Source organism: Methanopyrus sp. SNP6 (assembly GCF_002201895.1).
Classification (GTDB): domain Archaea; phylum JAADCQ01; class Methanopyri; order Methanopyrales; family Methanopyraceae; genus Methanopyrus.
Window position 1 is genome coordinate 461,374 of record NZ_CP019436.1, and the last position, 56,218, is coordinate 517,591.

The following is a 56,218-nucleotide window of genomic DNA, read 5'->3' on the forward strand; positions in this document are numbered from 1 at the left end:
AAGTCCTGGGCGAAACACGTTTACCATCAGTTCACGATCAGGGTTAACGTGAAGGAGTTATCCTGTACGCGAGACGAGTTCGCGGAGGCGCTTCGCGCCGAGGGAGTTGATTGTGCCGTACATTACCCGACTCCGCTGCACCGACAACCCGCGTACCTTAGGCGCGGTTACTACGCCACGGAGCTTCCGAAATCGGAGCGTGCGGCCGAGACCGTACTATCCATCCCGGTACACCCAGGTCTGTCGGAGAAGGACCGTCAGGACGTTGTGGAAGCTGTGGAGAAAGTCGTTTCCGCGTTTTCCCGATAGGTTCACACGAGGGGAACGCGCTTGCCGCGCGAGAAGTGTCCTAAATGTGATGGGAAGGGAAAGATCCCAGTCGGAGAGACCGAATGTCCCAGATGTGGCGGTAGCGGATTCGTGGGCGACGTGGACATCAGCGAACACTTCAAAGGGGCTGCTCAGCACGCCGTCGAAGGGTATGATCTCACAAGCTCACGTGACGTCCCATGCCCGAAGTGTCAGGGTAAGGGTACGATAACCGTCTACGAGGAATGCGACAGGTGCGGTGGTACCGGTTACATCGTGAAGTGTCGAGAGTGTGGGAAGGAATTGGATCCAGACGTCGAAGAGGACCTATGCGAGGAGTGCTGGAAGAAAGTCAAGCAGATCCGCAGGGAGAAGATGCCGAAGGTGAAGGTCCTCTCGCCGGCGTGTGGGTACGAGGACGTCGAAGAGGGCGAGCTGTACAAAGGTAAAGTAAGTCGTGTCGAGAAGTACGGAGTTTTCATCGAATTAAACGACAGAACCCTTGGACTACTACACCGTCGTGACATGGGCGACAAGGAGCCTCAGGACTTCTCGATCGGTGACGAGGTGGTAGTGAAGGTCACGGACGTGCGACCGGAGGACGGTGAGATCGACTTCACGATCGAAGGTATCGACCCACGGCCCGACAGATACCGAGAGGAGGTCGTGGAGAAAAAGCTGAAGCGCGTACTCGTACGCGACATCGACGAATCGAAGATCGGTGAGACCGTACTGATCAAAGGTAAGATCATCCACGTACAGCAGACACCCGGACCGACCGTATTCACGTTACGGGACGAAAGCGGTAGCATCTGGATGGCCGCCTTTGAGGGACCGGGGATCAGGGCCTATCCGGACATCGAGGCGGGTGATTACGTCCGGGTGATCGGCGAGGTCACCACGCACGACGGCCAGCTCCAAGTCGAGATCCTCGACATGGAGAAACTCGTAGGGACGGAGAGAATCGAGATCAAACGAGCCATCGACGAGGCGCTCGATCGGGAGGCCGAGCCGCCCGAGGATCTGAAACCTATGGTGGACAGCGAGATCATCGAGCGTCTGTGGCCGCGGATGCGCGAAGTGGCGAAGGAGATTAAGCGGGCCGTACTCGAAGGTCGGCCCATCCTGATCCGGCACCACGCGGACGCCGACGGTATTTCGGGAGGAGTAGCGCTGGAGGAAGCTATACTACCGATCCTAAGAGAAAACAACCCGGACCCGGAGGCGGAGTACCACTTCTACAAGCGGTTCCCGAACAAGGCACCTATATACACCCTTGAGGATGCCTCACGGGACCTGAACCACGCATTGGAGGACGTCCACAGGTACAGCCATCAGGTACCCCTCCTGGTACTCTTGGACATCGGATGCACAGAGGAGGACGTGCCCGCCATCGAGGAAATGAAGGCCTACGGCGTCGACGTCCTAGTCATCGACCACCATTACCCGGGCGAAGCCGTAGGAGAGAACCCGGAGGACGGACTGGAGGAGTTCCCGATCGACGAACACGTGAAAGTACACGTGAACCCCTACGCGGCTGGTGGTGATGGCAAGAACATCCCGGCAGGTGCTCTAGCCGTAGAGATCGCCCGGCTCATCAATCCGGAGGTGGAGGACAGGATCAAGCATCTCCCGGCGGTAGCGTGTCTTGGAGATCACGCCGAGTCTCCCGAGGCTGAGCAGTACCTCGAGATCGCCGAAGAGGCCGGCTTCGACAGGGAGTGGCTGAGGAAGATCGCGGATAGCGTCGACTTCCAGGCGTTCCAACTACGTCACACCCCGGGGAGGCACCTGATGAACGATGTTCTCGGCACTACAGGGGACGAGCATCGGCATCGACGGCTGGTGGAGAACCTCTACAGGCAGCATAAAATCGCCTGCGAGCGGCAGTTGGAAGCCGCGCTAAATGGGATCAAGGAGTATGAGGCGGACGGCGTGAAGGTGGTCACCTTGGACGTGGATAAGTACGCCCGCAAGTTCGAGTACCCCGGCCCGGGCAAGACGTGCGGGCTCGTCCACGACCTGAAGGTCGAGGAGGAAGGCGACGATGCGAAGGTAGTGACAATCGCATACGGACCGGACTTCGCGGTGATCAGGGCCACGGAGAACTTAGGGATAAACCTCAACGATATCGTATCGGAACTGGAGGAAGAGATGCCGGAAGCCGCGGTGGAGGGTGGAGGTCACGAGACAGCCGGCTCGATATCGTTCGTGGAAGCACATCGAAACAAGGTCCTTAAGGCGCTGGTCGAAAAGATTCTGAGGGACGCCACTTCTTAGCCTACACGTACGCATTTCACGATGAGTCGCTCGCGCGCCGTGGAAAGAGGTGTGCAAGTGACCAACCACAGCTCGTCCTTACTCGACACATCCGGGTCGATGACATAATCCGGAGGCACTACCACTTTATCGTACACCTCGTACACGTACTTGGATCCGAACCAATACACTACAACCTTGTCACCTCTCCTTAACTCGTCGAGATGCAAGAAAGGAGACCCAAAGAGGGTGCGATGACCGTAGAACACCGTGATCCCCTTTTTACCGGGCGGGGGCGTCGTGATCTCGTAGTATACACCGTAATCGGGTGAAGTGGTGTTGATTCGCTCACGGAGACCCAACTTCGGAATGACCAACTCACATTCGGGTATCGACACGGATTCATGGTACATGAGGTAAGCGACTTCCTTAGCCGCGAGGTATCCCAAGTACGTCGTGGATGGAGCGAGCAGGAGAATTCCCGAAATCAAGTACCGAAACCTCACTTGCTGAGACCCCTGTAGACCAGGTATAACCCGACCACAGCCGCCAGCACCACCGCCGAGATCAGGAATAAGGATTCACCGGTTTTGTATTGGCCCGCCGTGACGGACTCCCTCGCACCAGCACCTCCGGGACCACCGGCGCCAGTTTCACCAGCGGCAGAACTGCCTGAACCTACCGAGGTTCCGGCTCCAGTGCCGGCCCCCTTACCGTACTCCATGACGTATCTGATCTCCGGGAATGGGCCGTACGTCCTGCCGTTGATCGTCACTTTGCCGTCTTTGACACCGATTCTCCAGACCGGAACGTTGTCGTTCACTTTAGCGGGCCTCGGGTCGACTTCGACCAGCCTGCCGTCCGAAAGGACGACTACCCCGCTGAACTCCATCTCGGGGGCGCTGTTAGCGTTGGCCTTTAACTCCATGGAGACCGAGATCCGTTCGTAGGAGCACTCACTCATGTTGAACGGCCAACCAGCGTTCACCATGAGTGGGAAACCTCCCTCTAGGGGAACGTTTTTCGCCACGATCTTGGTATACGCCCTCGATCCGGAGATCTTGACATCTTTGACCTCGGCGCCTTGGATACCTATGTCCGATTCCCTAGGTTTTTTGGCGTCTTTACCCACCGCTTGTACTTCGATTATGAGCTTCGAGATCACTACCGGGGATTGCGATTGTCCTTGCCGACCAGCAGGTTGGCCAGCAGGTTGCTCCGGAGTTCCACCAACCTGAGCTACTGTGAGGGAATTACTTACTGACTCAGCATATGTGATGTACGAGCACAATAGTAACATTAACGATATTATTATCATCATCGAGGGTGTTTTCAAGGTCGCTCCCCCACAGTGTGCTTATGTCTCCGGCAGTATCCAAACCCCTCCTTTGACACTCGATGCTATTAACACCTTAGGTTGAGCCGCATCTTTCGGTATTTCAACGATTACAAGTAAGTTCTCCCAGCTCCGGATACCCTCCCTCCTCTCGATGCTCATTAACTGACGGATGAAACCTCCTCCTCGGCGTGCCTTTTCCACGGCCATGGCCTTTACTAGGTCGCGAAGGTCCACGAGAGCTACAGGGGACAGGTGTGGTGACGTGACGGTTGTTTCGAGCCCAGGATAATTTTTAAGCTTGTAGGAAACGTTTGTCCTACCGGCTACGGCGTACGCTCTTCCGGTAACAAGACCCGCTGGGAATATCACTTTTCTGAGGGCTAAATCCGAACTGCCAGTGCGGTACAACGTCTCCAACGCGGACGCCGATACTAGATCGATTTTGAAATTATCCGGTAACCCACCTTTAATTAGCATGATGTACCTTACCACAGCTCCACTTATTTGGTTTGGTCCCTTATACGCCTCCTTACTTTTAACTTTAGCGATCTTCTTAATGGCCCAGTTCGTGATAGAAAGAGTTACCCTATCACCCACCCTTATAGGGCCTGTCTTATTTGGATCTGCCCAAATCGCTATTAACACTGTTTCGGGCCGTTTCACTTGAACTTTCATCAGTTGGTCGACACCCATCGTCTTTATTTTGTTCAATGCATCCTTAACGGTAAGCAATTGAGGACCCTGAGGCGTAACTAATTCCACCCTTCCATTCTTTTGATTAGCCTTAATCTGATTAGCTAAATATCTCCTCCACTCTACCGTTGCAGCACCCACTACATCAATTGCTTGTAACTGCTCTGGAGTCTCTGCTGAAAGTATCTGCTGCTGCAATTTAGTCCGTGTTGGTGAAGATGCAAGTGGTCCTGTGAAATATGTGTTCAACTCTTTCAACTTTTGAGCACGAAGTTTTTCCAACTGCTCTACATATGGTTTATATACGAAAAAGTAGTACGCTCCACCACCGGCGGCCAGGAAAACCAATCCTATGACGATGGCTCCGATCACGGCGTGGCGTCTCTCTTCCGGAATCTCTAAGAAGTTCGTAGGCTTCACCGGCGGCCGCGGAAGCACTCTCTCACCCCCTCATTATGTACCACGAAAGTAGCACCGTCACCGTGACCGAGGTGACAACTTCCAGCCCCCGTTTTATTTCATCCGGTGGAATCAAGGGCGAGAACAAGAGCACGAGGAACGAGAGACCCCCCACGGCCAAGATCGCCGGATGGGGACGCTTGAGGCTCTGGAACTTGACCGACGAAATCATCAGTGGAGTCGAAGTACCCAGTATAATGGTGTTGAGGATGTACCACAGGTATGACGGACCCAGGTCGACGGTTAGGAAATAGAGGCAGCTCGTAATCGTTCCAACCCACGGGACTGGAAGGCCGAGGTAGTACTCATTAGGGTCGTACCCGTCGACGCACATCGCGTTGAACCTGGCGAGTCGGAGGGCACCGCAGCAAACCATCAGGACAGCGAGCAAGTAACACACCGGAGACGGCACGAGGCCGGCGGTGACGACCAGCACGGCCGGTGCTACCGCGAACGAGACCAAGTCTGCCAACGAGTCCAAGTTCATCCCGAACTCGGACTCCTCTCCAATCCTCCTGGCTACGAACCCGTCCAACGAGTCCGCGATGAAAGAGAGGATGATGAACCTGGCGGCCGCGCCCGGGAACCCCGAGATCGATGCCAAGAGCGAAAGCGTTCCGAAGACCACGTTGGTCAGCGATATCACGCACGCGGGTGTGATAAGCTCCGAGATCTTCCAACGCTCCACGTTACTTCACCTCTTCACTTTGATCACGGGAGTCTCGCCGGCCTTTACACTGTCCCCCTTACGTACGAGTAAGTCCTCCACATTATTTCGGGGAACGGCCAGGTCGACCCTTGACCCGAATCGGATCATGCCGATCGGTTCCCCCCTGTTCACATCGTCTCCCTCCTGCACGTACAGGTCGATCCTGCGGGCGACCGCCCCCGATACTAGACGGACGACGAACGGGGGGTCGCCCTCGAACAGCAGCACCGCACGGTTGTTCTCGGTGGCCGAGTCTTTCCGGAAAGCCGGACGGAACCGTCCTTTTAAAATCTCGACCTCCGCGACCCTTCCGTCGAGCGGAGCGCGGTTCACGTGCACGTCGAGCGGCGACATGAACACGGACACCGTTATCGGATCGTCTAAGTACGAGCTCAACTCGTCGTCGGATGCCTCTCCGGCTTCCATCACGTAACCCAGCAGTCTACCGTCCGCGGGTGATACCGCGAGGGAGGGGTCAGAAGGAGGTTCACGCGGTGGGTTACGGAAGAAGAACGCTAGGAACGCCGCGGTTCCGAGGCAGAGGAGGGATAAGGTACGAGACCATGGGAACAGTGCTGCACCGAGGGCCGCCGGTGGTGTTACGAACTTCCACCACCCGGGCGCCATCAAATCGCTCACACCCGCTCGCAGACGAATACGAACCCTGGGACGATGTGCACCCACTTCAGGTGCTTTTCCAGCACGCGGAGTGGGACCTCGTGATGGAGTAATTTAGTGAAGTATCCAGGCCAGTGCGTCAGCTGCACGAACCTGCCTGAAGTCTTAAGAATCGTCGCGCAGGATCGGAGGAAATCGAGGGGCTCGGGCACGGTTTTGACTGGGACCGTTGACAGTACGGCGTCGACGTTATCTACGAGCTCTGGTAACTCGCGTGCGTCCGCGACTACGAACTCGATGGAGTCCTCCACTCCGTACTCCTTCGCGTTCCTCCGGGCCATGTCGATCATCTCGGGATCGACGTCGACGGCCAGCACTTCACACCCCACCTCTGCTGCCGCGATGGCGACGACTCCGTTCCCAGTACCCGCGTCCACTACGAAATCTCCTTCCTCAACACCCGCAGCTCGGACCATGAATTCAGCGGTTTCCCGGCGGGTAGGAGCCGGCGCACCTACTCGGAGCGGTTCGCGGAGCGCCTTTCTGACGAACGCCCATACGCTCATGGTATCCCCCCAGGGGTGGTGATGTGGGAGTTCGCGAAGTCTTAAGACGCTTGGCGGCCGCTCTGAGGTCCGAACCCAAGGAGCTGGACATCGGGATATACGGAGCCCCCAACGTGGGTAAAACGACGCTGGCGAATCGCATCGCCCAGGATTGGGAGGCGGAGGAATTCGGCCAAGTGTCGGAGATCCCTCACGAGACTCGGAAATCTGTGCGTCGAGAGGTGGTGATAGAGGTAGGATCAACAACGGTTAAATTCAACATCGTGGACACACCCGGCATCGCCACGAAGGTGGATTACCGTAAGTTCTTGGAGTATGGGTTCGACGTGCAAGAGGCGAAACAGAGGGCCAAAGAGGCAACTCGAGGGGTGGTGGAAGCAATCAAGCTCCTAAAGGACATCGACGGGGCGCTGGTCGTTGTCGACTCCACCAAGGATCCTCTGAGTCAAGTCAACGTAACCCTGATAGGCAACCTGGAGGCCAACGGCGTACCATTCTTGGTCGTTGCGAACAAGATAGATCTTAAGGAAGCCGACCCTGAAGCCGTCAGGAAAGCGTTCTCGGAATACTCCGTAGTCGCCGTCTCCGCGAAGACCGGGGAGAACATGACTGAGCTGTACGAAGCCATGGTTAGGGAGTTTACGAGTTGACGGACGGCGAGGTTAAAGTGGAGGTACTAGCCAAATCGGCTTTGGAGAGGATGTCGACGGAAGAAGTCGTAGACTACGTCATTGAAAAAACCAGGGGTGGGTCCGTGATCGTACTTGAGGGACAGTTGGACCCGGAGACGCTAACACAGATTATTCGTGAGACTATGGAGAATGTGGATCTAGAAGAGTTCACAGGTGTGGACATCTACGTGGTGCCACCGAAGGCGAAGACGGATAAAGGACTTTTCGACAGACTGCTAGGGCGACAGTCCGAGGAGGGCATGACCGTGATCTCACCCGCGGACGTTCTGAAGGATATGAAAAAGGGGAAGGATTTCATCACGCTAAAACTCGGATGACGGGAGATTTGCTATGCCCCATGTATGTATAAGATGCGGTGAAGTGTACGGTAAGGTTACGAAAGAGCTCATACGCCGGGGTTGCTTAAAATGTGGGTGTAGACTGTTTAAGCGGATATCCGAAGATGATGAAGATAACCCAGCAACGATCGTTGTCGAACGTGATGGCGTTTACACAATTAACATTGAAAACATTGACGATGTTGTAACTGTATATAAATCAGGTAGATTCTTTATAGTGCTTCCGGAGCAAAAGTACGGGGATTAGGCAATTGAAGACCACGGAAAGACCTGAACTAAAAGTTAAAATACTTAGAGCGGCCGCAGTTTCCCACGAGAACATTAGTGAAGAAATGGATTCATACTGTGCAATACTAGGGGATCCAGAAAGCATTGACGACATCGTGTATGAGGTAATGCGTCTATCTAATTTTGAAATTATCGACAACAGTGTAGTGAAAACTAGGTACGGAATAGTGGTCTGGAGGTACGGAATCGTACTAATAAAATCTACGCCTGAGATCACTTCATTAATAAAGCGAATAGTGAGCGACACGAACCTCATGTCCGTAGTATTCAAGGCTAAAGATGGGAACTTTCTAATAGCAGGACCGGACATTGTCTTGAAAAAAATTCTGAGTAATGCTAGGGCTAAAATGAAGGTTAAAGTGACCAAGCGTGCTAGAGGTATAGCTTTCATTGAAACTTCTACCGTGGTATTTGATGTGATGCCTAGATTCTTAAAAGATATAATTAACGCGCTTCTCGGTATAGAAGAGGAAATATTCAGTATTTTGGTCTTAAACGTTGAAAATCCTGAAGAGTTTGAGAAGATCATCGATAAAGGACCGAATGTATATTGGAGAAGGATTGGAGAAGATAAGGAGACATAAAGGGGGTTATAAGCGCTTGCCATTGTGGAAGAGAAAGAAGGAAGAGAAGGCAAAGAAAGAGGAAAAGATTGAAGAAGAGAAGGAGAGGAATGATGAAAAGAAAACTTCCGAACAACCAACATCTATTCAAGAAGCACTTAGTGAAGAACCCGAAATAGAGATAGACGAGGGGCTTGAAGCACTAGGTATAGATTTAGGTACTATGAACACAGTGGTTGCAAAACCGGCCGAAGAGGAGTTTTTAGTGAAGCAATTTCCGTCCGTAGTGGCCGTAAAGAAAGGTACGAATCAGGTTTTGGCTATAGGTGAAGAAGCTCGTCGAATGCTCGGACGGACTCCTGAGGACATTATCGCCGTGCGTCCGATGCGTCACGGTGTGATCGAGTCCTTGGAGTACGCTAAGTTCGTAGTTCAGTACGCGATCGAGGTTGGATCGGATAACAGTCCGGAGCAAATCGAGCGCGTCGCTGTAGGAGTACCGGGTGATGCATCAGAGGTGGAGAGAGGAGCCATTAAAGAAGCGACCTCGGATGTCGGGATAGACGAGGACAACGTGATCGTGATCAATGAAGCCCTAGCGGCAGCCATCGGAGCCGGACTGCCGATCGCGGAGCCGGACGGGACTATGGTGATCGACATCGGAGCTGGTTCCACCGATATCGCCGTCATATCACTGGGTGGGATCACCGATCAGGAGACTATGAGGGTCGGTGGGGATAACATCGACCAGAACGTCGTCGATCTTGTAGAAGAGGAGTTCGGAGTACGGATCGGTATCCACGAAGCCGAACGGGCGAAGGTGGAGGTAGGTAAAGTCTTCACTGAAACCGAAGACATCGAGGACAAGGAGATTGAAGTAGTTGGTAAGGATATCGAAACGAACAAGCCTAAGGAAATCACGATCGACTCCGAGCTGGTGGCTAAAGCCGCGGAGCCCGTAGTACAGGAGATCATCAGGGCTATCGAGAGGATCCTCGACAGGTTACCACCGGAGCTTGTTCCGGGTGTGTATGAGAACACCATGCTCGTCGGGGGCACTTCGCTAATGCGAGGCCTCCGAGCTAGGATCGAGGAGGAAACCGACGTACCGGCCGAGCTCGTAGACGATCCCCTGACGGTAGTAGCGAAGGGTGCCGCAATCGTAGCTGCGGAGCCGAAGACCTTGGAGCCCGAGGTAAGACTCAAGGCTCTGAAGTAAAGTGCCAGACCGTAAAACGGCCGGGAAGGCTCCTGTTGCGTCTTCGGGTAGACCTGCATACCCACACGGTGTACTCAGATGGTCATGGGACTCCGATGGAGAACGCATTAGCGGCGGAAGAGCGGGGACTTGAGACTGTCGCATTAACCGATCACGGCCCCGCATCACCCGACGGTCTCACGGATCGGTCCTTCAGACGTCTCGTGGCGGAAGCCAGGGAGGTAGAAAAACTCTGCTCGGTTCGGGTGTACGTGGGTGTGGAGGCGAACATCGTGTCGATGTCGGGAGAGATAGATGCGACACCGGCGATGCTCAGCGAGTCCGACATCGTGTTGGCCGCTATCCACAATCCTCATCTGATATTGATGAACCCGGGAAGTGCGGAAGAACTGCGCCGCGCGATCGTACACGCGACGATCAAGTGCATAGAGAGCGGAGAGGTGCAAATAATCGCGCATCCGGTATGGATCCTAGAGCAACTCCGATGTTACATAACCGCACAGGAGGCGGAAGAAATCGCTCGAGTAGCCGCCGATCACAACGTCGGACTGGAGCTCAACGCGCGGCATCTCCCAAGGGACTTCACGTTGTATCAAGTCGCTATTAGGGTGGGAGCACCGATCACGTTCGGTAGCGACGCCCACGCACCTGAGGAAGTGGGACGGTTCAAGCCGCTTCAGAAGCTGGCCAAAAGGCTCGGTATCGAACCGCAGGACGTACACCCGGAGGAGTTGGGGATCGTCTGATCCTGAAAACCTTAAGCGTCGACTGGGAGGCAGTCAAAGACGCGCTGGACGACACCGAGGAACCGGAAGAGCTTTCTGAGCTATTGGATCCTCCGGAACTCGCCGCAGCCTTACCGTACTCCAGATGCGATAACCCGCGAGAATTCCTCAGGAGGCTCGAAGTTCGTCTCGACCCCATTTCTTTAGCGTTAACAGAGATACACGGCAGGATCGCGAGGAAAGTGCAAGAGTGGAAACCGTTCGTGTGCCCCGATATCCGTGCAGCCCGCGAGTTCACGCGAGAGATAGTGGCCAAGGCTAAAGCCGACTTCCTAGCGAAGCGAGCCGGAGGGTCCGAAGCGCTGGACTTGTGCGCGGGACCAGGCGGAGACACGTTGGCCTTGTCGGAGCACTACGACGTGACAGCCGTGGACCATGAGGTATCTCGGATCGAGGCGCTGAATATCAACGCTCGGCTCCACGCGAGGCACGCCGTCGAAGCTATCGAGCTGGACGTTGTGGAGGCCGAGCTCGATGCGGATGTTGTTCACGCGGATCCGGGCAGATCCGGCGCCAAAGACCCGAGGCATACCGAGCCCCCCGCGACGGAGCTGCGAGACAAGTTCTCGGAAGTCCCATACATGATCGAGGTGCCGCCCGCCGTGAAGCCTAGACCGGGAACCGTAGTTTTCAGTGCGGGGGGAGAGGTCCGTTCCGTCTGCTGGACCAACCTGACCGAGGAAGTTGCGGCCGTGATAGCAGAGACTTCAGCTGTTCTTGAAGGACTTCCACGGAAGCCCACGGAAGCGTTGGAACTCGAAAAGGTGCGCTACGTTATCGAGCAGGATCCCGCCGTCCGTAAAGCGAATCTTTCGTGGAAGCTCGCCGAGAACCTCAACGTTCATCCGACAGTTGTCGAAGGTGAGGAGACAGTGCTGGCGTCGGAAGATCCACCGGACTTAATGGTCGATCACGTGGTCAGGGTAGTGGAGATTGGAGAAAAAGGCGATGGTCCGCCTATAATACGGTCTTTTGGTGTCAAACTGAACCCGAGACGGCTGGTAGAATTGCGTAAAACGTACAAGGGATACGATATCGTGTACGTGACGAAGGTCGGTGTCCTGGCTGGGAGGGTGGTCTATGAAAGGGAGTGAGTTGCTCACCGGTGCCGTGCTTCTAGGTTCGGCCGCGCTCCTAATGGTCGGTAGACTGAATAACCGAGGGTTCTTCTCGTGGCTTCGTACCGTAGGTATCTTGGGTCTGTTAGTCGGAATACTGTCCTTGGCACTGGCCGTTCTGACGGGGAGCGCGATCGCTGGGCTGGTTGTTGGAGTCATCACTGCCACGATGATGTACATGTTCTCCTCCCGTATAGTACGCATCCAGATGGGGGCCGTAGACGCCGAGGAGTTCCTCCGGTACAAGCCGGAGTACGCGGACAAGCTACGCAGAGTGCAGGAGATGGTGTCGAAGCTAGCGTCCAAGGCTGGGCTTCCAGAACCCGAGCTGGTGGTAGTTCCGGAGGAGACTGGTGTCGGCATGTACCCCAACGCCTTCGCCACTGGACGCCAATCGAAGCCCACAGTGGGAGTTACGGAAGGTCTCCTGAAGCACCTGGATGACGAGGAGATATACGAGGTACTGGGTCACGAGCTCGCTCACGTGAAGAACCGCGACACGCTCGTAATGACCGTAGCTGCAGCCGTGAGCACCGCTATCGCGTACGCGTTCGACCCGTGGCTAAATGCCATACACGCCGAAGATTGGGAGGATGTAGCCTTCCTGGTACTAGCGGGCACGTTGGCCTCGCTGATCTCGACGCTGCTCGTGGCCGCCATAAGCCGGTCGAGGGAGTACTTGGCCGACGAGGAAGGAGCGAAACTCTCGGAGAATCCTATGGGACTGGCCGAAGCCTTGGAGAAAATCGAAGCGATAATCAAATCCAACCCAACGCCCGCCAAGTCGTTGTCAGAAGTCTCAACGGCGCACCTGTGGATCGAGAACCCGTTCCGCGGAGGTCTGCTCCGACTGTTCAGCACTCATCCGCCGGTCGAGAAGAGGGTCGAACGTCTCAGGCGCCTCGCGAGAGAGTTGCAATGACCGCAATCGACCCAGGCATCCTCGAGGTAACGCCGTACATCCAAGGGGCACCATCTACCTTTCGGACGCGGCGGAGGAGCCACTTCTTGACCTTAGCCGCCTCGGGATGTTCGGGTTTCACTTCGGGCACGTAGAGCGGAATGTCCAGACGTTCCGCAGCCAATCTCAGTAGTCCAGAACCATAGGACCTTTCGAGTTTCGAGAGTGGGTCGTCGGTTCGGCACCCGGTCACACGCAGGAGAATCATCTCGAGGCGGCGAACGCCACATCTGGAAGCTCCAGCAACACTAGAGCTCCTCCGCACCGACCTCGAGAGGAAGGGCCAGAGCCCGAAGTGGCAACACACAGATCGGATACAACAAACTGCAGTACGTGGGCGAGCTCATGCGTGTACGTGGTCCGGACAGTGTTACAATTAGCAGAGATCATCGAAGAATCAGGCTTAACAGTCGACGGGAGTTCGTGCTCGGATCACGGAGTACTGGAGCGATCTGATATATGATATATGAGCAGGATCGTCAGCACTGTCTGACCCGAACACCACTTTCGGCCAGGTACTCCTTCACCCCTTCGATCGTGAATTTCCCATAGTGGAAGATAGAAGCCGCGAGGGCTGCGTCGGCGTCGGTCTTCTTGAAGACCTCTACTATATGCTTCGGGTGACCGCAACCCCCTGAGGCTATTACTGGAATGTTCACTGCGTTACACACCTCTCTAGTCAGTTCGATGTCGTAACCTTCCTGGGTACCGTCGGCGTCGATACTTGTCAAGAGTATCTCGCCCGCGCCCAGCTCCTCCGCTCTCTTAGCCCAGGTTATAGCATCGAGATCTACGGGCTCGCGACCTCCACGGACGTAGACTCGGAACCAGTATTCTCCGTTATCACCAGAAAAGACGTGATCCGCCACATGTTCATGCTCCGGCTTCAGAGGTTCCCGTTTAGCGTCGATCGCCACTACTACGCACTGCGATCCGAAAATATCAGCGGCCTCCGAGATTAACTCCGGGTTCTCCACCGCAGCGGTGTTCACGGAAACTTTATCGGCTCCGGCGGTCAATGCCCTACGGAAGTCCTCGACGTCGGATATTCCGCCACCTACGGTCATGGGAATGAACACCGTCTCCGCGGTGCGACGCACCACGTCCACCATTAACCGGCGACCTTCAGGGGAGGCCGAGATATCCAGGAACACGATCTCATCGGCACCGTGACGGTAATAGTGATGGGCCAACTTAGCGGGATCGCCAGCGTCGCGCAGTCCACGAAACCGTACGCCTTTCACGACGCGTCCGTCCTTGACGTCGAGGCAGGGTATGATGCGCTTAGCTAAGGCCATTGGAGTCTCCGCCCACACCCCGGTTCCTCCTCATCGGGGTCGGCGTGGGGTAGCATCGTCATCGACGGGGTGGTATTCGAGATGATGGTCAGGGACCTCCTGGATTCTATCGAAAAATACCTTTTGGTGACGCGGAAGATGGTGAACGCGGGGATACCTAAAGATCGAGCGTTGAACACCGTACAGCGCACTTGGGGACTCACCAATAGGGAGAAGAAGGCGCTATACCGTATCGTGTGGTCTAGGTTGGAATCGTTACTCAGAGCCGGCAAAAGGGTCCCGACGCCGCTTCTTAGAGGGCAGGACTTGATAATCGACGGGTACAACGTACTAGTCGGGCTGGTGTCCCTGGACGCCGAGGAAGCCGTACTCTGCGACGACGACGTGGTGCGTGACTTACGGATGTCCCCCAAGTTGGATGAGGAAGAAGTGCATACTGCACTTGAAATGTTGGAGACGTACCTGCGTCGCGTTGAACCGCGCTCGGTGAGGATACTCTTCGACGCTCCCGTGAGCGGTAGTGGTGAGCTAGCCGCACGAGTCGAGCGGTACCTGAAGGACTCGTTGAACGTCCCGGTACGTGCCTCAGCCGTCAAAGGTGTGGACGAAAAGCTGGTGAGAACCCAAGGAGTGCCCGTAACGTCCGACTCCGGCATTATAGACCGTGTGTCCGCGTATCACGACGCCGTCAGAGAAGTGGCGGTCGCAGAAGGTATAGCCTTATGGATCCCGCCGGGACCGTCCGAGCCCAAGTTCGTACGTGCCCCCGTCCCGGGAGGGTAAGGATGATGATCACGGGACCGGGATCGAGGGTAATCCGATGAGAGTAAGCGGCCACACCTGACTTAGGGGAACCGCGAATGGTTCGGAGAACAGAGGTTTCAGAACGCATGGAGGACTATTTGGAAGCCCTATACCTACTTTCGAGACGCGGCTCCGACCGACATGTGAGGATATCGGAACTCAGCGAGTACCTGGAAGTGTCCAAACCGACGGCGTTGGAAATGATCAGGAAGTTAGCAGATCGCGGCTTGGTGGAGTACGAACGAGGTCTGGTAAAACTCACGGAGAAAGGTCGAGAGATCGGCAAGGAGGTGTGGGACAGGCACAGGGAGATAGCGTCATTCTTCCGGTTCTTGGGTGTAGATCCGAAGATAGCGGAACGTGACGCATGCGCCATAGAGCACTCATTACATCCACAGTCTTTCCGGAGACTACGAAAACTGTTCCATTTCTTGAAAGAGGCTACCGGAGAACCGGCCGTGCGCGAGATCCTTGATAAAGTGCGAGGGGGAGACGAAGATTCAGACGAAGTTTGACGTTGATCGTAAGACGCTGAAGGCCGGACTCAGGAAGCTCCGGTCACTGGTTAAGGTCAAGATTCGGCTAGCCAAGGAGCACGGTACTGTAGAAGTAGACCAACCTCCTCTCCCCATCGTAAAAAGCTGGTACGGGGAGGTTCTGGAGACTGTTGACGACGCCGAGAACTTCTTCGAAAGGGAACTCCGACGCATGTATAAGGTCAAGCTCGAGGAAGTACCTAGAGTGGTGTTCTGCGCTTTCGACGTAATCGAAGGAGTCAAGCATGAGTTCGAGCCTGAAAAGTATTTATACAGGTCCGGGGCAGTACCCGCGGGAGTTCAGGCGTTGACACTGGATATCATGACAGATGATCACAGGGAGAACGCCGTTTACATAGGAGAGCCTAGTCCGGAAGTGAGCCGCGACCGTTGGGCGGGCCGTGTGGTGTCTGTCCTCTCGAGGCTGTTGCCGGAGTGTGTAGAGGTTGGGTTGCTCGAAGATATCAGGGAGTTAGAGGGCGTAAGGGTGAGGATCGGGAAGTTCACCCTACTGAACTACGTTACCGGTGCGGCAATGGCGCTCTCGGGGGCTAGGGTCGAGCCCGAGTATCGAAGGGTAGCTCAGTGAGCCTTCTTAACTCTGGCTACCTCATGATGCAGCGGAGTGAAGTAATGGTCGAACGGGTCCCTACTGGAAATTCTGTAGTCCCTAGGAATCTCCCCCTCGTGTCTGGACTTTCTTCTTCTCACTTCGAGCAATCAAGTTCACCCCCAACATTTTATCCTCTCGGCATATCCTCTCGATGAACATACGTAGGCAATCCAGCGGTAATTATTGATTTCGGCCGAGGGGTGGGAGTGATTGAGCGCATATCGTGCACACTACCAGACTTGGCGACCGTAATCATTATATATGATCCCAGAGGTTGAGTCGGTGGGAGCAGGGCCGTGGGGTAGCGGTCTATCCTGCGGGGCTTTGGACCCCGCGACCCCGGTTCAAATCCGGGCGGCCCTACCATATCGAATCGTTTTGAGAACCATAACAATAGGGGGAGACTCTTTGGACGCGCTGCTGGAGATTTGCATACTGAATGCACTGGCAGTGGTGGCCTTCGCTGTACTCGCCTGGGCAGCTTTTAGGTACGCACTTTCCTCATGGCTTATCATGGCGATTATCGTCACGGGGATTCTCGGGTCAGCATGCGTTGACTACGTCATGATCAGCGTCGGGGTGTACGATGGCCCGTGGGAAACAGCGTTCGCGAGCGTTGTGTACGCGGTGGGATGGTGGATAGGAAGACCCGGACCGTCCAGCCCGGGGTCCCGTTAGGGTTCCCCCGGGCCATCATCCGGCCGGGGCGTTCAATCCTCACCCTTTCGCTCTATCCGGAACTTCACGCGATCCAGCACGTGGGCGGCGCACGACAGTCAAATGTCGTAGCTCCTGATCACCATTTCCAGGTAATTCAACACATCCCGCTTCTCGGCCATCGGACGGTTCCCCCTAAGCTAGTTCCACGATTTCATCTTCTAACTTTTTCGCGGTCTTCTTCAATGCGAGCTCGATCGCAGGGACGTTGTGAGTGGTAGCGACTATCAGGTTGGCCTCCTTCACGCGACCCTCGTCGTCGGTCACGTAGTGATGGATGAGCGTACCACGTGGCGCCTCGACGATACCGACTCCTTCTCCTGCCTTAGGCTCGTAGTCCTCCTTACACTCGTCCTCATCGGTGATCACATCGTCTTCGAGAAGCATCTTGGCCTCCTCGCATGCTGCCACTAGTTCCACGAGCCGGGCCCAGTTGATGGTGAGAGAGTAGTTCACACACTCCCCGAACTCGCCGACGTATTCTTCGTAGAGCTCTTGGGCGCGCTCAGTCTTCATCCCCGAGCAGACGTTGAGTCGTGCACCCGGTCCTACCCTGTAAATGCCGTCGGGGTACCCGACGTCCTTTAGGTACGGGTGTTTGACGTAAGAGTACTCGATCGTGCGCTCCGCGATCACGTCCTGGTACTCCTCCGGTTCGAAGCGAGTGACTTCTTCCCCGTTCGGATCCACTACCCTCACTTCGCCGTCGTAGAACTCGTGCTTGTCACCGTCTGAGACGAGACCCATGTGATAAGTCTCGATGTTCCCGAGAGTCTCGAGCAGATCGATGTCATGCTTCTCCCGGTACTCCTCCAGCGTCTCTTTGATCGCTTCGATGCCGACCTTGGCGCCCTCGTACGCCATCTCGATCATCTCTTCGGCACGACTGAGTAAGTCATCACGTGACTCCGGATCTACTGGGGAGGAGACGCCGCCCGGAATCCCTGTTACGGGGTGTATGGCTTTACCTCCTGTAGCCTCCACGATATCCTGGCCGTAGCGACGCAGTTCGATTGCTATTTTCCCGACCTCCGGGTTGTCTTCGACGATTTTCACCACGTTACGCTGGAGCGGATCCGCGTCCGGTCCAACTACGTAGTCTGGTGCCGCCAGGAAGTAGAAGTGAAGCGCGTGACTGTGGATCATGTTCCCGATGTGCATCAGCCACCGAATCTTGTGCCCTCCTTCGGGTGGCTCGGCGTCGAAGCATGAGTCCACGGCCTTGCAGGCCGCTAAGTGGTGGGCTGTCTGGCAGATACCGCAGATCCTGGACACGATGTAGGGAACGTCCTCCGCGGGGCGGCCTTGGACGAACTTTTCGAACCCTCGGACTGCGAGGACAGCGAACTTAACATCTGCCACCTCGCCGTTCTCGACCTCGATGATAACTTCACCGTGCCCTTCTACCCTGGTCAGGGGATGAATCTTGATCTCGGCCACCAGTTACTCCCCCTTCGAACCGAAGATCACGTCACGATGACCCTTCAGTAGAGACGCAGCCATGGAGAACATGTAGAGCTTCCCGGGTAGGTCGACGAGTCCCTTCAAAATCTCCTCGACGTCGACGCCGGTCTCGAAAGACACCGAAGCGATCGCATCGAGGGACGCCGCACCCTGATCCAGTGCCTGCTTCGTCGGTCCGTTACACCCACGGCACGGTAGTCCTCGGGACGGACAGGCCGCTTCACATCCGGCGACCGTGGCCGGTCCCATACACGGATAGCCCTGTTCGAGCAGGCACTTGTCCGGGTCGGGTCGGCCCTGACCGGTGCGGAACTTGATATCCTCGATCGGGATGTCCTCCTTCTCGCGGGGACATTCCTCGCACAGGTTCGTCGTCGGGAGTTTGGGCTGCCGGTCCTCGATGATGGCGGTGATGACTTCGGCAATGCTCTCCGGCTTGGGAGGGCAGCCCGGCAGCATGTAGTCGACGTCGATTACCTCGGGCAGCGGACGCACGTAGTCGAAGATCTCCGGAACGACCTCCTCCGGAGTCTCGCCTTCGTCGTCGGTGGTCGGGGTCTCCTTGAAAACCCACTCGAGGACGTCGTCTATGTGGTACAGGTTGGCCAACCCGTGGACTCCACCGTAGCAGGCACATGTCCCCACGGCGACGACGATGTTAGCGGCCTCACGGAGTTCTTCCGCGACCTCGAGATCCTCCTCGTTCCGGATGCTTCCCTCGATCACCGCCACGTCCACGTGCTCCGGAATCTCCTTCTGGTCTACTAGTACGTAGCAGTAATCGATCTCGATGGCATCCTCTAGGAGATCGAGTAACCTCTCGTGGAGGTCGAGCAGTGACACGTGACACCCGACGCAGGAGGAGAGTTGAGCCGTCGCGATCGTCGCCTTGCTCATCCCGCACTCCCCCGGCGGTGGTCCGAGCGTGATTTAATACCGGATTGGGATTGAAGGATCGAATGCTACCCAACAGCTTCGACCGGGGGGTCCCGGAATAGCACATATCCACATACCTGATGGGCTGATACCGTTGTGGTGGTGCGCCGTATTTTACGCTATGGCGGCCATACCGGTAGGTTTAGGGGCGCTGAGAACTCGATCCGAGGGCCGTAAAACCATTCTAGTCGGACTGCTGGCGAGTTTGTCGTTCGTGTTCATGCAAGTGCCGATAGGTCACGCTCATGTGAACTTAACTGGACTAATCGGAATTCTGCTGGGGCCTTGGAGTTCCGCCGTGGCCGTTTTCATTGTCAACTTAGCGTGTGCCCTAATGGGACACGGAGGAATAACCATTGTCGGGCTGAACACCCTAATCAACTGGGGAGAAGCGGCCGGCGTGTGGGCGTTTTACAGGCTTCTCAGGAAGAGACTGAACTACGGTGACGCCGCGGGGATTGCCACGTTCTCCGTCCTAGCCACATCGTCGGTGATTCCATCGTTTGTCATAGCTTGGGTCACTGATAAACCCGTACTTCCGTTCATCCTCACACTGACTACGGCTTGGATAGTTACGGCGGTTATCGAAGCCGTAATTACGGCATCGGTAGTTAAGACTCTCGCACAAATGAAACCGGACTGGGTGAGAGATTTGTGAAGTTCACCGAAGCGTTGGAGTGGTCGCTGACGGCTGAGACCGTGCTCCACCGTATACACCCATGGTCGAAGTTGGTCGGGCTAATGACGACGATTTTCGCCTCGATGTTATTGTACGATCCCTTGGGTATCGCCGTCCTCTCCGTGCCTTATCTGATCGGGTGCCTCCTAGCCCGAATTCCCGTCCGTATCCTGGCGCGGCTGTCGGTACCCTCGCTAGCGTTCCTAGGCGCCGTCCTACTCTTAATGCTGCCCTCAGGCGTTCCCGGCCGTGAAGTGTTATTATACGCGGTTCGCGGTGCAACAGACTTGCTAGCCATACTTGTGACTACACTCACGACACCATTCAACGCGCTGTGGTCGGCTCTCGTTGTGGTGTTCCCACCCACACTGGCGGAAACAGGTCTCATCTTCCATCGCTCGGTGTACCGGGCGCTCGAAGAGTTAGAAGGCACGTTGAACGCGATCCGAATCCGAGGGTGGAGGCTCAAGTCTATCAACGTACTGGGGGCCGTTATCGCGACCCTCTTGATTCGAAGCCACCAGAGCGCAGAACTCGTGCAGGTGAGCGTAGAGGTACGCGGAGCGAAGGGCAGGGTGCGACCGTTGAAAAAATTCGAGTTCATGCGGGTAGACTTCGGATGGTTAGCCATGGTGTTTTGCTCCGTGGTACTATCGGGGGTGATCTGAGATCGGATATGCCGTTAAGATCAAATGCTTAACTCACGAGTATCCCGACGGCACTTGTGGTGTGTGCGGGTTGAGTTTACGAGTGAAAGAAGGTGAATCCGTGGTTGTACTCGGACCGAACGGTTCCGGGAAGACGACTTTACTGCACCATATTCTCGGTTTATTAACTCCCACCGAGGGACACATCCGGGTCCTAGGTCACGACCTGCCTGACGGGGTACGGGAAGTTCGAAAACGTATAGGAGTGGTCTTCCAGGACGTCGACGACCAGCTCATCATGCCGACAGTGCTAGAAGACGTAGCCTTCGGGCTAGTAAACCGCGGCATGTCGCGCGAAGAAGCGTTCGAGCGAGCCCGTGAGATCCTGGAACGGTTAGGCATTGAAGATCTGGAGGATCGGCCGCCGCAGTTCCTCAGCGGCGGACAGAAAAGGTTGGTAGCTTTGGCGGGAGCCGTAGCTCCGGAGCCTGACCTCCTGATTCTCGACGAACCCACCTCAGGACTCGACTTCCGCGCCACCAGACTATTCGTGCGACTCATCAAAGAGCTCAAGGAGGAGCTGGGGTTCACGATGATACTGACGACATTCGATGTAGACATCGCGGTGGCGTTGGCGGAGCGCGTCGTGATGATCCGAGAGGGGAAGACCGTAGCCGAAGGGTCTCCAGAAGATCTCCTCACGGACGTCGACCTGATAAAGGAATCCGGACTGAAACCACCAGAGCACGTGGAACTGCTCCGAAAGCTAGGGATCGAGGATCCGCCGCTCGACATAAGCGAGGCGGAGGAGCTCCTAGTGACCATGCTGGGGGAGAAGAGCCGTGGAAATCCGTAAGCTACGGCACCCCGAGGTCGACCTGGAGGGTGAAGTGGTCCTGTTGCCTCTCGGGAGCACCGAGCAACACGGTCTACACCTACCCTTGGGCACCGACCATCTCGTCGCGGAGGCGCTCTGCCGAGAGGTGTCGAAGCGGACCGGAGCACCGTGGTATCCGGTTATACCCTACGGTGTATCGCGCCACCACATGGGGTTCCCGGGCACGGTATCACTGAGAACGGAGACCATGGTCGCCCTGCTCACGGACGTACACAGGTCGTTCCTGCATCACGGAGCCGCGGCCACCTTAGCCGTCAACGGACACGGGGGAAACGAAGCCGCGCTAGGTACCGTCGCAGAAGAGGAAGAGCGGTTTCATTGGATCAGTTGGTGGAAGTTAGTCCCGACCGATGAACTCGAAACCGACTGGGGAGGTCATGCGGACGAGCTGGAGACCTCGGTGATGATGTACTTGTACCCGGAGCTGGTTGGGGAGGAGCGTAAAGTCGACGGGAGACCGACGAAGCCTTGGGAGTTCCCGGACTATCACGAGATCTCGGAAACTGGAACGAAGGGAGACCCACGCCCCGCTACGGCGGACAAGGGGAAGAGAATCTTCAAGACTGTCGTCGAGCAGCTGGCAGAGATAGTGGAGGAACTGAGGGAAATGTACGGATGATTTGGCTCGACTTCACGTCGGGAACCACGCTGATCACCGGAACTACTTCAGACGCTCATGGTGTCCGGAAGACACGCGACCGTCTGCAGGCCGGCTTGATGCTGTACACTGACCGACGTTCCGTGACCGCACTGGATCATGTGGAGGCGCTGAAGGTACTGAAATGAATCGGAACCGCCAAAGGTCATCGTGGAAGGAGTTCCGACGGTTCCAAGGGATACCAGGGCCGCTTCAAGCGGACTGTGGTCGTGAACTGTCGAACCCGCAATCCCTAGTTCTAGCTGACCGTGGAGGTCCGATCATGGTGGACGCAAGCGACGTCGTCACTGCGATGGCGTTCCCACGTAGGGTTCTCCGCGGGCGCTACTGTGATGTGGGGAACTCAATCCTCATGGACGTTCCTCACGGACGTGGGTGACGAAGACGACATTCAAAGAGCGGCTGGTGATGACAGGGAGGGTCTCGAAGAGCCCGTTACGCAGCATATCTCGCCCTCCCACGGCATTGTTACCGGATAAGTAACGTTTCCTGCGTGGCGCTAAGCGAGCCGCTGGGATACTTGCTCGTAGAGTTCTTGGACGCGTTCCTGAGCCTTTTCGTCCAGCTTTAACTCCGCGAGTTTTTTCGTCCGTTCCCACCCGGGATACTTCGACGTGCCGAGCCTACGAGACCTTCGGAGAGTGTACACCACGACCTCCATCGTACCATCCTCGCCCTCCTCGGTGACGACCTCGTACCGACCTCCAGTGTGCACGATCCCTTGCATCTGCTTGATAACGGCCGCCACATCGTCCGGAAGTTCCTCCAGTTCCTCCTTCCGGGCGTACTTAGCGAGCACGTCGAACGCTTCCTCCAACCCTCTTCCACCCCCCGCTGGAGCGAGGCTTAGGGGTTCAAAAGATGAGCGGTGTAATGGGTATCGACGAGGCCGGACGTGGACCCGTGTTCGGTCCTATGGTCGTGACCGGTGTACTGGCTCCGGAGCGAGAGCTCGGCCTAGGCGCGAGAGATTCGAAGGAACTCACACGGAGTGCGCGTCGTAGACTGATCCGTGCGTTGATGTCGGATGAACGATTAAGGGTGGACCTGAGGATAGTATGGCCGTGGGAGATAGACGAAGAAGGCGTGGTGAAGGCGGAGTTCGAAGCTATCGGGGAGCTAGTACGCCGTGCTATGCCTGACGAGGTGATCCTGGACAAACCCGGGAACTACTCATCAGAGCGACTACGAAGGGAGCTCGACTTGCCCGAAGAAATCAACCTAATCGCCGAAGAGCGTGCGGATGCGAAGTACGAAGTAGTTTCAGCGGCCTCGATCGTAGCCAAGACGTACCGCGACTGGATAGTAAGGCTCCTGGAGCTGGAGTACGGAGAGGTCGGGTCTGGGTACCCTTCGGATCCCCGTACCGTGGATCGCCTTCGTCGGGAACTACGTCGGGGTGGCGAGTTGCTGAAGTACTTCAGGCGGTCGTGGGAGACGTACAAGCGCGTTGAGAGCGAAGTGAAGCAGCGAAAGCTCGAGGACTTCTTCTGAGCGCATGGAGGGGGGTTGAGACTGCGAATAGCAGGCCTGAGACCCGTGAGCTGCTCCGATGGTTTACCGGGTGAGGTGTGTGCAGTCCTTTGGACTCAAGGGTGTCCGTTACGATGCCCATGGTGCCACAACCCGGAGACCCGAGATCCGAATGGGGGAAAGAAGGCCGATGTTAAGACCATCCTACGAGACGTGGAGAAGTACGCTGTTTACCTTGATGCACTGATAGTGAGCGGAGGGGAACCACTCCTGCAACCGTACGAGGAGCTGAAAGCGCTGGCACGTGGTGCTCGGGACTTGGGTCTCAATGTCGTCCTAGATACCTCCGGGTTCCCCCCGGATCGCCTCGGGAGAGTCATCTCAAGCTTCGATAGAGTGGCACTGGACCTGAAAGCGCCTCTGCACGGTGATGAGTACATAGAAGCGACTGGCGGCGGCATGACGGCTTCAGACTTCCTGAAAGCGGCCCGGATAGTACGCCGGCGATGTGACCTGGAACTGAGGATCACGGTGCATCCATGGCTTGACGACGTACCGAAGGTCGTGGAGGCCGTCCGGAAGGCGTCCCCCGACGTTGTGGTCGTTCAGCGATACGTCGGGGACAAGGAGGTCGAGATCGACCCCGAAGAACTCGCCGAGAAGCTCCGAGAGAGTTGTGAGAACGTCGTGGTACGGGTGTGATCGACTTGAACGTCACATTCGAAGTTAAGGATCGAGACGTGGCAGGCCGGCTCGGGCGTTTTGAGGTCAATGGCAGGAGACTGAAGACGCCCGCCCTGCTGCCCGTAGTTAACCCTAACAAACCCACCTTGGAACCACGAGAGATCTCCAAGTTAGGTTTCGACGGTGTGATCACGAACGCCTACATTATCCGGAAGCACGAGCACCTACGCGAGAAGGCGCTCGAAAAAGGCGTCCACGGACTCCTCGGGTTCGACGGGTTCGTGATGACGGATTCTGGCTCGTTCCAGCTGGCGGAGTACGGCGATGTCGAAGTATCCAACGAGGAGATCGTGAGGTTCCAAGCGAAGATCGGGTCAGATGTGGGCACTATCCTCGACGTGCCGACTCCACCCGACGCCCCGAGGTCCCGAGTCGAACGTGATCTCGAAACCACACTGAAAAGGGCCCGCGAAGCGGTGGAGCTCGACGAGCGCCCTCCGTTAGCCTTCACCGTCCAAGGGTCCACATACGAAGACCTTAGGAGACTGTGCGCGGAAAAACTGGCGGAGCTGCCGGCGGCGGTGTATCCAGTTGGAGGCGTTGTACCGCTGCTGGAGGAGTACAGGTTCGTGGACGTGGTACGAGTGGTCCTGGCCGCGAAGTCCTCGCTGCCTCCACATCGTCCTGTACATCTCTTCGGTTGCGGTCATCCGCTGGCGATTCCACTAGCCGTCGCGATGGGGTGCGATCTGTTCGACTCCGCATCTTACGCTATTTACGCCAGATCGGATCGGTACATGTCCATCCTAGGCACCCTGAAGTTAGAGGAGCTGGAGACCTTCCCGTGTTCCTGCCCAGTGTGTACGCGACACGATCCGGACGACGTCCGCGAGATGAAACCGCGAGAGCGTACCCGGGTGTTGGCTACGCATAACCTCTACGAGCTGCGTAGGGTGATAGAGACCACTAGGCAGGCTATAGTGTCGGGAGAGCTATGGGAGCTGGCCGAATCGGTATGTCGAGCACATCCGCGTGCCTGGGCGGGGATGGTGGAGCTGGCGCGACGTGGAGGAGAGCTGGAACGATGGTGCCCGGCCGTAAAGCGTAGCGTGTTCGTATGCGATGAAGTCTCGAAGGGACGTCCCGAGCTATGGCTCTACCGTCAACGGCTCCGAGACAGGTTCGGTGAGCTCTCTGGGCGTAAAGTGGTGAAAGGGATAAGCAGACCCTACGCGGAAATCGTCGAGTGGTTAGAACCATGGGAGCTGGCGTTCGCCGACGAGTGGCTAGGGGTGGTACCTGGAGAACTGTCATGGTCGTACCCTTGTCACTGTCTCGTGGAGCCTAACGGGGATGATGAAGGTGAGGACCGACGGAGGGGTGAAGAGGGTCGCAGGCGCTGAGTTCGTCCTTTATAAGGAAGGAGGATCGGAGTTCTACGTGCCGGACCCGGAACGTTACTCACAGGATGGCCTTCCAACCCGTGATGCACCGGTAGCGTTCGCACCGAACGCCGCCGTGAACCGATCTATACTCGTCCTGTTCCACCGCGTACGTCCTGTGAAGAGGTTTGGAGACGTGTTCTGTGGTGTCGGCGCCAGGGCCATCCGCCTTCACATTGAAGCTGGGATGGAGTGGTCCGTACTATCTGATGTGAACCCCATTGCGTGTCAGATCGCGATGATCAACGTCCGGAGGCTCGGACTACCATCGGAGGTTAGGTGTATGGACGCCGTTGCCACACTTTCTACCTTCGACTTCGATGCCGTTGACCTGGACGTGTTCGGGACCCCTATACCGTTCGCCCAAGCCGCGTTCCAATGCGTACGCGACGGTTACGTGCACGTCACCGCCACAGACCTCGAATCGTTGTATACCCAGGCGGCCCGCCGCAAATATCTCCTTGAAGGACCGCTACCTCGGCGGAACACAGATCTAGAGGTGCGAGCTGTAGTAGGAGCCTTAGCGCGCTTAGCGGCTTCGGTTGACGTCGGGGTCGAGCCGATGTACTGCCTCGTCGAACCAGGAGTTAGAATTCGAGTGGGATTAGAGTGTCGTAGGGGCCGGTCCAGAGCGAACGAAACTCTGGATATGCTAGACTACGTCGACGGGGTAGGACCTATCTGGAGAGGTAATCTTCACGACGAAGATGTCATCGAGGAGATGCTGGAAGAGCTCGACCGTACGGGTTGGAGCGAAAAACACGCCCGGAAGGTCCGGGAATCCCTGGAAGTAACATTTTGAGTAGAAGCGGACAGTCGGTGGGTGTCTCGAGTTGAACGAGGTGATCAGGGAAGTGGAGAAAGTCCGAGAAGCTCGAATTGCACGGACGCTAGCCACCCAGCACCCTGACGCAACGAAGTTCGTGAGGGTGCAGGAGGAGCCTGAAGAGGCCGTAGAGTGTCTGGCCGAGTTCGACGCGGAGGAATACATGGTAGACTTCGAGGGCAAGCTAACGCCGTACCTGCAGCCCATTCAGGTCCTCATGGAACTGCACGACGCCGGCGTTCGGGTGGGAGAGGAACGTTTCGTAATCGTTAGGGTACCTAGCGCGACGAAGGAGAACGTACTGCGCCAAGTTCAGGCTCTGCTAGGTGTAATGGAAGCCAACTCGGAGCTGCTCAAGGAGGACCCAGACGCCCGCGGGATCTTCGAGGTAGTACACCCTATGACGTCCTCGCCCGAAGAGCTAGTGGAAACAGTGGATAGAATCTCCTACGCGCGTAGGTTCGCATCCCGTGAGCTAGACGTACCACTTAAGGCGGGAAACCTCCGAATCATCCCACTTATTGAGGAGGTTCCAGAACTACTCGACATTCGCAACATCCTAACGGGCTACGTGGAAGGAATGCGTGAGATCGGGATGGACGTCAGCTACCTCAGGGTGTTCATCGGACGCTCCGACCCCGCGCTATCCTACGGACATCTCCCGGCGGTCCTCGCTTGCAAACTGGCTATCTTCGAAGTGTACGAGCTGTCGGACGAACTAGGTGTCCCGATGGCGCCTATCTTAGGAGGCGGGTGTCTACCGTTCCGCGGCCATATTAGACCGGGAATGGAAGACGAGTTCGTAGAGGAGTACGCGGGCACCGCCACGTACACCGTACAATCCGGATTCCGATACGATCACGATCGGGAAAAGGCCGTTGCATCTATCCGCCGGATTAACGAGCTCGCCGCGAACGACCCACTCCAACTCTCCGGGGACGACATCGAGTACCTAGTCTTAGCCACCGCGATCTTCGTGAAGCACTACCTCAGCGTGTTTTTCCGCTGCATAGGTACGCTGAACATAGTCGCAGATATGATCCCCAACACGAGGGACCGATTAGCACGAAAGGGACCCGTAGGGTACGCGCGGGACATTCCCGAACCTGACCGTGTCGGGGTACAGTGTAAGAGCCTTGGGGATGTGGGTCGTAAGTTATACCGCGAACTGCGCCGAATGAGAGTCGAGAAGCTGCCTGAACTGCCACGCGCGATCAAATTCACGGGAGCCTGCTACACCGTCGGGATGCCACCGGAGCTCATCGGAACAGGAAGAGGGCTCGCGGAGATCGAGGAGCGGCTAGGTGAAGACGCCCTGGACGCGGTGATCTCACGATTGTATCCCATGCTACGCGAGGATTTGCAGTTCGCGGTGGAGTACACATTCCTCGAGACAGCCGGATCCGTCCTACCGTCGTCCGGAGTGGCGATGGTTAACACCGACCTGGAGTACTGCGTTGAGTATCTCGACCTGGAACCCCCATCCGATTTCGAGTACCAGAATCTGGTACACACGTTGGAACCGTACCTCAGGTACGTAGTCTCGGAGGGCGGTGTAGAGGAAGTCAACCCGTTCGTGAGGGACCTCTTACTCGAGATGGGACGGATGCGTGGATCACTCGGATGACGGGGACGGATTCAAGTGTACGGCTTCGAAGATCTCCTTGACCAGATCAGGACTCACACCGAGAGCCACGCAATGGTGGTTCCCTAGCGGCTCGAACTCCTCCTCCACTAACAATCTAGCTTGAACGCGACACTGGTCGTCGCGCCATCGGGTCTCCACGATGGAAGCTCCGACGGCGTACGGGTACCGGGCTAACATGCACTTGCCTGTCGGTAGAACACCTTTCACGGCGTGTGGTGCGCCGGTTTCCATGTGATCTACCACCTCGAATTCTCTGAGCAACTCCAACGGACAGGCACAATGGGCGAGACGCGTCCCGTATCGGTCCAGTTCGATCACGTTCCCGATGAAGGGGCGTATGCGCGCGGGTGTTAGCAGGGTCGTGACCAGAGCGGCGGGATCACCCTCACAACAGTAAGGCACGTCCAACGCGGAGAAGTACAAACAGGGAACCGCACCGAACTCCTCGTAGAGGGAGAAGCAGTCCCCCGTGATCGCGTCGGCCCCGTGTCGTGAGAGTACGGCATGCAATTTACCTGCCAAGTCCAGGAAGTCGTGGTTCAATTCCGACGGATCGATATCGTGGGCACGGAGGTTCTCCTCGAAGGATCCGTCAGGATCGACCGATTTCACGTCCTCGAGGTCTATCTCGACCGTCCGGAGGTACGGGAGGTCGGAGGGATCTGGACCTCTGATCCAGCTACATTTCCCTCCAACGACCAGGATACGGGTCCCCACGAGACGCTTGAAGGCACGCATCGCCTCCTCCGCACGGCCGACGTGAAGCGTCGATACGCCGACTTCGAGCGCGGCCGCCAGGGAGTTGTAGGAGTGCCAGTGGAGGAGGAGCACCGCCGGAGACCGCTCGAGGAGCGCCTCTATCGCGTCCTCCGTACCGCCGGTAGCTACCAGCGCCACGGTAGGTGAGTTAGGGACGTCTTCGGGGTCTGTGACGACCATGGGCTCGAGGTTGAACCTCTCAGCGAGCCGTTCAGCTCGTCGCAGTACATCTCGATCGGCTAAAGTGGAGGCCAGGATCGTGAATTTCAAGGCCCTATCCCCTTGGCTCTGCGGTACTCGTTGAGAGTCACCAGCGTGAGCTCCTCCGGGTCGGTAATGTGATGTGAGCGGCCGCCCGATATCCCGGCGATATGTTCTATCAACCGGATACCCTCCTCTGGCAGCTTAATTCCGATCACAGAGATAGTCACTCCCATTCGACTCGCTGCGGTGGCTTCGGATAGCGCCTTCGTCTCCGGATCGGGCTCCCCTTTGGTGGGCACCCCGTCCGTCAGTAGGATCATATGCCAATCTCGGTCTGGCCTTCCACAGCGTCTGAAAAGCTCAGTGCCCACACGGATCGCCTCGCCGATGTCCGTGGCACCACCGGGCTTCAGCGACATCACCTTGGTGATGATCCCCTCCACGTCCGATGTGATGTCCACAATGATCTTCGCCTTGGTGTTGAACCCTACGATGCCCACTCGGTCTCCGGCCTTCACGCTGAAGTGAGCGAGAGCTATCGCGGCGCGCTTAGCAGCGTCGATGCGGTCCCCCGACATGCTTCCGGAGGTATCTATGACGTACACGATGTCAAGACCTACCTCCTCCTCCCTATCGAACGAGCGCAGATCTTCGGGGAGGATCTCACGACGTCCGCGGCGAACGGCGGTCCGGAGTGACCCACGTACATCGAGATTCGTATAAGGATCCCCGCGACGGTACTCTCGGGGGTAGCCCCTACCCCCAGTCCCCCGCTCACTCAGACGTTTAGCCGCATGATGTCCGAACTCAGTACCTTCAAAGGCTTCGAGCTCCTCGATCAGCGCGGAGAACGCCGCGAGTTCCCTACCTTTCAGTGTCAGGCTCACACCTCCCTGGTAAGACGGGCGCACGAACCCTAGTTCTTGGAGGACCTCCAATCTCTTCCGGATTTCCTCTTCAAGCTCGTCTATGAGCGAGTAATCGTGCTGCTGTGAGGCGATCTCATCGTAGGACCACCCCGTAATCTCCTCGATGAACCTCCGACCGTATTTCCCCTTGACGTATGCCGCACTAGTGACCAGGGACTCCGCCAGCTGATCGGGTCGGATGTATTCTACGCCTCGGTTGAGCAGTTGGCGGAGGACACGGGCCGCGAAGACGTACTCCGGTTCCCCTTCGACGTACCTGCGCTGGTCATCCTTCGTGAGGGCTCGGAATCGAAGCCTCCTGTGGTACTCATCGCCCAGAGCCTCACCATCCGCAGCTGAGTCTGCGACTGAGGTCGTTGGACTCTCACTTCTCGAAACAGTACGGGAATCCAGCCGACTTCGCTTTTCACCTCTAAACTTCGTCTCGTCCGGACGCTCCCGAGTGAGCCTCGGCTTCTGTCGACGGCTTCTTCGACGTCCCTCAGGGGCACCAGTCGACGCCCCCTCATCGGGTTTCGACTTTCCCGGGATCCCGTCCGTGTCCGGCACTTCGGTCTTCCCGTATCCCTCGAGCACCTCCTGGATGATCTCCTTGATGACGTCCTCCTCCGATTTAACGTGTTGGACCCTCGGACTCAGCTTGATTCGCTTGCGGAGGACTGAGGGAGCAACCTCGATAACATCCTGCAGCTCGACCTTCGATCTCCCCTGCAATACCGCGTTAGTTTGCGCCCGCTCGTATAGACCGATGGTGGCGCGGACGCTGGCGGGCCTCTCAATGTCGTCGCGATCTCGAGTGGCCCGGACCAGGTCGACTATGAACTCGAGGACGTACTCAGGGACCTTCACTCCGAAGTCTTCTCCCCGCTCGACGACGATGCGTTTCTCGGTCTCTTTAGACTTGGGGTACGTCATCTTCACGGTGTCGAAGCGATCTAGGAGGACCTCGGAGAGTTCCTCGGCTCCCGCGTATTCGTGCGGGTTCATGGTGGCGATCATGACGAAGTTGGCTGGATAGTCGACCTCATAACCCGCGATCGTAGCGCGCTGCTCCTCTAAGACTTGGAGCAGCGCGTTCTGGAGCTTCTCAGGACATCGGTTGATCTCGTCGAAAAACACTACGCCACGGTTACCCCGGAGTAACTTCCCTGGAGTGAATGCCCGAGGATCGGTCGGTCCGTACTCGAGGGCCGCGATGGGATCGATGTCTCCGAGCAGATCCTCCGGAGTGAGGTCAGGACTCCCCTGAATCCGTACGAACCGCTCACGCCCTGGAATTGTCTCGGTCTCGAGCTCGTCTCCATCGCGAGCCCGGCACAAGGGACATACTGGCTCTTTCGGATGGCAGTTGAAGGGACACCCCTTCACAGCCTCAGCTGGGGGTAGGAGGTCCGCGACGGCGCGAGCGAGGGTCGTCTTGCCGATACCGGGTGGACCCTCGATCAGCACGTGTCGTCCTGCGACGAGTGCGGAGAGAACCTGCATCTTGACATCTCTCTGCCCGAGAATCTGAGGGAGGGGGTCCTCGCCTTTACCGAGCTTCTCCAGGACTACCTCACGCAGTTCCTCGTACACTTCCTTGACGGTCAAGCTTGTTCCCCTCCGTACGGGCAAAAACGACGGACAAAGCACAACTCGCACTTGGGTTTTCTAGGACGGCATATCTCGCGTCCGAATTGTATGAGTGCGAGGTGCGCTTTACCGCGTTCGCCCTCGGGAACCTTCTCGTGCACAGCCTCTTGAACTTCGAAGTACTCCTTCGAGTCGGTCAGACCAAGCCTCCTTGAAATCCTAGCTACGTGTGTATCGACCGGACAAACGTCATGGCCGCCCGCGAATAGCAACACTACGTCGGCTGTCTTCGGACCGACCCCTGGCAGACGCATCAACTCCTGTCGCGCTTCTTCCGTAGGCTTCCGAACGACCTCCTCAAGATCCAGTCCATCCGTAAGAATACGTTCACAACACTCCCTGATCATTTTGGCCTTCTGACGGTAGAGTCCGGCGTCGCGGAGTGTCTCAACGAGATCCTTCAGATTCGCTTCTACGACGTCCTTCGGAGTCTTGAATTTCCGCAGGAACCTCTCCGCTACTCTATCCGTCACGTCGTCCCTGGTCCGTTGAGATATGATGGCTTGAATAAGGGCCCGAAAGGGATCACGCCGTATTTTCAGCCTTTCCATGATGGGATGATCCTCGTAGTGCTTTACGATTTCCATCACGGTGTTGGAGTCCATAGGTCTCCCTGGCCTCATTCCCGGCAAAATCCTTAAACTCGGTATCGAGGTGAGCATTACCGAAGCCCGGCACCGAAAGGCCGCCGCCACCGGGGTGGTCCCCGGGCCGGACTTCAGATCCGGCGCGCCCCGAGCGGGGCGCGGGGTTCAATTCCCCGCGGCGGCCGCGGTCGTTCGTTATAACATCCATAACGTTACCCTAGGCTGGGGGGTAGCGCCGACTTCACGTGTTCCACGATCCTCCGAACGCGAGACTCGTCGTCTCTCGTCTCCGGACGCATGTACACCCTAACGGTCGGTATCTCGGAAAGCGTGCGCTCCTTCAACGTTGCCACGATGTCGGAAACCTCGGATAACGGGACGTCACCGTTACGCGTCCTCACGATCACCTCGTCGGAAGAGGGATCGTACGGAACCACCTTCGAGGAATCCAACAGCACTCCGAAGGGTTCTCCCAGGTGTTCCTCGGAGGTTTCCACGGCCACCTTGAAGAGCTCGCCATGTTTCGGTTCCACGGCCGCCTGGTACTCAGCCACACACTTGTACAAGCGCCGGTTCTTCAAGGATTTCACGAATTTACGGCTCTCGGGATTTTCCTCCAACGCGCGTAGTAGAGTGGAGTCGTCCATGCTTTGAAACGTGGACAGTGCGTCTTCGCTTCGACTCAACCGATCCGGGTCGAATATACGGAGGTCCAGGTCGTCGTCTTCGACGGCAACATGCATCGCCCAGAGCAACATCGCATCGCCGGCACGGCATGTTTTGTGGAAGTACACCGCCCTGTACATGTGGTATCGGGATATCAGCACGGACTCCGCCGCTTCCAATCCCTTCTCATGCACGACCACTGGATCACCCAACTCCAGGGTGTGCAGGAGCCTGTCGAGTTCGATTCGGCCGTACTCCACGCTGGCGTGAAGGGAATCACGCATGAGGTAGTCCAGGCGGTCTACGCCGAGGTTCCCGGCTATCACGGAGTGGAGTACGCTAGTCCATCCATCACCGGGTCCGAATGCCACTTCCAAGGTAACCTCGACGTCCATGGCGTCGGCCCTCTCCAGCACGACCTTAGCTACGGCACGACCGATGTCCTCATGATCGACCCCGAGCTCTTCCTCCAGCAGTGGTTCCGGGACATGCGAAAAGGGAGGGTGACCCACATCATGCAACAGACCGGCCAGCCCTAGCACCTCCTCGATGTAGGATCTCGAGAACTTACCGACGTCCGGCACGTTACGCTTGAGCTCTTCCCAGTGAATCTCCATCACACGGTCACACAGGTACTTCACGCCCAAGCTGTGTTCGAGCCTCGTGTGGGTGGCACCAGGGTACACCAGCTCCGCGAGACCCAACTGCCGAACTCTCCTCAACCGTTGGACTTCGGGTGAGTCCAGTACGCGCTCCTCAACCCCCTGCAGCTCGACGAATCCGTGGACCGGTATCCTGATGATCCGGCCCATCCTCTTTCCCCCGCAGCTCTCGTTCTACTCTCTCGACGGCCCACTGGTACTCCTCACTCCAAATCGTCCTCTTGACGACATCCAGGGCCCTTTTGCAGGCGTCCACGTGGTCCTCATCTAAGTGGATTCGAGTCAACTCTACGAGTGCTTCCAGCAGGGCGGATTCGCCTCGGACTAGAGCTCGGGGACGGGGATGAAGGAGCCCCCATCCTACAACCCGCAACTCCGCTGTCAGCGGTCTCCCTTCGTGTATCTCCTTAGCTTCCAGCTCGAGGTAAGCCCTGGTTCCCTCCGCGACCTTAGCCCCGTTCCCGACGGTCTCGACAGCTAACTCATTCGACAGCGCCTTCAGAAATCGGATGGGATCAGGCACTACACACGCGGTGAGCTCTTCGGTCCGAACGAAGTTCTCGTAGGTACGAGAGCCTGGGTACAGGTTCACGACGATGGAATCCCCGTGCACGCGCAGTCCCACGGGTGCTACGTTTTCACCCGCAGGCCCGTCGGTCACCGCGAGAACTTCGTTGACGGCATCTCTGCGCAGTCCGAAGAACTCTAAGGGAGGTTCGATCTCCTCGCTTAAGATCTTCTCGGCGATCCGCCGTGCCTCCTCTGGAGTACTTACACGGAACAGCTCGGGACAGGAGAGTACCCTAGCGAGGTACACCGTTAGGGCCTCATCCCCAGATAGCAAGCGTACCCTAGCCCCGCCGCCAAAAGATCGGCCGTCGAGCCTGGGTTTATACCATCCTTGTGTAACTCACGGTCGAGCTCGTAGAGGGCCCAAGTTTCGGTCACAGGCCTATCACCAGCGATCCGCAGGATTTCCTGTGCAGCCTCTGAAACCCGTAAAGCCACTCTGAATCCGTGCTTCCTCCAAATCAGCGTATCCGGCCGCGTGGCAAGCTCTTCTAGGAACGTCCGAACCACCGCCTCGTTGATGTCGTATTTCTCGCGCAATTCTATCACGTGAAGGCCTATTCGAAGACTGCGCTCGAGTCCGCGTACCCAATCCTCGGCTACCGCGTCACGGTGTGCGGCCGCCTGCAGCGCCTCGTACATCGTTATCCCTTTTTCCAGCACGTCCTCCGGGCGTGAAACGTCCGGGACTCCCGATCCTCGGACCCTGCGCATCCCGCCGGCACCGGCCAATTTGATAGCACGGTACAAGTAGTACGCGTCTCGCTCCTCGGTCTCCTTCGCCAACTTCAAGGCCTCACGCCGAACGTCGTTGGGGTCCAAGGAAGCACGGGCGAGAGCTGAAGCGAGCAGGACGTCGAGGATCAGGATACCTAGATTAGTGTTCCCACCGGTGTGAGCCGACATGGAGTGTCGAACCGCCTCGTAAAGGTAGCGCCCGAGCGGGACGCGCTCTCTCCTAGCTGCCATCTCCGCAACTTTTCGGAGTACCGGCTGCGCAGCGACGGCGCTGGCCAAGAAGTGCTCGAACCTGGTGTCGTCGAAATCCCTGGTCCTGTGGACGTTTCCGGGCTTAGGCCAACTTGAGACCTCCAGAAGCGCTCCTAGTGTTAAGCTGACGGCAATACGCTCCGGCTCGTTCACCAAGTGACGAACCACCCCATTGCGTAGCCGAGGAAGAACCCAGCCACCACGTCCGACGGGTAATGAGCTCGAGAGAGCACTCTGGATATCGCCACGATGATGGCCACTACGACGACTACGATCCCCAAATTAGGGGACAGCTTCCAGAACACCGGAATTAGCGAAGCCACTCTGGTGGTATGGGTGCTGGGGAAGGAGTACCCCCACGGGGTTCTACCTTCTCTCTCGGGCCTGGGTCTACCGACGACCACCTTCAAAATTTCGCTGGATACTGTTGAAAGCACCAGCGCTTCGAGCACCTGAAAACCCAGCAGACGGTCGAACAGCATTAAGATCAGGGAAGAGGGGAACAAGATCCAACCACTGAAAATTAAACCGATGAGCTCAAAAGCTACGTGGGGTCGCTTCGGGATCTTCTCGATCACGCGGTGGTCGAACCGCACTATGATTTCAGCCACCGCACCACCTCCGGGGCGAAGTACGTGAGTATCAAATCCGCCCCAGCTCTCTTGATGCACGTGATGGACTCCAGCACAGCGGCTCGGTAATCCACGTACCCCGCCTCGGCCGCCGCCTTGATCATCGCGTATTCACCGCTAACCTGATAGGCCGCGATGGGGTGGTTGAACCTCCGCCGGGCCTCGCGCACAACGTCCAGGTAGGGCATCGCCGGCTTAATCATCAAGATGTCCGCTCCCTCCTCGACGTCTAACTCCAGCTCGCGGATCGCCTGGCGGAAGCACCTGGGATCCATCTGGTAAGTGCTTCTATCTCCGAACTCCGGTGCTGAGTCCGCCGCATCCCGGAACGGGCCGTAGAACGCGCTGTGATACTTGGCCGCATAAGACATGATCATGACATCGCCGAAACCCTCACTCTCAAGCGCCTCTCTGATCACCTTTACCCGGCCGTCCATCATGTCGGATGGGGCGACGATGTCGGCCCCAGCTTCGGCGTGGGAAAGTGCCACCTCCGCCAGGACCTCCAGGGTAGGGTCGTTCAGCACCTTACCTGTATCCTCGTCAACGAGGCCGCAATGACCGTGGGTGGTGTACTGGCAAAGGCAAACGTCAGTAACCACAACGATGTCGTCACCGTACTCTTCCTTAAGCGCTCGCACGGTCCTTTGGACTATACCTTCAGGATCTGCGGCAACTCGACCTTCAGGATCCTTCTCTCTCGGAATTCCGAAAAGTATGAACGCCCGTAGACCCAAGTCCAGGAGTTCTCCGACTGTTTCGACGGCGGTTTCCACGGAGTGGTACCGTTGACCGGGCATTGAGGGAATTTCGTGGGTCTTCCCGTCCTCACGCACAAAGATCGGGTAGATTAGATCGTCTGGGCTCACTCCCGTTTCGGCGACGAGGTCACGGATCGCCTCGGACTTACGATACCTGCGCATGCGGACAGTCGGATACAATCTGTCTCTCCCCACGGGGAGTGCTTCAAATTGATACGCGGGAGGAAGGAGTCCCGTGAAACGGCATTCGGCGTGGTGGACGTGTTCAAAGAGGCGTTCATAAAGTGGTCGGAGGGATGGGCGCGGCTGAAGGAGTTCGACCGGGAGGAAATGTTAAGTGCTTATTCTAGCTTCTTTCGGAGTCGATTCGGGGTGAATTTTAAGGAAAGGAATATTGTGAAACTCTTGAATCTTATTTATGGAATAGCCGTCGAGTACAGGAATATACTTGACATGGGTGAGAAGACTTTGACTGGTAAATTACGTACATATTTTATCCCCACCATAATGGTAATTATGGTAAAACAGTTCTATGGAAGGGTCAAAAGAAGAGAAGCAATGAAATACGTACGAGACGCGTTACAGTTTTACAAAACAGCGTATGAGCTGTCAGGTAGGGAGGAAGGATTTGAGGAAATACTGGTCGGATCCTTATTACCTATTGAAGTACGTGAGGGAGAAAAGTTGCCGAAATTCTTCGAAGAATCATTTAAGGATAGCACTATTAGGAAGTTTTTAGGGCTAGAAGGTGAGTCTAATTCGATAAAATCTGGACTTGGATGTGTATTTATTCCATCGTGGCAATTCCGCGAGTTAAGAGCCGAGATAAAATTCGGGAAAGGGTTCGGTAGAGACGATGGTTATGTAGAGTATGTAGTGCACAGAGCAGGGACGTTTCGTGAGTGTTTGCTCATGGTCCCACAGCTGAGACTCGTACTCGTGGAGAACGTCGATGCTCCCGACAAGCGGGTATTCTTACCGTTCGATATGTTAGAGCTCGTACCGCCGGATCCAGCGGCGAGGATGAAACTGGAGAGCCTAGCCGTTAAGCTCACTCGCCCGTCTTAGGGCCCTGTACGCCACTCTACGATACTCGTCCGGTAGCTCCATAATCGCGGACGTCAGGACGTTAATCAGTCGCTTGGTGTAAGCCTCTGCGAAATCTTGGAGGACGTTTTCCGGATCTCCAGTCTTCAACCTCCTCAGTGCGCGTTCGAGCTCTCGATCCTTAATCTCATGCAGTGACTTCGCGACGTCGGCCACGAGGCGTCGCTCCTTCATCCTTTCAAGCTCTTCTTCCACGACCGAGAGTTCCTCCTCGATGAGCTTCTCCACCTTTGGGATCTCCTTACGCCGCCTCTCGAGATTCTCCAGCGCGATCACTCGGAGATCGTCGATGGTACGTACCTCGACGTCTTCGAGGTTCTCCACTCCCTTTTCGACGTCTCTAGGATTAGCGATATCGATTATCAGGATCGGGGACTGGCGGCCCCTCTTACGCAAGGCTTCTCTAACGTCGTCGACGTGGATCACGGGATGCGGGGCGGCCGTCGCTGAAACTACGACATCCGACCGGGCGAGATGATCCACGAGCTCGTCGAACCGTACCGCCTCTCCACCTAGCTCCCTCGCGAGCTCAACGGCTCGCTTGTAGGTGCGGTTCGCTACGAGAACGGCTCTGACGCCCCTATCGACTAGGGACTTGGCCACGGTCTTTCCCATCTCACCGGCACCGACCACGAGGACGGTCTTATCGTGTAGGGAACCCAGCTCCCGCTCCGCCAGCTCGGCGGCGGCAGATCCTATAGACACCGCACCTTCACTGATCCGAGTCTCCTCCCGGGCTCGTTTGCCCAGGTTGATCGCCCTCCGGAAGACTATCTTGAGGACTTCATCCAACGTACCCAACCGTGCGGCACGGTCGTACGCCTCTTTCACCTGACGTAGGATTTCCTGCTCCCCCACCATCATCGACTCCAGCCCGCAGGCTACACGGAATAGGTGCCTCACGGCTTCCGAACCTCGCTTAATCCAGGCATCGTCGTGTACGAGATCCCGAAGATCTTCGGCACGATCCCCCGCCCCAGAGGTGTACACCTCGACGCGGTTACATGTCTGGAGGAGGACACAGCCGGAGAGTCCGAAGGACTCGACGATGTCCTTCACAGCTTCATCGGACTCGAACCTGGCCTTCTCCAGCTCCTCTACTTCCGCCTCCTTGTGGGTGATGCCGACGCACACCAGGTCCTCCATCTACCTCCCTCCTCGCGGTTGTCGGTCAACGTGGTCGCACGATGTTAATTAGCGACCGGTTCCATCGTGGCGGGGGGAGAATTCCGTGTCGAAGTCTGAAGCCCTGGCCCACCTTTCCATCATGGAGGCAACCTACAACGTGAAGATAAAGAACAAGGAGGAAGCCGCCGAGGCGATCGCGGAGAAGGCGATGGAGTTCGGAGTCGAACCCATCCACATCTGCACCGCCCTCAACACCTGGCTGGCCCGCATGATGTCGGAGGGAGAAATCGAGGAGGGTGACGAGATAGAGATCCCACGGGAGCTCATCGAAGGTATTGAAGTGAAAGGCTAACCCAAGATTCCGGCGGCCAGCTCGAAGGCCGTGACGATTCGTGCCGCCACTGTCCACGCGTCCAGGGATTCGTCGTATATTCGGACGACGTCGTCCGTGCGATCGTAGAACTCCTCCGAGAAGTCCCCCTTCGGGAAGCCACCTACTACGACCCCTATCCTTTCCACGCCGGCGTCCAGGAGCCCGGCCATATAGCCAACTGGTTCGATCAGATCGCCTCGTTCGGAAAGTAACACGTTGACCTCGTTGGCCTCAAGCACGTCCCACACACTGACATCCAGAACCTCTATCAGCGGCTCATCGGAATCCGGAGGCGCCTGACCCTCCTTGAGAACCTGTTCCATGAGTCCGATGAACCGATACTGATCCCTCGGTAGCCTGACGTCTCCACGGAACCATATGACGAGGTCATGCCTGGTGTGTACGTACACGTCTAAGGCGTTCTCCCGAGATGCGGGGGAGTCCAGTACGTGAAGCAGCGTCACGTGAACTATGTCGGGGCGACCACGGCGGTCACGCTCCGGGAGCCGTTTATCCTGCATAGCTACGTGGTGCTTGCTCGCTATGAGGAGGCATTCCCCCGGCTTTTTCCCACGCCGTTTCGCCCACCTCACCACGTGTTGATGGCCTCTGAGTTTGGGCGGGATGAACTCCAGCTCCGACTCCGCTAGCACGAAACAGAGACGTGGCATGCGGGGGCTACCCCCGTGGTGTCCCTCGTCATCACGGATATCGACGGCACGATCACGGGAGACGATAGAGCCGTCCACCTAAAGTGCGTCCGGTACCTGCGGGAACTACAGAAACGCGGGATACTGGTTGGTATCGCCACCGGTAACACCCTTTATTACTCCAGATCGGCGGCAACCCTCCTCGGCTTCGAGGGTCCGTTGATCGCGGAGAACGGAGGGATAGTCGCCGTGGACGACGAGGAGATCAGCACGGTACCGGAAGAGGACGTCGAGTTAATCCAAGAAGCGTACCGAGAGCTCCGCCGGCGACTCGGTGTGAGGCGTACCGAGCCACCCGGGCTCCGCCGAACCGAGGTCGCTATCTACCGTGATGTACCCGTCGAGGAAATCGAACGCGTGTTGGACGGGCTCGGGTACTCCGACCGTGTCGAGGTAGTGGACACGGGCTTCGCGTATCATTTGAAGTCCAAGCAGGTGGACAAAGGGAAGGGGCTCTTAGTCATCTGTGAGCGGCTCGGTATCGACCCGAACGACGTGGTAGCCATAGGAGACGGGGATAACGACGCTCCACTGTTGAAAGCTTCGGGGTTGGGTGTGGCACCAGCGAACGCCACTGAGAATGTCAAGCGAATCGCGGACGTGGTACTCGACGCAGAGGACGGTGATGGAGTCGCCACCTTCCTACGGAACCTCCTCGAGGAGGTGGACGCTTGAAGTTGTACCCGCTAGTTCGTAGAGTGTTAAAGTTGCTGTCATCGGCGGATTCCATCGGTGTCATGGCCGATATCGACGCGGACGGCGTGTCGGGCGCAGCCACGCTCTGTGAAGCTTTCGGGGTGGCGGAGGACGACGTGTGGTTCCCCTCAGGAGGATTCTACGGGGTGCCTAAGGCCGAGTTCCGCGACATGTTGGAAGAGTACGACGTCGTCGTCGCCGTTGATCTTACACCTCCCCCCTTCCCAGAGGCTAGAGACAGGGTTGTGGTCATCGATCACCACCCTACGGACAGCCATTACCCGATGACGGTCAACCCACACGAGATCCCTGCCCTCCCGACTCACACGTCGGCGTCAGCTCTTGTCGGCATGCTCGCACACCGCACGGGAGGACTGAATCGGCCGTGGGTCCCTCTGATAGGAGCGGCCGGAGACGGTATGGAGGGAGGGGCCGTGTACGACACGCTGGCCTCGATGACTGATCCTGGGTACTTAATTCCGAGTAGGGGCCGGAACCTCACCCCATTGCAGGACGCGGCGGCCACCGTGAACGCAGCGCGTCGGGTAAAATACGATGTAGGAGCCAGAAAAGCGTTGAAGGTGCTGATGTCGGCGGATTCTCCGTACGACGTGACGGAGTCTCACTTACAGCGGTACCGAAAGCGGGTGAGGAAGCACCGGGCTATGTGGTCGGGTGAAGCGGAGCGCACGACGCACGTCGTGGAAGGGATCGGTTACGCGGAGATCCATACCGAAGTGGACGTCGAAGGATTGGTCGCCCGTGACCTCCTAGATCGATTGAACCTCAGATGCTCCGTGGTGGTTAATCTCGCCAGAAAGCCGTGCGGTCTTTACAAGGCAAGTGGTAGGTCCCAGGGCTTCCCGGTGAACGAGTTGATGGTGAAGATGGCGAGATGGTTGGAGGGGTCCAAGGCCGGTGGACATCCCAACGCGGCGGCGCTACATTTCTCCGACGGTGATCCACGAAAGGCGTTCAATCGGGCCCTTGACCAGCTGCAGCCTTGATGAGACCTACGAACGGTGGCGACGGGTCACCGGGACGGGACTTGAACTCCGGATGGAACTGCGTGCCAACGAAGTAAGGGTGATCCGGCAGTTCGAGGGTCTCCATGCGCCCGTCGGGTGAACGTCCCGAGAACCTCAGTCCGTAGTCCTCTAGTTCGCGAACGTACGATGGGTTCACTTCGTAACGGTGTCGATGCCGTTCCAAGATGATCTCACGGTCGTCGTATAGGCGTCTGAGAAGCGATCCTTCCTCGAGCACCACGGGCTCAGCACCTAGCCGCATCGTACCACCTTTCCGCTTCACCCCGCGCTGTTCCGGAAGCAGGTCCACGACGGGATGATCGGTGTCAGGATTGAATTCTGTGCTATGGGCATCCTCGAGCCCGAGAACGCTGCGAGCATATTCGACCACGGCGAGCTGGAAACCCAAGCAGATACCCAAGAACGGGATGTCGTTCTCCCGTGCGTATCGAATCGCCTCGATCTTACCTTCGACACCTCTCCTGCCGAAGCCACCTGGAACTAATACACCATCGGCGTCTTTCACTTCTTCCCACGCCTTGGAGTCACCGGCTTCGAGCGCCTCAGAGTCCACCCACGCTACGTCAACGCCGACCCTGACATGAGCTCCAGCGTGAACTAAGGCCTCCCGAATGCTGATGTAGGCGTCCGGTAAGTCCACATACTTACCCACGACCGCGATCCTGACCTCGTCGTCGGCTTCCTCGACCTTGGTGACGAAATCCAACCAGTCGGAGTAATCAGGTTCGTCCGCGTCGAGACCCAAACGCTTGCAGATGTAATCGCCGAAGCCCTGGCGCTCGAGCAACAACGGCACCTTGTACACCAAGTCGACATCGTGGGCGTCGATTACAGCCTCCCTCGGGACGTTCGTGTGCAGGGCGATCTTCCGCTTGACACCATCGTCTAGGGGACGCTCACACCGACAGACGATAGCGTCCGGCTGGATACCTAGGCTACGGAGCTCTTTGACGCTATGCTGGGTGGGTTTCGTCTTCAGCTCGTGGACGTGTTCCAAGTAGGGAACGTAGGTCAAGTGGACGAACATCACGTTCTCTCGACCTTCCTCCAGCTGTAGCTGCCGAACCGCCTCATAGAAGGGCATTCCTTCAATGTCGCCGACGGTACCACCTATCTCCACCAGCACGACATCCGCGCCACTGGCCTTACCTACCTCGCGGATCCACGACTTGATTTCGTCGGTTATGTGTGGAATCACCTGGACGGTCTCGCCCAAGTAGTCTCCACGGCGCTCTTTTTCGATTACCCGCTGGTAGATCTTGCCGGTCGTGATATTGTGGGCTCCGGAGAGCGTGACGTCCATGAATCGCTCATAATGACCTAGGTCCAAATCCGTCTCAACACCGTCCTCCGTGACGAACACTTCTCCATGCTGGAACGGGTTCATGGTGCCCGCGTCCACGTTAATGTAAGGGTCGATCTTGACCGCTGTGACCTCCAACCCTCGTGCTCTCATGATCTTGCCGATAGACGCCGTAGTGATACCTTTCCCGATACCGGACACTACCCCGCCCGTGATCACGACGAACTTCACGAGCGCCCCTTCACGCTCCGAGATTCGAGAAAGAATAAGGTTGCGCGGTACTCTCCGGTCCGCTCGGGAGCCAGAAGCCATTCCTCCTGTCCGCTTCTCTCCCGGGATCGAAGTGCTTTGAAATTTCGGCGGTTCTCGACGCCGCCACACCATCCTTCGAGTGACATAATTCCGGACTAGTACACCGTGGAAAATGACTCTTCCACGACCACGAGCACCTCTACACTAGAATCGCGGCAATGGTAGTTATCATCGACCTCAAACCTAGTATGACTCGGCCAGCACGTGGATAACTCTCGAACGGTCGGTTCTCGGAGGTGAGAGGTCTTTGCACTCCACGCGAGTGGTGGTTGAAGAGACCGACGTAACCATACGGGCGGACTCGAAGGAGTCAGCATCATCGGCGGCAAAGGCCGTGAAATTACACCGCTCCGAGCTCGACAGGTACGTCGCCAGAGACCCTGCTTTCGTGACGGCTAAAGTACCGGTGAGAACGCTTGAGGATGCTCCAGAGGTCGCGAAGCTGATGTCAAAAGCTGCGGAACCGTTCGAAGTGGGTCCTATGGCGGCAGTGGCGGGAGCTATCGCCGAGTTAGCAGCCCGAGCCGCGGAGCCGACGGTAATCGTGGACAACGGAGGCGATGTACAGGTCAGGGCCAGGAGATCCGTAGTCGTCGGCCTGTACGTCTCGGACAGCCATCCTCTCTCCGGCAAAATCGGGTTCGAGGTTGAGGGAGTACTAGGGATCTGCACTAGCTCCGGCAAATTCGGTCACTCTTACAGCGTCGGGGAGGCGGACGCCGTCACGGTGTTCGCGGAGCGAGCTTCGCTCGCAGATGCCGCCGCTACGGCTATCTGTAACCTTACCTCCGGTGACGATCCGGAGGCCGCGGTACAGCGCGCCCTCGAGTTCGCCGACGACTTTACCGGGGACTTGATCGAGGCCGCCGTCGTTATTCGAGAGGACTTCGTCGGGATTTCCGGTCGTCCACCCAAGATCGTGTCGCTGAAGGGTGGTCGGATTAAACCGTCACGCCTCGAACCGACCATCTAGCTCTACTTCGTGCGGAAAAACCGGGCGAACTCTGGATACCCGGCTCTCCTTACCTTCTCCTGCAAAGCTTCCAAGAACTCGACGAGACCTTCTCCCGTCTTGGCCGAGATTGGAAACAAGGTGTCGAGCCACTGGCGCCATGGGGGAAAGAGGCCTAACGCCTCGGCGACGGCGTCCATGTGTTCCTCGAACTCAATCGGTTTGATCTTATCTATCTTGTTCGCCGCGACCACAGGGTCCAATCCTACCTCGTTCAGGAACTGTAGCATCTCACGGTCGATGGGTATTTCGCCCCTACGCTCCCAGCGTTCCGCTATCTCCGGAAGAGCCTTGGCGTCCACCACGTGGATCGCGAACAAGATATTGTCCTTCTCTTCCAGATATCGAACGATGAGATCCTTAACGCGCTCTTGATACCCTCTGGGAATCCCACTCATGAACCCGAATCCGGGCATGTCGACTAGAACGAGCTCGCCGTCTAGCTCGTGGAATACGGGTTTACGGGTAACACCGGGACGCTTACCTACTCGGGCGTCGACGGCTCCTCTGGTTATCGCCCTGATTAAGCTGGACTTACCAACGTTCGAGCGACCTACGAGCACGATTTCGGGCAGATCCCGCTCTTCGAGCGGATCCTTCGGCACGTAGCTGTGAACCACCAAGACGCCCTTACACCGCCGCCATCGTGTGGGCGATTATCAGCAGCACGGCCACCGCGAAGCACGCATAGAGTATGTGATCGGGGTCTATTTTGATCCCGGGCGCTTCCTCGTCCCAGAAGCTTAGGATACCTGCACGTGCCGGTGGTAACTCAGCCCTCTTCTTCTCCATCTTCTTACCCAAACCCGCCACCCCCCAGCGCCGTACGATCGCGCCATCTAAATACGCTTGCGCCCGCGGATCCCGAGGACGACTTTTTGATTTTCGCGTCGCAGGAAGGGTCACACTTGTATCTATAACCAAATCTTCAAGTCCAGTTTTCCGATGCTCCGTTTTATACACGACTATGTCGAGGTCCCGAGATTGAAGAGTACGTGAAGTAGGAGTAGGAATAGGGAAGAGTGAAGTGCTGGAAGGAGGAATTAGGCCGGATGTTCCGATCTATCAGTGGACGTTTCAGTAACACTGTTCAAATATTTTATGAAGAACTTAGGCGCGTCGTATCGAATGATCATAGCGCATGGACCGAAGGGAACGCCCGTTTAAGGTATGAGTAGTCGCGGAATCTGAGTGAAGCAACGTGGGCCTTCACACGGTAGGATCATCCCACTCAGATATCCTATCCGTCACTTCTTCAGCTTCCCTGACTATTCGAGAGGCTCGCTGCAAATCACCATCTGCCAACGCTTTCAATGCCCTGTACAAGTACGAAGTTTCAATAGCAGCCAGGGCGCGCCGTACCTCGTTACGTGCGTATTTTTCAGCAGCTTTTGCGAACCCTTTCAAGGATAGTCTAGAACCTAATTTCATTCCGCGAAGGTACCATTCCGCACGGACTTTTCGGGCATGAGGTATGCCGGGAACTTCCTTCTCTGGCTTGATTACGATCCCCTCAAGCTCCTCTTCTTCAACCCGATTCATAAGTTTACGTGCCACTTGCTCTGCCTCTCCGAGATCACATAAAGTGCTAGGAACGGGCTTTATTCGATCACCATCGATTATATCAGCCAGCAACTCATATTGCCGTGTTTTAGGTTTTTGAATAGTGATTTCACCGTCATACATATCCAGTTCGTATGCGTAGTATACGGGCTCCGAGTCCTCAGGCTCGTACGCGGCAAGATCGTCCAGAACGCTTAGAATATCTCGAAGTATTTCGACGGCGTCCGCCGGCACGTAGTCCTTGTCATGAGCGATAGCCGTGAGTCGTTCAATCTCTCCGTGTAACCTCTGGAATTCATCGTCGTCGGCCAGTTTGACATCGGACAGCCTGCGTTGGATAGTGTAGAGCGTTCTCACGTGACGGCGGACCTTAGACAGCCTGTCGAAGAGTTTTCCGAGCCAAGCTCTCGGAACCCGCTTGCGGCGGGGATTCAAGGTGTACTTAGACATGAGCCGGACGTGGTAATCTATGTAGTCGAGCGTCTCGTTCCACAGTTCGAACACCGAGATTCCGAATAGGGACAGCGGCAGTAGTTCGCCCTCGACGATCGTGAGGGAATGCTCCGACGGATCGAGCACCGATTGGACGTACTCCTCGACTTCCTCCACTCGGACCCAACTTCTGGTATGGGCTATCACGGGTTCGCCGAGTTCACTTTCGAGCACGCGGCCGAGCACTACCCGCACGTTCGTACCATCTTTTTTCTCCTCTATCCGAAGGGATTCGTCCGAACTTACGTGTTCTAGCTCCGTGGTGTACAGTTTTACGGTGTATTCGACGGTTTCGGGCAGCGTGGCGGGCATCGTACGCGAGAACGTCAAGCGAGCTTTCGGTGGTAGCAGTGGCCGCTCGCCCGAGGGCGTCTCGATCGTCTCAATATCGCTCATGCTCATTTCGTCCCCCCGACAGCAGGTCGGACGGCGATAATTCTGTGAAGTCCGGGACGACGATCACCTCGTGATCGATCCCAAGTTCCTCGGCCACTTCGGGCAACTCCTCCTCGAGGACTTCGCCGACGCGGTCATCCTCTTCGCGCACTAGAACGAGGCGTTTGGCCCTAGATTTCCGGACGTATTCCTCGAGCTCCCTTCGGGCCCGCTCGACGGATTTCACTAGCCCCTCGGGTAGTTTTTCAGGCAGGTTGGGGTTTACCTTCCGATAGTCTTCCGGCACCAGCGGCCCTCCGGTCTGCACGATCGGAGCGTCTACGAGCTCTCTCAGGGCTTTACGCTCTCGCCCCCTTACCACTACTAGCACGGAATCCTTGAACAGGTCATCTAGGTCACGCTCTGTCTCCTCCTCGATGCCGACGAACTCTAAAACTGATCGTAAAATTTCATCCAACGCTTTGGCTACCTCCCGAGCCCTTTCACCGCGTAGCACGTGTTCCGGAGCGGACTCGACTAGTGCGTGGTCCAGCTCTACGGCTCGGTGAACGATCCTTCGGACGACCTCTTCGTCCAGCCGAAGCTCGTCGACGTCCGTGACAACCGTTATACGTTCTGACCGCTGGGAGACAGCGCGACTGAGGAGTTCTTCGAGCCTTTCAACCCGTGTCAACGTGGATCCCCCGATGACGAGTGAGCTGTTAGCCGAACACTATTATGGGGAGAGGATGGCTGGCTGAGGGTTACCACCATCCCTCCTTCAGGACGCGCACTGGCCTCGCCCCTGTGAGTGAGAAGCCGCTGCGCTCTACCTCTACGAGTACCGGGGTGCCCTCGGAGCCACTCCCTTCGACTATATACTCCCCAGGAAGCGTGTTCGCGGCGATGTCGTGACCTATCACTACCTCAACGCTACCTTCCTCCTGGACCTCTCTGAGCACGACCCCGAAGGTCCAAGTCCGGCTAAACTTCCTCCTCACCCAAACCGTAGCTGCCGCCACTCCCAGGGCCGGTAACCCGAACACTATGAACCCCGGTAAGACCCCCTCAAGCGGCAGGACGAGCGCTACTACCGGAGGTACGTTCGTCAGTATCGCGGACAGTACGACGAACCCTAGGATAATAAGTGTGGAATGCCAGTACGGTCGCCAATGGAGGTCCTCTGAAGGTGAGACGCGGCGGAGCCATCCAAGACTGAAGGCCGTGACGAACACTGATATTACGGCCAAGGCTTCCCACAACATCACGGGCGGTGCCACTATCCCCTCCAGGATTACGAAGACTACGGTCGCGAGGAGGGAGAACTGCAGCACTAAGGCGGGCACGTCCCACGGCATTCTAGGGGCCGCTGCGACCCGCTTACCGCGTATCTCTACGTCTTTGAAGGGTACTTGGGGCAGCTCCGGTAGCAGTACCTGACCCTCTCTCACCATCTCCATGACCGTCTGGAACTTGGATGCGGACTCTTCGGCCGTCCTGATGAGTTGCGAGGTGAATTTGGCGGAGCGTTTCGGACCCTCTTTGAGCAGCTTCACTATTATCCAAGGCAAGTTCACGGTCACGTAGCCGACGGCGGCGGTGAACTTCCACACGAACCGCCCGATCCGCTCAAGCACCAAGTCATTCCTCCCCGCCGAGCTCGTCGCGGTAAGCTTCGAGCAGTCGCTCCTCCTTACCTAGTACTTCAGCGGCGGAGGACACGTTGTCCGATTCCTCGTAGACCTCGGACAACCGATCACGGTAGTTCTTGTCGCGGAGCAAATGATGATCGAGGATTATCTGACCGGATTTCGAGGCCAACTTCCGCAGGTTTTCTACGGCCTTCTTCAGATCGTCCGAGGAGAATCGGAAACCGAGTAAATACGTCGGTGGGCCGCTGATCAGCACCAAATTCGGATCGCGTTTTAGGATCCACTCCAACGCAGGCTCGTACACGGGACCCTGGACGTCTGAGGCGTGAACGATCACGCGGTCACGGTGCGTTATCCTCAACCCGAGAACGTACCCTAATTTCGTTCCTTCAGGCCCGTGCGGGAGTGGCGGCGAGAACTCAAGAACCGTCTCGCCGAACTCGAACCTCTTACCGTCGGCGAACTCGTAATCGACGCCTAGCTCATCCAACCCCTCAATCAGTGCCTGAGCTCTACCAGCCTGGCTCCGGTTGATGTCCTCTGTAGGATGCTTCATCAGAATCAGCTTATCTCGGTAAAGCTCCTCAGCCGTTCCAGGGTCGCAAGCTTCGTACTCCCGGTCGGTGAACGGTGTGTAGTGATCGTAATGGTAGTGCGATATCGTGACCACGTCCGCTCTGTCGGCAACACGCTGGATACGCCCTCGCACTTCCTCAAGTGCTTCCCACTCCTCATCTGACGGAGGTAAATTGTAGCGTTTCGGAGGAATTGACACCCCAGGATCCACCAGTACGGTCACGTCCGGCGTCTCGATCAGTGTGGCCATCGACCTCACGCCGAGGCTCTCGAACCCTAGCGGAATTATCCTAACGTTCCCGACTTTCAGTCCGGATGACGACACGGTCAAGTACCCCAGGGGTCGTCATCCTTGTTCGTCGGCCTACCTCGATCTCTTCATCCCGGCCTCGGAGTGGTCGCAGGATCGTCATAGTGAGGTCAGCGGTTGTTCGCTTCTTCATCGGCCGTGTATCTCACCTCTACGACCGGTGTTATGTTTCTGCCGGACTTGTCGTAGAACTCCAAACGGTCCGGAGTGTACGGGTACGCTGCGATCGCGTGGACGGCACCCAACCTCTTGAACAACATCAAATCATCCTCCGAGGGCACCGGATCACCATAGGGGTGGGAGTGAAACGTTCCGATTACGTCTCGGGTATGAACGGAGAGGAGATCGAAAATCGCTCCGGAATCGGAAGCTTCGAAAGGAACTACGATCAGTGAATCTATCGTGATAGTTTCCGCGCTCATAGAACCTCCTAGCATTGCGAAAAACTCATCAGGGTGGTTTTTATCGCTTGCCTCGAGGAGGGAGTTCAGAAGTCTCGCGTCGAACTCTACCCTTTTCACGCCGGACAAGCCATCTTCCCTCCGTAGATCTCCTCAGCGGCGAGATTAGAAGGTCGATGATACGGCTAATACCGTACCAGCCCATCGCTGCGATCCCAGTGAAGACTAATATGCTGGCGATTATAGTCGTACGTGGTGATGGGAGCATTCGCGCGATCCTCTGCTGAGCTGCTTTGGTTGGGTCGTAAATCACCCTGAGGTCGGCGATTTCGCGGATCTCCCTCTTTAGACCCGTATACTCCGAAGGCGGAATCTCGACGTCGATCGTGGCTGTGACGCCAACCACTACGAATCCGCTGGTGTACGTAATCCACCCCGAAAGCTCGTCGGCCAGTTGAGAGATTTTCGAAGGTGGAACGGACTTGAAATCTATACGGACGATCATCTTGGTGGACGATGAGAACCTGACGTCTTTGACGCCGGGGAGGATTTTGGGCACTTTAGACTCGAACCACTTCCGACGGTCTGATGGTACGGGCTCGCTCAGGGCAACTTCCAGCTCTAAGTATCGTCCGATGGGTTTCCCGCGGTACTTCTTAACTACCTCCAAAGCTTTGGGTAAATCCGGAGGTGCCGTGCTCAACTCGACCGTCAGGTACCCATTCTTCTCCAGTCCAGCCACGACCTTTGGGATGTCCGAGAGCATGGGGGCGAGCAGGAAAAGTCCTACACCGGCCCCGATGATCGCAGCTCCGAGGGTGGTTGCTATTGGCGCCTTGATCCACCGCCCGACGACGCCGATAGAGTAAGTCAAGAGTGCGAGTAACACTGTCGTGAGGGCCGCGGCTGTCACGAATGCCGCACCCACGTGCCATCCCCCGGCGAAGTTCATGCGCAAACGTATTTAAATTCCGACTCACCCGCCGTGCCGGAGAACCCGTCTTTGGGGGCCGACGTCACTTGATCGAGAAGGTGTTGGCAGATCTGAACCGGGTTGAGGGAGTGCATGGATCGTTGGTTGTCTCGAGCGACGGATTGATCATCGCGGACGCCGTGCCTCCGGATATCGACTCCGAGATTGTGGGTGCGATTGCGACGACCGTATACGGTTCTGGCGAGCGAGTCGTCGACGAGATGGATCTAGGAGATCTCGAACAGATGCTCATCGAAGCCACACACGGGAAGGTGATGATCGTAGACGTAGGGGAGGACGCGACGCTAGTCCTCGTCGTCGAGCCCGACGCCAACTTAGGACTTATCCGCCTCCGCGCTCAGGAGGCCGCTGAGGAGATCGCTAAACAGCTTTAATGGTTTCCCGAATCATCGCTAGGGAGCCTCGACCGTGATCAGAGACATCCTAAGAATTCTTAAAGATATTTTAAGCAGACGGGATGGTAAGGGAAGGGAGCTGGAAGAGGGGGCCAGAGGAAGAGCTGAAAGTTCGAAGGAGGATGGGACCACGAAAGTCAGAGATGAAGTGATCCGACGAGCGTTCGACGTCATCGGAGAGCAGCTCGATGTGGAGAAGCTCGTCGAGGAAGCCCGCAAAGATCTGACGTCGGCCCTGAACCGGGTTACCGAGTACTTTGGTTTAGAGAAGCTGGTTGTATTAGACGATTCTGGGAAGCCGATTGGGATAGTAGGAGACGGCCGAATGGAGAGTGGGCTAGTAAACGCAATTTACACGATACGTGAATCACTAGGTGAAGTTGATACTATTTTGGTAACCTCAGAAGACTCGACTAACTACCTGGCGCTGTGTCTAGACGAGTACGTAGTAGTGTGTGAATCTAAAATGACTTTGTCCGATGCTGATATCTTCATGCTTAAAAATGATCTTGGAAAAGTTATAGATGCCGCAGTCTCGGGACAGCAAGTGAAGTCTGAGATACCGTTCGTGGTTATCGACGAGCATGGTTTGGTGATCCTGTCGAATGTAGATCGATGTGAAGAAGTTGGAGCATTGGTCTCGCAGATGTACAGGTTCATCAAAGATCACGTGGAGGGCTCGATCGAGTGGATCAAGATGACCACCGGTGAGAACAAGACCCTAGCTGTAAAGCCTCATAACGATTTCCTCATAGCTTTCGTGGTGGAGTCAGATGTAGAGGACGCGGACGACGCGTGCGAGGAAACCGTTAAAACTCTTATCGAAAAGGTCGAGCGCGCCGTAGCCGGATCTCCGAGCCCTCCAGCCGAAAAGGGCGAGGGGTTAACCTGACTTGGCTGAGACGGAACTTCCTGAGTCAGAAGCATGCCGTGTGGTATGTATGGCGTCAGGTAAGGGAGGTACGGGCAAAACCACCGTAACCGCCAACTTAGGCACCGCATTAGCTGAGCTCGGTGCTGAAACTTACATCTTGGATGCGGATATCGCTATGGCCAACTTGGGACTGATCCTCCGAATGGAAGACGCCCCAGTAACACTGCATGATGTACTGGCGGGAGAAGCCGACATCGAGGAGGCCATTTACGAGGGACCTCACGGTGTTAAGGTGATCCCTGCGGGTATATCATTGGAGGGCATTCGAAAGGCCAATCCCGACAGGCTGAGGGACGTAGTCGAGTACATAATAGACGAAACGGACTTCCTGCTGATCGACGCGCCGGCAGGGTTAGGTAGGGACGCCATCACGGCACTCTCCGCGTCGACGGAGAGCCTCTTAGTGGTTAACCCCGAGATAGCGTCGATCACAGACGCTCTTAAGGTCAAAGCGGTAGCCGAGCGGGTAGATACCCAAATCACGGGAGCCGTCGTCAACCGTGTCACGAAAGATAAGACCGAACTGACGAAGGAAGAAGTCGAAAAAATTCTGGAAACCCCAGTAATGGTCGAAGTACCCGAAGATCCGGAAGTTCGAAGGGCCGCCGCATTTGGAGAGCCGGTGGTGGTCCGCAGTCCCAAGTCCGCGGCCGCACAGGCTTTCAAGAAACTGGCCGCGGAGCTAGTGGGTATCGAGTACGAGGTGCCCGTTCCAGACAAGGAGGGAGTGTTGTCCAAGGTCATTAAGGGCCTATTCGGACGGCGTTAGAAGCGGGCTTCCCATAACCTGTCCCCGACGTGGTGAACGTTGCGGACTGCTCGACCCCTCTCAGACCCTTCGATTTCCCTCGCACCCATCAAGGCTATTCCCACGGCGAGAGGCCGTCGGTTGCGCTCGTCGATGACGACAACACCATCACCCTCCTCGAACTCACCCCGCACTTCCACGATACCAGGCACCATGATATCTGCCCCGGAGGCCACCGGCCTGACGGCACCCATATCCACTATCACTACATGGTCGTAATTTTCCTCATCGAGTTGGAGGAGGGCATGGATCGTGGGAAGCCAACCCTCGTGCCGCTCGAAGGCCATTACCTTGTCGTCCTTAATCAGCAAGCGCTCAATATCATCGTCCTTGACATACGCGACCTCCACGAGACCAGTGAGTACTTCGCGGAGACTCACCCCAGACGATACGCGTAACTCCTCCAAAACTTCCTGAAGGTCCTTCTCCGAGATCGGATGTCGACGGGAAACCTTCATCCGCCGGCTCCCCCAGCCGCACGGGGGTCGGACAGTTTGAGACCGCACGACTGTCTTAGGGACTTCTTGGACGACATTGTGATAGTGGAGTTGAAGACGGGCAAGACGTTGCGAGGTAGGTTAGTGTCTTTCGACGGACACCTAAACTTGGTGCTGGATGACTGCGTTGAGATAGATGAAGATTCCGAAGTTAGGCTCGGACGTGTATTGGTCCGAGGAGACAGCGTCACCTTGATATCACCCGCTGAAGTCGGGTGAGCTGCCAGGGGGAATGAGGTTTGGCGAAGGGAACCCCCTCCTTCGGTAAACGTAACAAGACGAAGACGCACGTCAGGTGTAGGAGATGCGGCCGCCGTGCGTACCATGTGCGGAAAGGGTATTGCGCAGCCTGTGGGTTCGGTCGCTCACGGCGCATCCGTCGGTACAGCTGGCAGAACAAGAAGGTGAACCGCAAGCGACGCCGCTAAGGGAGCCCAGGTAATGGCACGAGACGGACGACGGAAGTCACCCGTCGACGTCAGGATAATCGTGGAAGGAGCCGCCGACGCCGAAACGATATCTAAAGTGATCCAGCGGATGGCGCTCGGAGGAGAGTACAACATCACAGTGACATCCATCATCCCTACCACCCACGCCCATATCGCGCGACGGACCGCCGAAGGTGCGGACTTAGTGCTCATTGCCACAGACGCGGATAAGCCAGGTCGTAAACTGGCCAAGAAGTTTCAGGAAGAGCTGCGAGGCGTCGTAGGTCGAGTGGAACGCGTGAAGATGCCCATCGGACACGACGTGGAACACGTGGACCTGGAAATAGTGGAGAAGGAGCTCCGAAGCGCCTTAGTCCGCGCCGGCCTCAAAAGTCTCAGGGACATTAAGGAGCTGCGCGAGGAGATCAGGGAACTTCAAGAGGAAATCACAAAGAAGGAGGAGCTCATCGAGGAACTCGAGGAGAAAGAATTGGAGTTGGAAGAGCTGCGCAAGAGACTAAAGGAGGTCGAAAAGGAAAAGGCGCTCCTTGAGGAGGAACGGGACAAACTACTGGATGAAGTCGAGCAGCTCAGAGACCGCCTCGAAGAGCTTGAGGAGAAGTTGAAATCCGAAGATCGTCTGCAGATCATGGACCTCGAGTCCGTGTGCGAAGAGGCGGGGCTGAGCACGGAGGACGTAGAGCCGGAGATCCTAGAAGAGCTCGGAGAAGAGCTCGAAATTCCGATAGTGGTAGGCCCTATCCGAGTTGCAGCACCATCTAGGGAGGACGCGGTCAGAGTACTAAAGATCTACAAGCTCGCCCGAAAAGTGGTTGATGGCGAGGGGGAAGAGGAAAACGAAACAACTCCAGGAGATCCTGAAGTCTGACGATTTCTTTCTAGAGAAGGTGGAGAAGCTAGAAGAAATCGCAGAAGGCGAACCATGCACTCTTGTCAGGCGCCAAAATGTCGAGTGGATAACCCACTTTCCCGGTCTAGCGTTCCACGCCGACTTCGAGTCCGAAGAGTACACACTGGTTGTTCACCGTATGGATTCGAGGGCCGTTCGAGAATGGCCGATTCCAGAGGCCGTCGAAGTCGTAACACACGATGAGGCCGATCGCCTAACTCCCGCCCGGGCCGTCGATGACGAGTCGGCTGTCCGCAGGGTGCCTTGTTATAGGGTGAAGAACGTTAACAAGGACGTTACGAGAGTACGTCTCTCCAAATCGAAGAGTGAGCTGATGTTCATTGAGGAGCTAGTGGAAGCTACCGAGCGGATACTTACAGAAGTCCTCCCACCCGAAGGCTCGGAGGCCGAGGTAGCATCCGACATCATAAAGAAGACCATGATTCGCGGCTTTCAAACGGCATTCGACCCTATAGTAGCATATGACGAGGGTGCCGGTGTGCCTCATCACCGACCGAGTCCCGAAGAGAAGACCTGGACGAAATGTGCGTTGGTGGATTACGGGATCAAGATGGTATACTGCACGGACATCACTAGGACCGTAGTGTCCGAGGGCAGGGCAGGAGATATCCTCGAAGTCGTCGTGAACGCCCTCGAGGAGGCACTCCGAGAACTTCAAGCGGGTGTTGACCCGAAGGAGCTCGAGAAAGAGCTGAGGGAGTGGATGGAAGACGAAGCGCCCGGATTCAAGTTCCCACACAGTATCGGCCACCATGTAGGAGTCACAGTCCACGAGGGTCGTCTCAGGGGTCGATTGCCGGAAGGTGCCGTGATCACCGTAGAGCCAGGGCTCTACTCGGACGAGTTCGGGATCCGCGTCGAAGAAATGGTGGTCGTCGGGAAGCGAAAATGCCGAACTCTAACCAAGCTTCCGCGGGTGTGGGAGCGTTGAAAGAAGTCTTACCGGGTATCCGAGTGCTGGGAAATCTCGGAGCCGCGGAGAAGGTTGTTAGGAGGTGCTCCGGTGGAAGCACGGTGATGGTGTGTGTGATCGGCAGTACCGAGATCAGCCGCGTTCCCGGTATCTCAGCCGCGGGTAAAACGCCAGAGTCAACCTTTCACACACCCGCAGGTGATGTCGAGTTGATTTACCACGACAGGGTCATCAACGCCGAAGAGGTTCCACAGAATCCGGTGGGTGCTCCCTCACCCGCCGTGATAACGAAAGCCGTCGTGAACTTGGCATCCATTCCATTCCTGACGGTGGACGCCGGGGCAGCCGTGAAACCCGCTTGCCCTTACATCGACCTCGGAGGTGAGGTCGCGAGGGATTTCCGCGAAGGACCGGCACTATCGGAGGAAACCTACGACAGGCTGCTAGAGTTAGGTAGAACGCTCGGTAAGGAGCTCACTCGCGATGTGGATTTCCTGACCGTGGGGGAGAGCGTGCCGGGCGGGACTACTACGGCGATGGCTGTGATGACGGCATTGGGCTACAATACTAGTGAAAAGTTCGCGAGCAGCTCCCACGACTCCCCGCACGATATCAAGGAGCGAGTGGT

Annotated in this window: 70 protein-coding genes and 2 tRNA genes (2 of these 72 running past the window's edge); 39 read left to right on the forward strand and 33 right to left on the reverse strand. The window is 56.8% G+C overall.

Annotated elements, in window-relative coordinates; translation table 11 throughout:
- A protein-coding gene (locus BW921_RS02560) for a DegT/DnrJ/EryC1/StrS aminotransferase family protein (protein ID WP_148688443.1) crosses the window boundary here: on the forward strand, window positions 1-309 show its end. 876 nt of this gene lie to the left of the window's left edge; only the last 309 of its 1,185 coding nucleotides appear in the window; its start codon lies off the left edge, out of view; the stop codon is at window positions 307-309.
- Window positions 310-330: 21 nt separating this feature from the next.
- Complete coding sequence (locus BW921_RS02565; protein ID WP_148688444.1) at window positions 331-2,589, forward strand: DHH family phosphoesterase; 2,259 nt, start codon at window positions 331-333, stop codon at window positions 2,587-2,589.
- On the opposite strand, the gene BW921_RS02570 is transcribed toward BW921_RS02565, so the two are convergent.
- Genes BW921_RS02570 through BW921_RS02595 form a run of 6 tightly spaced genes read right to left on the reverse strand, consistent with a single transcriptional unit; the run spans window position 2,586 to window position 6,952 of the window.
- Complete coding sequence (locus BW921_RS02570; protein ID WP_148688445.1) at window positions 2,586-3,074, reverse strand: class E sortase; 489 nt, start codon at window positions 3,072-3,074, stop codon at window positions 2,586-2,588. The genes BW921_RS02565 and BW921_RS02570 overlap by 4 nt on opposite strands.
- Window positions 3,071-3,904 carry a hypothetical protein gene (locus tag BW921_RS02575; protein ID WP_168168676.1) on the reverse strand — a complete coding sequence of 278 codons (834 nt, stop codon included), beginning with the start codon at window positions 3,902-3,904 and terminating at the stop codon, window positions 3,071-3,073. Before BW921_RS02575 ends, BW921_RS02570 begins: the two co-directional genes overlap by 4 nt.
- 21 nt (window positions 3,905-3,925) lie before the next feature.
- Complete coding sequence (locus BW921_RS02580) at window positions 3,926-5,038, reverse strand: DUF515 domain-containing protein (protein ID WP_148688447.1); 1,113 nt, start codon at window positions 5,036-5,038, stop codon at window positions 3,926-3,928.
- Between the two features lie 4 nt (window positions 5,039-5,042).
- Window positions 5,043-5,747, reverse strand: coding sequence for a CDP-diacylglycerol--serine O-phosphatidyltransferase (pssA, locus tag BW921_RS02585; RefSeq protein WP_148688448.1), 705 nt, complete (start codon window positions 5,745-5,747; stop codon window positions 5,043-5,045).
- Between the two features lie 6 nt (window positions 5,748-5,753).
- The gene (locus BW921_RS02590) at window positions 5,754-6,395 is read right to left on the reverse strand and encodes a phosphatidylserine decarboxylase (protein ID WP_236953785.1); all 642 of its coding nucleotides are present in this window, start codon (window positions 6,393-6,395) and stop codon (window positions 5,754-5,756) included.
- 8 nt (window positions 6,396-6,403) lie between these two features.
- A complete protein-coding gene (locus tag BW921_RS02595) occupies window positions 6,404-6,952 on the reverse strand; it encodes a TRM11 family methyltransferase (RefSeq protein WP_148688450.1) in 549 nt (182 codons plus the stop codon).
- Window positions 6,953-6,975: 23 nt separating this feature from the next.
- On the opposite strand from BW921_RS02595, the gene BW921_RS02600 reads away from it, so the two are divergent.
- From BW921_RS02600 to BW921_RS02635, 8 genes are all read left to right on the forward strand, one after another.
- Window positions 6,976-7,602: an Era-like GTP-binding protein gene (locus BW921_RS02600; RefSeq protein ID WP_148688451.1), complete on the forward strand. Its 627-nt coding sequence runs from the start codon at window positions 6,976-6,978 to the stop codon at window positions 7,600-7,602.
- Window positions 7,599-7,961 carry a DUF2073 domain-containing protein gene (locus BW921_RS02605; RefSeq protein ID WP_088335260.1) on the forward strand — a complete coding sequence of 121 codons (363 nt, stop codon included), beginning with the start codon at window positions 7,599-7,601 and terminating at the stop codon, window positions 7,959-7,961. The genes BW921_RS02600 and BW921_RS02605 overlap by 4 nt, the downstream gene beginning before the upstream one ends.
- A 13-nt stretch (window positions 7,962-7,974) precedes the next feature.
- A complete protein-coding gene (locus tag BW921_RS08045) occupies window positions 7,975-8,229 on the forward strand; it encodes a Zn-ribbon containing protein (protein WP_148688452.1) in 255 nt (84 codons plus the stop codon).
- 4 nt (window positions 8,230-8,233) lie between these two features.
- Window positions 8,234-8,854 (forward strand): hypothetical protein, encoded by a 621-nt coding sequence (locus BW921_RS02615; RefSeq protein ID WP_148688453.1) that lies wholly within the window; start codon window positions 8,234-8,236, stop codon window positions 8,852-8,854.
- A 16-nt stretch (window positions 8,855-8,870) separates the two neighbouring features.
- Window positions 8,871-10,052 (forward strand): rod shape-determining protein, encoded by a 1,182-nt coding sequence (locus BW921_RS02620; protein WP_148688454.1) that lies wholly within the window; start codon window positions 8,871-8,873, stop codon window positions 10,050-10,052.
- Window positions 10,053-10,087: 35 nt separating this feature from the next.
- The gene (locus tag BW921_RS02625; RefSeq protein WP_148688455.1) at window positions 10,088-10,798 is read left to right on the forward strand and encodes a PHP domain-containing protein; all 711 of its coding nucleotides are present in this window, start codon (window positions 10,088-10,090) and stop codon (window positions 10,796-10,798) included.
- An 83-nt stretch (window positions 10,799-10,881) separates the two neighbouring features.
- Window positions 10,882-11,931, forward strand: a complete 1,050-nt coding sequence (locus BW921_RS02630) for a hypothetical protein (RefSeq protein WP_148688456.1) — start codon at window positions 10,882-10,884, stop codon at window positions 11,929-11,931.
- Window positions 11,918-12,877: a M48 family metalloprotease gene (locus BW921_RS02635; RefSeq protein ID WP_148688457.1), complete on the forward strand. Its 960-nt coding sequence runs from the start codon at window positions 11,918-11,920 to the stop codon at window positions 12,875-12,877. Before BW921_RS02630 ends, BW921_RS02635 begins: the two co-directional genes overlap by 14 nt.
- On the opposite strand, the gene BW921_RS02640 is transcribed toward BW921_RS02635, so the two are convergent.
- Together BW921_RS02640 and hisF are read right to left on the reverse strand one after the other, a co-directional pair.
- Window positions 12,849-13,181, reverse strand: a complete 333-nt coding sequence (locus BW921_RS02640) for a hypothetical protein (RefSeq protein ID WP_168168678.1) — start codon at window positions 13,179-13,181, stop codon at window positions 12,849-12,851. The genes BW921_RS02635 and BW921_RS02640 overlap by 29 nt on opposite strands.
- Window positions 13,182-13,395: 214 nt before the next feature.
- Window positions 13,396-14,214, reverse strand: coding sequence for an imidazole glycerol phosphate synthase subunit HisF (gene hisF, locus BW921_RS02645; protein ID WP_148689296.1), 819 nt, complete (start codon window positions 14,212-14,214; stop codon window positions 13,396-13,398).
- Between the two features lie 81 nt (window positions 14,215-14,295).
- On the opposite strand from hisF, the gene BW921_RS02650 reads away from it, so the two are divergent.
- The 3 genes from BW921_RS02650 (at window position 14,296) to BW921_RS02660 (ending at window position 16,143) form a co-directional block, all read left to right on the forward strand.
- Window positions 14,296-14,997 (forward strand): DUF434 domain-containing protein, encoded by a 702-nt coding sequence (locus tag BW921_RS02650; RefSeq protein WP_168168679.1) that lies wholly within the window; start codon window positions 14,296-14,298, stop codon window positions 14,995-14,997.
- A gap of 77 nt (window positions 14,998-15,074) precedes the next feature.
- Entirely contained in the window at window positions 15,075-15,533 is a 459-nt protein-coding gene (locus BW921_RS02655; RefSeq protein WP_088335272.1) for a metal-dependent transcriptional regulator, read from the forward strand.
- Window positions 15,490-16,143 carry a hypothetical protein gene (locus tag BW921_RS02660; protein WP_148688460.1) on the forward strand — a complete coding sequence of 218 codons (654 nt, stop codon included), beginning with the start codon at window positions 15,490-15,492 and terminating at the stop codon, window positions 16,141-16,143. Before BW921_RS02655 ends, BW921_RS02660 begins: the two co-directional genes overlap by 44 nt.
- On the opposite strand, the gene BW921_RS07760 is transcribed toward BW921_RS02660, so the two are convergent.
- The gene (locus BW921_RS07760) at window positions 16,137-16,274 is read right to left on the reverse strand and encodes a hypothetical protein (protein WP_168168680.1); all 138 of its coding nucleotides are present in this window, start codon (window positions 16,272-16,274) and stop codon (window positions 16,137-16,139) included. The genes BW921_RS02660 and BW921_RS07760 overlap by 7 nt on opposite strands.
- Window positions 16,275-16,457: 183 nt before the next feature.
- Here BW921_RS07760 and BW921_RS02665 point away from each other — a divergent pair.
- Both BW921_RS02665 and BW921_RS02670 read left to right on the forward strand, forming a co-directional pair.
- A tRNA-Gln gene (locus BW921_RS02665) sits at window positions 16,458-16,533 on the forward strand.
- 42 nt (window positions 16,534-16,575) lie between these two features.
- Window positions 16,576-16,845, forward strand: coding sequence for a hypothetical protein (locus BW921_RS02670; RefSeq protein ID WP_148688461.1), 270 nt, complete (start codon window positions 16,576-16,578; stop codon window positions 16,843-16,845).
- A gap of 32 nt (window positions 16,846-16,877) precedes the next feature.
- Here the strand turns inward: BW921_RS02670 and vhuU are convergent, their stop codons facing one another.
- From vhuU to BW921_RS02680, 3 genes are read right to left on the reverse strand one after another with little or no spacing between them, the layout of a single operon-like run.
- Window positions 16,878-17,006 carry a F420-non-reducing hydrogenase selenoprotein subunit VhuU gene (vhuU, locus tag BW921_RS07985; protein ID WP_257789215.1) on the reverse strand — a complete coding sequence of 43 codons (129 nt, stop codon included), beginning with the start codon at window positions 17,004-17,006 and terminating at the stop codon, window positions 16,878-16,880.
- 13 nt (window positions 17,007-17,019) lie between these two features.
- Complete coding sequence (locus BW921_RS02675) at window positions 17,020-18,324, reverse strand: Ni/Fe hydrogenase subunit alpha (RefSeq protein WP_148688462.1); 1,305 nt, start codon at window positions 18,322-18,324, stop codon at window positions 17,020-17,022.
- 3 nt (window positions 18,325-18,327) lie between these two features.
- Complete coding sequence (locus tag BW921_RS02680; protein WP_148688463.1) at window positions 18,328-19,245, reverse strand: F420-nonreducing hydrogenase; 918 nt, start codon at window positions 19,243-19,245, stop codon at window positions 18,328-18,330.
- A gap of 112 nt (window positions 19,246-19,357) precedes the next feature.
- On the opposite strand from BW921_RS02680, the gene BW921_RS02685 reads away from it, so the two are divergent.
- The 5 genes from BW921_RS02685 to BW921_RS07765 all read left to right on the forward strand — a co-directional run bounded on the left by BW921_RS02685 (window position 19,358) and on the right by BW921_RS07765 (window position 22,294).
- Window positions 19,358-19,942 (forward strand): energy-coupling factor ABC transporter permease, encoded by a 585-nt coding sequence (locus BW921_RS02685; protein WP_257789217.1) that lies wholly within the window; start codon window positions 19,358-19,360, stop codon window positions 19,940-19,942.
- Window positions 19,939-20,631: a CbiQ family ECF transporter T component gene (locus BW921_RS02690; protein ID WP_168168682.1), complete on the forward strand. Its 693-nt coding sequence runs from the start codon at window positions 19,939-19,941 to the stop codon at window positions 20,629-20,631. The genes BW921_RS02685 and BW921_RS02690 overlap by 4 nt, the downstream gene beginning before the upstream one ends.
- 70 nt (window positions 20,632-20,701) lie before the next feature.
- Window positions 20,702-21,466: an energy-coupling factor ABC transporter ATP-binding protein gene (locus BW921_RS02695; RefSeq protein WP_168168683.1), complete on the forward strand. Its 765-nt coding sequence runs from the start codon at window positions 20,702-20,704 to the stop codon at window positions 21,464-21,466.
- Window positions 21,453-22,127, forward strand: coding sequence for a creatininase family protein (locus tag BW921_RS02700; RefSeq protein ID WP_148688467.1), 675 nt, complete (start codon window positions 21,453-21,455; stop codon window positions 22,125-22,127). Before BW921_RS02695 ends, BW921_RS02700 begins: the two co-directional genes overlap by 14 nt.
- The gene (locus tag BW921_RS07765; protein WP_168168684.1) at window positions 22,124-22,294 is read left to right on the forward strand and encodes a hypothetical protein; all 171 of its coding nucleotides are present in this window, start codon (window positions 22,124-22,126) and stop codon (window positions 22,292-22,294) included. The genes BW921_RS02700 and BW921_RS07765 overlap by 4 nt, the downstream gene beginning before the upstream one ends.
- Before the next feature lie 371 nt (window positions 22,295-22,665).
- On the opposite strand, the gene BW921_RS02705 is transcribed toward BW921_RS07765, so the two are convergent.
- Window positions 22,666-22,983, reverse strand: a complete 318-nt coding sequence (locus BW921_RS02705) for a hypothetical protein (RefSeq protein ID WP_148688468.1) — start codon at window positions 22,981-22,983, stop codon at window positions 22,666-22,668.
- A 44-nt stretch (window positions 22,984-23,027) separates the two neighbouring features.
- Here BW921_RS02705 and rnhB point away from each other — a divergent pair, with 44 nt between their 5' ends.
- The 5 genes from rnhB to ppcA are packed head-to-tail and all read left to right on the forward strand — an operon-like array spanning window position 23,028 to window position 28,218.
- Window positions 23,028-23,660, forward strand: a complete 633-nt coding sequence (gene rnhB / locus BW921_RS02710) for a ribonuclease HII (protein ID WP_148688469.1) — start codon at window positions 23,028-23,030, stop codon at window positions 23,658-23,660.
- Between the two features lie 15 nt (window positions 23,661-23,675).
- Window positions 23,676-24,341: a radical SAM protein gene (locus BW921_RS02715; RefSeq protein WP_148688470.1), complete on the forward strand. Its 666-nt coding sequence runs from the start codon at window positions 23,676-23,678 to the stop codon at window positions 24,339-24,341.
- A 5-nt stretch (window positions 24,342-24,346) separates the two neighbouring features.
- Window positions 24,347-25,726 carry a tRNA guanosine(15) transglycosylase TgtA gene (tgtA, locus tag BW921_RS02720; protein WP_168168685.1) on the forward strand — a complete coding sequence of 460 codons (1,380 nt, stop codon included), beginning with the start codon at window positions 24,347-24,349 and terminating at the stop codon, window positions 25,724-25,726.
- Window positions 25,686-26,567: a hypothetical protein gene (locus BW921_RS02725; protein WP_168168686.1), complete on the forward strand. Its 882-nt coding sequence runs from the start codon at window positions 25,686-25,688 to the stop codon at window positions 26,565-26,567. Before tgtA ends, BW921_RS02725 begins: the two co-directional genes overlap by 41 nt.
- Window positions 26,568-26,607: 40 nt before the next feature.
- Window positions 26,608-28,218 (forward strand): phosphoenolpyruvate carboxylase, encoded by a 1,611-nt coding sequence (gene ppcA / locus BW921_RS02730; RefSeq protein ID WP_236953786.1) that lies wholly within the window; start codon window positions 26,608-26,610, stop codon window positions 28,216-28,218.
- On the opposite strand, the gene BW921_RS02735 is transcribed toward ppcA, so the two are convergent.
- The 3 genes from BW921_RS02735 to nth are packed head-to-tail and all read right to left on the reverse strand — an operon-like array spanning window position 28,207 to window position 32,386.
- Complete coding sequence (locus BW921_RS02735) at window positions 28,207-29,268, reverse strand: hypothetical protein (protein ID WP_148688474.1); 1,062 nt, start codon at window positions 29,266-29,268, stop codon at window positions 28,207-28,209. The two genes, ppcA and BW921_RS02735, sit on opposite strands and share 12 nt — an antisense overlap.
- Window positions 29,265-31,721, reverse strand: a complete 2,457-nt coding sequence (locus BW921_RS02740; protein ID WP_148688475.1) for an AAA family ATPase — start codon at window positions 31,719-31,721, stop codon at window positions 29,265-29,267. The genes BW921_RS02735 and BW921_RS02740 overlap by 4 nt, the downstream gene beginning before the upstream one ends.
- The gene (gene nth / locus BW921_RS02745; RefSeq protein WP_168168687.1) at window positions 31,718-32,386 is read right to left on the reverse strand and encodes an endonuclease III; all 669 of its coding nucleotides are present in this window, start codon (window positions 32,384-32,386) and stop codon (window positions 31,718-31,720) included. The genes BW921_RS02740 and nth overlap by 4 nt, the downstream gene beginning before the upstream one ends.
- 60 nt (window positions 32,387-32,446) lie before the next feature.
- On the opposite strand from nth, the gene BW921_RS02750 reads away from it, so the two are divergent.
- Window positions 32,447-32,535: transfer RNA gene (locus tag BW921_RS02750), tRNA-Sec, on the forward strand.
- Between the two features lie 27 nt (window positions 32,536-32,562).
- Here BW921_RS02750 and BW921_RS02755 read toward each other — a convergent pair.
- Genes BW921_RS02755 through hemB form a run of 5 tightly spaced genes read right to left on the reverse strand, consistent with a single transcriptional unit; the run spans window position 32,563 to window position 36,793 of the window.
- Window positions 32,563-33,828 (reverse strand): HD domain-containing protein, encoded by a 1,266-nt coding sequence (locus tag BW921_RS02755; RefSeq protein WP_148688477.1) that lies wholly within the window; start codon window positions 33,826-33,828, stop codon window positions 32,563-32,565.
- Window positions 33,773-34,522, reverse strand: coding sequence for a DUF447 domain-containing protein (locus tag BW921_RS02760; RefSeq protein ID WP_148688478.1), 750 nt, complete (start codon window positions 34,520-34,522; stop codon window positions 33,773-33,775). Before BW921_RS02760 ends, BW921_RS02755 begins: the two co-directional genes overlap by 56 nt.
- On the reverse strand, window positions 34,498-35,391 hold the full coding sequence (locus tag BW921_RS02765; RefSeq protein ID WP_236953787.1) for a triphosphoribosyl-dephospho-CoA synthase: 894 nt from the start codon (window positions 35,389-35,391) through the stop codon (window positions 34,498-34,500). The genes BW921_RS02760 and BW921_RS02765 overlap by 25 nt, the downstream gene beginning before the upstream one ends.
- Complete coding sequence (locus tag BW921_RS02770; protein WP_148688480.1) at window positions 35,388-35,849, reverse strand: phosphatase PAP2 family protein; 462 nt, start codon at window positions 35,847-35,849, stop codon at window positions 35,388-35,390. Before BW921_RS02770 ends, BW921_RS02765 begins: the two co-directional genes overlap by 4 nt.
- The gene (gene hemB, locus BW921_RS02775) at window positions 35,834-36,793 is read right to left on the reverse strand and encodes a porphobilinogen synthase (RefSeq protein ID WP_148689297.1); all 960 of its coding nucleotides are present in this window, start codon (window positions 36,791-36,793) and stop codon (window positions 35,834-35,836) included. Before hemB ends, BW921_RS02770 begins: the two co-directional genes overlap by 16 nt.
- 48 nt (window positions 36,794-36,841) lie before the next feature.
- Here hemB and BW921_RS02780 point away from each other — a divergent pair, with 48 nt between their 5' ends.
- On the forward strand, window positions 36,842-37,699 hold the full coding sequence (locus BW921_RS02780; protein ID WP_168168689.1) for a hypothetical protein: 858 nt from the start codon (window positions 36,842-36,844) through the stop codon (window positions 37,697-37,699).
- Here the strand turns inward: BW921_RS02780 and hemA are convergent.
- The gene (gene hemA / locus BW921_RS02785) at window positions 37,670-38,884 is read right to left on the reverse strand and encodes a glutamyl-tRNA reductase (RefSeq protein ID WP_148688482.1); all 1,215 of its coding nucleotides are present in this window, start codon (window positions 38,882-38,884) and stop codon (window positions 37,670-37,672) included. The genes BW921_RS02780 and hemA overlap by 30 nt on opposite strands.
- A gap of 85 nt (window positions 38,885-38,969) precedes the next feature.
- Here hemA and BW921_RS02790 point away from each other — a divergent pair, with 85 nt between their 5' ends.
- Window positions 38,970-39,218, forward strand: a complete 249-nt coding sequence (locus tag BW921_RS02790) for a hypothetical protein (RefSeq protein ID WP_088335321.1) — start codon at window positions 38,970-38,972, stop codon at window positions 39,216-39,218.
- Here the strand turns inward: BW921_RS02790 and BW921_RS02795 are convergent.
- A complete protein-coding gene (locus tag BW921_RS02795; protein WP_088335323.1) occupies window positions 39,215-39,910 on the reverse strand; it encodes a 16S rRNA methyltransferase in 696 nt (231 codons plus the stop codon). The genes BW921_RS02790 and BW921_RS02795 overlap by 4 nt on opposite strands.
- Before the next feature lie 15 nt (window positions 39,911-39,925).
- Between BW921_RS02795 and BW921_RS02800 the strand changes: the two genes are divergently transcribed.
- Together BW921_RS02800 and BW921_RS02805 are read left to right on the forward strand one after the other, a co-directional pair.
- On the forward strand, window positions 39,926-40,624 hold the full coding sequence (locus BW921_RS02800; protein WP_148688483.1) for a phosphoglycolate phosphatase: 699 nt from the start codon (window positions 39,926-39,928) through the stop codon (window positions 40,622-40,624).
- A complete protein-coding gene (locus tag BW921_RS02805; RefSeq protein WP_148688484.1) occupies window positions 40,621-41,652 on the forward strand; it encodes a DHH family phosphoesterase in 1,032 nt (343 codons plus the stop codon). The genes BW921_RS02800 and BW921_RS02805 overlap by 4 nt, the downstream gene beginning before the upstream one ends.
- Here BW921_RS02805 and pyrG read toward each other — a convergent pair.
- A complete protein-coding gene (gene pyrG, locus BW921_RS02810; protein ID WP_148689298.1) occupies window positions 41,621-43,252 on the reverse strand; it encodes a glutamine hydrolyzing CTP synthase in 1,632 nt (543 codons plus the stop codon). The genes BW921_RS02805 and pyrG overlap by 32 nt on opposite strands.
- 304 nt (window positions 43,253-43,556) lie before the next feature.
- Between pyrG and BW921_RS02815 the strand changes: the two genes are divergently transcribed.
- On the forward strand, window positions 43,557-44,282 hold the full coding sequence (locus BW921_RS02815; protein WP_168168690.1) for a UPF0280 family protein: 726 nt from the start codon (window positions 43,557-43,559) through the stop codon (window positions 44,280-44,282).
- Window positions 44,283-44,284: 2 nt separating this feature from the next.
- Here the strand turns inward: BW921_RS02815 and engB are convergent, their stop codons facing one another.
- From engB to BW921_RS02855, 8 genes are all read right to left on the reverse strand, one after another.
- Window positions 44,285-44,941: a GTP-binding protein EngB gene (gene engB / locus BW921_RS02820; RefSeq protein ID WP_236953788.1), complete on the reverse strand. Its 657-nt coding sequence runs from the start codon at window positions 44,939-44,941 to the stop codon at window positions 44,285-44,287.
- A gap of 10 nt (window positions 44,942-44,951) precedes the next feature.
- On the reverse strand, window positions 44,952-45,125 hold the full coding sequence (locus tag BW921_RS02825) for a preprotein translocase subunit Sec61beta (RefSeq protein ID WP_088335333.1): 174 nt from the start codon (window positions 45,123-45,125) through the stop codon (window positions 44,952-44,954).
- Between the two features lie 405 nt (window positions 45,126-45,530).
- Entirely contained in the window at window positions 45,531-46,772 is a 1,242-nt protein-coding gene (locus BW921_RS02830) for a hypothetical protein (RefSeq protein ID WP_148688486.1), read from the reverse strand.
- Window positions 46,759-47,445: a DUF2100 domain-containing protein gene (locus BW921_RS02835; RefSeq protein WP_168168691.1), complete on the reverse strand. Its 687-nt coding sequence runs from the start codon at window positions 47,443-47,445 to the stop codon at window positions 46,759-46,761. The genes BW921_RS02830 and BW921_RS02835 overlap by 14 nt, the downstream gene beginning before the upstream one ends.
- A 70-nt stretch (window positions 47,446-47,515) precedes the next feature.
- The gene (locus BW921_RS02840; RefSeq protein WP_148688488.1) at window positions 47,516-48,388 is read right to left on the reverse strand and encodes a DUF2101 family protein; all 873 of its coding nucleotides are present in this window, start codon (window positions 48,386-48,388) and stop codon (window positions 47,516-47,518) included.
- A 4-nt stretch (window positions 48,389-48,392) separates the two neighbouring features.
- Window positions 48,393-49,304 (reverse strand): MBL fold metallo-hydrolase, encoded by a 912-nt coding sequence (locus BW921_RS02845; RefSeq protein WP_210400490.1) that lies wholly within the window; start codon window positions 49,302-49,304, stop codon window positions 48,393-48,395.
- Between the two features lie 95 nt (window positions 49,305-49,399).
- A complete protein-coding gene (locus BW921_RS02850; RefSeq protein ID WP_236953789.1) occupies window positions 49,400-49,810 on the reverse strand; it encodes a Mov34/MPN/PAD-1 family protein in 411 nt (136 codons plus the stop codon).
- Complete coding sequence (locus tag BW921_RS02855) at window positions 49,752-50,618, reverse strand: hypothetical protein (protein ID WP_148688490.1); 867 nt, start codon at window positions 50,616-50,618, stop codon at window positions 49,752-49,754. Before BW921_RS02855 ends, BW921_RS02850 begins: the two co-directional genes overlap by 59 nt.
- Window positions 50,619-50,710: 92 nt before the next feature.
- Between BW921_RS02855 and BW921_RS02860 the strand changes: the two genes are divergently transcribed.
- From BW921_RS02860 to BW921_RS02870, 3 genes are read left to right on the forward strand one after another with little or no spacing between them, the layout of a single operon-like run.
- A complete protein-coding gene (locus BW921_RS02860) occupies window positions 50,711-51,058 on the forward strand; it encodes a roadblock/LC7 domain-containing protein (RefSeq protein ID WP_088335345.1) in 348 nt (115 codons plus the stop codon).
- A gap of 34 nt (window positions 51,059-51,092) precedes the next feature.
- Entirely contained in the window at window positions 51,093-51,971 is an 879-nt protein-coding gene (locus BW921_RS02865) for a hypothetical protein (protein WP_148688491.1), read from the forward strand.
- A 49-nt stretch (window positions 51,972-52,020) separates the two neighbouring features.
- Complete coding sequence (locus BW921_RS02870) at window positions 52,021-52,782, forward strand: septum site-determining protein MinD (RefSeq protein WP_088336469.1); 762 nt, start codon at window positions 52,021-52,023, stop codon at window positions 52,780-52,782.
- On the opposite strand, the gene BW921_RS02875 is transcribed toward BW921_RS02870, so the two are convergent.
- A complete protein-coding gene (locus tag BW921_RS02875; protein ID WP_148688492.1) occupies window positions 52,779-53,279 on the reverse strand; it encodes a DUF1947 domain-containing protein in 501 nt (166 codons plus the stop codon). The two genes, BW921_RS02870 and BW921_RS02875, sit on opposite strands and share 4 nt — an antisense overlap.
- A gap of 36 nt (window positions 53,280-53,315) precedes the next feature.
- Between BW921_RS02875 and BW921_RS02880 the strand changes: the two genes are divergently transcribed.
- The 5 genes in view from BW921_RS02880 to cobT are tightly spaced (at most 20 nt apart) and all read left to right on the forward strand, a layout consistent with a single transcriptional unit that may run on beyond the window.
- Window positions 53,316-53,537, forward strand: a complete 222-nt coding sequence (locus BW921_RS02880; protein ID WP_148688493.1) for an LSM domain-containing protein — start codon at window positions 53,316-53,318, stop codon at window positions 53,535-53,537.
- A gap of 20 nt (window positions 53,538-53,557) precedes the next feature.
- Window positions 53,558-53,746, forward strand: a complete 189-nt coding sequence (locus BW921_RS02885; protein ID WP_011018593.1) for a 50S ribosomal protein L37e — start codon at window positions 53,558-53,560, stop codon at window positions 53,744-53,746.
- Window positions 53,747-53,759: 13 nt separating this feature from the next.
- A complete protein-coding gene (locus BW921_RS02890) occupies window positions 53,760-54,635 on the forward strand; it encodes a toprim domain-containing protein (RefSeq protein WP_148688494.1) in 876 nt (291 codons plus the stop codon).
- Entirely contained in the window at window positions 54,583-55,608 is a 1,026-nt protein-coding gene (locus BW921_RS02895; protein WP_148688495.1) for a Xaa-Pro peptidase family protein, read from the forward strand. The genes BW921_RS02890 and BW921_RS02895 overlap by 53 nt, the downstream gene beginning before the upstream one ends.
- Window positions 55,605-56,218 carry the 5' portion of a nicotinate mononucleotide-dependent phosphoribosyltransferase CobT gene (gene cobT / locus BW921_RS02900; protein WP_168168693.1) on the forward strand. 484 nt of this gene lie beyond the right edge of the window, so the window shows 614 of its 1,098 coding nt (coding positions 1-614); it begins with the start codon at window positions 55,605-55,607; the stop codon falls past the right edge of the window. The genes BW921_RS02895 and cobT overlap by 4 nt, the downstream gene beginning before the upstream one ends.

Excerpts from the sequence above, each read along its gene's own strand:
- hemA (WP_148688482.1), bottom strand. The coding sequence starts at position 38,884 with ATGGAGGACCTGGTGTGCGTCGGCATCACCCACAAGGAGGCGGAAGTA.
- BW921_RS02655 (WP_088335272.1), top strand. The coding sequence starts at position 15,075 with ATGGTTCGGAGAACAGAGGTTTCAGAACGCATGGAGGACTATTTGGAA.
- BW921_RS02680 (WP_148688463.1), bottom strand. The coding sequence starts at position 19,245 with ATGAGCAAGGCGACGATCGCGACGGCTCAACTCTCCTCCTGCGTCGGG.
- BW921_RS02875 (WP_148688492.1), bottom strand. The coding sequence starts at position 53,279 with ATGAAGGTTTCCCGTCGACATCCGATCTCGGAGAAGGACCTTCAGGAA.
- BW921_RS02870 (WP_088336469.1), top strand. The coding sequence starts at position 52,021 with ATGGCGTCAGGTAAGGGAGGTACGGGCAAAACCACCGTAACCGCCAAC.
- BW921_RS02795 (WP_088335323.1), bottom strand. The coding sequence starts at position 39,910 with ATGCCACGTCTCTGTTTCGTGCTAGCGGAGTCGGAGCTGGAGTTCATC.
- BW921_RS08045 (WP_148688452.1), top strand. The coding sequence starts at position 7,975 with ATGCCCCATGTATGTATAAGATGCGGTGAAGTGTACGGTAAGGTTACG.
- BW921_RS02635 (WP_148688457.1), top strand. The coding sequence starts at position 11,918 with ATGAAAGGGAGTGAGTTGCTCACCGGTGCCGTGCTTCTAGGTTCGGCC.
- hisF (WP_148689296.1), bottom strand. The coding sequence starts at position 14,214 with ATGGCCTTAGCTAAGCGCATCATACCCTGCCTCGACGTCAAGGACGGA.
- BW921_RS02830 (WP_148688486.1), bottom strand. The coding sequence starts at position 46,772 with ATGAGCGATATTGAGACGATCGAGACGCCCTCGGGCGAGCGGCCACTG.
- BW921_RS07765 (WP_168168684.1), top strand. The coding sequence starts at position 22,124 with ATGATTTGGCTCGACTTCACGTCGGGAACCACGCTGATCACCGGAACT.
- BW921_RS02650 (WP_168168679.1), top strand. The coding sequence starts at position 14,296 with ATGATGGTCAGGGACCTCCTGGATTCTATCGAAAAATACCTTTTGGTG.
- BW921_RS02590 (WP_236953785.1), bottom strand. The coding sequence starts at position 6,395 with ATGGCGCCCGGGTGGTGGAAGTTCGTAACACCACCGGCGGCCCTCGGT.
- nth (WP_168168687.1), bottom strand. The coding sequence starts at position 32,386 with ATGAGGCCAGGGAGACCTATGGACTCCAACACCGTGATGGAAATCGTA.
- BW921_RS02890 (WP_148688494.1), top strand. The coding sequence starts at position 53,760 with ATGGCACGAGACGGACGACGGAAGTCACCCGTCGACGTCAGGATAATC.
- rnhB (WP_148688469.1), top strand. The coding sequence starts at position 23,028 with ATGAGCGGTGTAATGGGTATCGACGAGGCCGGACGTGGACCCGTGTTC.
- BW921_RS02895 (WP_148688495.1), top strand. The coding sequence starts at position 54,583 with ATGGCGAGGGGGAAGAGGAAAACGAAACAACTCCAGGAGATCCTGAAG.
- BW921_RS02755 (WP_148688477.1), bottom strand. The coding sequence starts at position 33,828 with ATGGGCCGGATCATCAGGATACCGGTCCACGGATTCGTCGAGCTGCAG.
- BW921_RS02595 (WP_148688450.1), bottom strand. The coding sequence starts at position 6,952 with ATGAGCGTATGGGCGTTCGTCAGAAAGGCGCTCCGCGAACCGCTCCGA.
- hemB (WP_148689297.1), bottom strand. The coding sequence starts at position 36,793 with ATGCGCAGGTATCGTAAGTCCGAGGCGATCCGTGACCTCGTCGCCGAA.